Genomic DNA, 57,671 nt, shown 5'->3' with positions numbered 1-57,671 from the left:
TCGCTGCCTATGCCAATCGCGTGATTCGTTTGCGCGACGGGATGATTGAGAGCGATACTACGAAATGATTTTAGGAGCTGTTTCCCGCTGTCCACTCTCAATCTTTTGTTCTGAACACCAGAACAAAAGGATTTCCGCTACCATCGGGGCTAGGGCAATCCGTTCTGAATAACCAATAAATAGTACTATGAAAAAAGTTTTGTTGTTGTGGTTTCTTTTGGTCGGTTTTAATATGGCTTTTGCGCAAAACCAGATGCAGAAAAATGCCATTGAGAACTTTACGATACAATACAACAACAATGATTTCGATAAGATTTATGAGTCCTTTTCGCCAAAAATGCAAAGCGCTTATTCTAAAAAATATTATTTCAGTTTTTTTGCTACGGTTAAAAAAAGTAGAGGATCATTATTATCGGTTCAATTGGTAGACTACAGTGAAAAAGCTCAAAAATCCAGAGCGCAATATACCGGTCATTTTGAGTACGGCAGTGCCATCATCAGAATTACAATGAACGCACAAAATCAAATCATCGGCATCTATATTAAAAAAGAGAATCTGCTGTAAAATTTACAATCATCAACCTTATCTTCAATCAAATTCCAAATGAAAATCGCCTTACTCACTTGCGAAAGATTACCAGACTTAACGGCAAACGATCAATTGCTAATACCCGAATTGGCGAAACATAACATCATTTCACAGGCCGCAATCTGGAGCGACAAAACCATCAATTGGTCCGATTTCAATTGCCTGATTTTCCGCAACACCTGGGATTATTATGAGAAAGAAACCGAATTCAACACTTGGCTCGATCACATCGAAAAGCTCGGAATCAAAACCCTTAACGCTTTAGAAATCGTAAAACAGAACAAGCATAAATTCTATTTACGCAATTTCCAACAGCAAGGCATTCCAATTTTGCCGACGGTTTTCATCGAAAAGACCAACGATTTAAATCTTATCCAAATCATTCCTGCGCATTGGACAAAAGCCGTGATCAAACCTGCCTTTTCAGCTGGTTCTTATCTCACGGAAGTTTTTGAGGTTTCCGATATTGAAAAAATCAACGCAACATATCAACCTATTGCCGCAGACAAAGATTTATTGTTGCAACAATTCATGCCCGAAATCGAGACGGAAGGCGAAACTTCATTCGTCTTCTTCAACAAAAAGTTCTCACACGCCGTCAATAAAAAACCGGCCAAAGGCGATTTCAGAATTCAGGTGCAATTTGGCGGGCAATATACAGCGGTAGAACCTAACGCTTCACTAATCGAACAAGCTCAAAAGATTGTCAACACTTTTTCCAATGCCTTGCTTTACGCCCGCGTCGATGGCATCATCATCAACAACCAACTACAACTCATGGAAATCGAATGCATCGAACCCGATTTGTACTTTCATTATAGTGAAGGCGCTTTAAAAAGATTTGTTGATTCGATTCTCGAATTAATCAAGTAAATTTGCTATTTGCATTTTCAAATTATCAATTATCAATTATCAATTGAATGAAAGTATATACCAAAACTGGCGACCAAGGAACCACAGCACTTTTCGGCGGAACCCGCGTCCCGAAAGACCACATCCGCATTGACAGTTACGGAACCGTTGACGAACTCAACTCGCACATCGGACTGATCCGCGACCAGCAAATGGATCAGCATTACAAAGATATACTGATTGAAATTCAGGACCGCCTGTTTACCGTTGGTGCCATTTTAGCCACGCCACCCGAAAAAGAAGTCATGAAAAATGGCGAATTGCGGTTGCAGAAATTAGGCATTCTCGAAAGCGACATTGAACTGCTCGAAAACGAAATCGACACCATGGAAGACAGTTTACCGCCCATGACACATTTTGTTTTACCCGGCGGTCATACTACGGTGTCATATTGTCATATTGCGCGTTGTGTCTGCCGCAGGGCTGAGCGTTTGGCAGTGCATTTGAGCCATAATGAACCTGTCGCGCCGATTGCCATCAAGTACCTGAACCGACTTTCTGACTACCTTTTTGTACTGGCACGGAAGTTGACTTCCGACCTGCAAGCCGATGAAGTAAAATGGATTCCACGGAAATAATTTTGATTCAAAATTGAGATTCTAATAAGTCCGATAATTTCAACAGCAACAGGACGTTCTTAACTTTTTTTAAAATAAATCGATTTTTACTTGACTGTTTCAGTAAAAAAATTATTTTTGCACAAACTAAAATCGAAAGAAGATGTATTGGACATTAGAATTAGCATCGTATTTAAGTGATGCACCGTGGCCTGCAACCAAAGATGAACTCATAGACTACGCTATCAGAGCGGGCGCACCGCTTGAAGTAGTTGAAAATCTACAATCTATAGAAGACGAAGGAGAGATTTATGAATCAATGGAAGAAATTTGGCCAGATTATCCGACCGACGAAGATTATCTTTGGAACGAGGATGAGTATTAAAAAAATAATAAAACCAATGGAAAGTCTCAAACGAGGCTTTTTTTTTGTTTAAATTTGCACACCTTTATAAATCAGAAATTACACATTCATTATGAGTTTCATCAATAGCATTATCAAAGCATTTGTAGGCGATAAATCACAGAAAGACGTCAAAGCTTTACAAGGCAAACTGAATAAAATCAAAGCCCTTGAAAGTACCCTGATGAGCCTTTCTCACGATGAACTGAGAGCCAAAACAGCAGAGTTCAAAGAAAAAATCAAACAAGCCCGCGCCGAGAAAGATGCCAAAATCAATGCTTTGCTGCAAGAAGTAGAAAGCATCGAAGATATCGACAAAAGAGAAGACATCTACGCTGCTGTTGATGCCTTAGAAAAAGAAGCCTACGAGATTTCTGAAAAAACCCTCAACGAAATTTTACCTGAAGCGTTCGCTGTCATCAAAGAAACGGCCCGAAGATTCAAAGAAAATACCCAACTTACCGTTACCGCAACGCCTAAAGACCGCGAATTGTCGGCGACAAAATCCTATGTGACGATTGTCGGAGATGAAGCGAATTGGGCAAACACCTGGAATGCTGCCGGAAAAGAAATCACCTGGGACATGATCCACTATGATGTGCAGTTGATTGGCGGAATGGTTTTGCACGACGGAAAAATCTCCGAAATGCAAACCGGAGAAGGAAAAACATTAGTCGCGACTTTGCCTTTATACTTGAACGCACTTACCGGAAACGGCGTACACTTAGTAACCGTCAATGATTATTTGGCCAAACGTGACAGCGCGTGGAAAGCTCCATTGTTCGAATTCCACGGATTGTCTGTAGAATGTATCGACAACTACCAACCCAATACTGCAGAACGCAAAAGAGCTTATGATGCCGACATCACTTACGGAACCAACAACGAGTTCGGTTTCGACTATCTGAGAGACAACATGGCGCATTCTCCTGAAGATTTAGTGCAGAGAAAACACAACTTCGCGATTGTCGATGAGGTCGATTCTGTATTGATTGATGACGCAAGAACACCCTTGATTATTTCCGGTCCTGTGCCTCAAGGCGACCGTCACGAATTCAACGAATTGAAGCCAAAAATCGAAAATCTGGTGAACCTTCAAAGACAATTGTCTAATGGATTTCTGACAGAAGCCAAAAGATTGTTCAAGGAAGGCAACGCGAAAGACGCCGGATTCAACCTGCTCAGAGCCTACAGAGCCTTGCCTAAAAACAAAGCGTTGATCAAGTTTTTGAGTGAAGAAGGCGTAAAACAATTGCTCCAGAAAACCGAAAACCAATACATGCAGGACAACAACCGCGACATGCATAAAATTGATGAAGCGTTGTATTTTGTCATTGAAGAAAAAAACAATCAGGTCGAGCTCACCGACAACGGCATCAAATTCCTTTCTACCGATACCGATGAAAATTTCTTCTTGCTTCCGGATATCGGAACTGAAATTGCCCGCATCGAAAAAATGGGCTTAGACAAAGACAAAGAAGCCGAAGAGAAAGAAAAACTGTTCCAGGATTTCTCGATTAAAAGCGAGCGCATTCATACGCTGACCCAATTATTGAAAGCCTATTCCCTATTCGAAAAAGATGTCGAATACGTCATCATGGACAATAAAATCCTAATCGTAGACGAGCAAACGGGTCGTATCATGGATGGCCGTCGTTACTCTGACGGATTACACCAAGCGATTGAAGCGAAAGAAAATGTTAAGATTGAAGCGGCAACCCAGACTTTTGCAACCGTCACATTACAGAATTATTTCAGAATGTACAGCAAGCTTGCCGGAATGACGGGAACTGCCGTAACTGAAGCAGGCGAACTTTGGGAAATCTACAAACTCGATGTAGTCGAAATCCCGACCAACCGCCCGATGGCGCGTAAAGACAAAGAAGATTTAATCTATAAAACAACCCGCGAAAAATTCAACGCGGTGATTGAAGACGTGACCGAATTATCCAAAGCAGGCCGTCCGGTACTGATCGGAACCACTTCGGTTGAAATCTCAGAATTGTTGAGTCGAATGCTTAAAATGCGCGGTGTTACGCACAACGTATTGAACGCGAAAATGCACAAACAAGAAGCCCAAATCGTTGAAGAAGCCGGAAAATCAGGCGTCGTAACAATTGCAACCAATATGGCCGGTCGTGGAACCGATATCAAATTATCGCCAGAAGTGAAAGCTGCCGGTGGTTTGGCGATTGTCGGAACCGAACGCCATGATTCTCGACGTGTAGACCGCCAGTTGCGTGGTCGTGCGGGTCGTCAGGGAGATGTCGGAAGTTCCCAATTTTATGTTTCTCTCGAAGACAACCTGATGCGTTTGTTCGGTTCTGAAAGAGTCGCGAAAGTGATGGACAGAATGGGACTCAAAGAAGGCGAAGTGATTCAACATTCGATGATGACCAAATCGATTGAACGCGCGCAGAAAAAAGTGGAGGAAAACAATTTCGGTGTCCGTAAGCGTTTGCTCGAATATGATGACGTCATGAATGCGCAACGTGAAGTGGTTTACAAACGCCGCCGTCACGCTTTACACGGCGAACGATTAAAAGTCGATATCGCGAACATGATGTACGACACGAGTGAATTGATCGTTGAAACCAACAAAGCCAACAACGATTTCAAGAATTTCGAATTTGAACTGATCCGTTATTTCTCTATCACATCACCGGTTACTGAAAGTGAATTCGAAAGATCATCAGAAAGCGAACTCAGCGGAAAAGTCTACAAGGCAGCTATGGAATTCTACACCGAGAAAACCGAACGAAGCGCCAGAGAAGCTTTGCCAATTATAGCGGGCGTTTATGAAGATAAAAACAACCAGTTCGAGCGCATCGTAGTGCCGTTCACCGACGGCATCAAAACGCTCAATGTCGTAACGGATATGAAAAAAGCCTATGAAACGCAAGGAAAACAACTCATTGCCGATTTCGAAAAGAACATCACTTTGGCGATTGTCGATGAAGCTTGGAAAAAACACTTACGCAAAATGGACGAGCTCAAACAATCGGTTCAGTTGGCCGTTCACGAACAAAAAGATCCGTTACTGATTTACAAATTTGAAGCTTACAACTTGTTCAGCTCGATGTTGAACGGTGTCAATAAAGAAGTGATTTCATTCCTGTTCAAAGGCGATTTGCCACAGCAACAAGCACCGGCCATTCAGGAAGCTAAACAGGTGAAAGTCAAGGAAAATTACAAAACCAGCAAAGACGAAATCCCGAACAGTGATTCAGCAGCGGCCGAAAACCGTGAAGCCGGACAAACCCAACAACGTCAGGTGACTGAAACGATTGTTCGCGAAATGCCGAAAATCAACCGAAATGACAACGTGACGATTAAGCACATCATGAGCGGAAAATCGGAAACGATGAAATACAAAAAAGCCGAAAGCATGATCAACTCCGGAGAATGGGTGATTGTGAATGAATAAACGGTTTTTGGTTTCTGAATTTAGATTTCAGATTTATAATAAATGAATCCTCGATTGTGAAAGCGGTTGGGGATTTTTTATATTTGGAGAAAAATGAATCTATGAAAAAAATATTACTTTTCGTATATGGCCTTTTAATTCTAATGACCAGTACTGCGTCAAAGGCTCAAACTTTAGACATTTCTTTAGCTGAATTGGGTTTCTTAGCCGATGGAAATCCACAAAAAATTACTAAGGGAACTTCAAAAATTTATTTCGCAGTAAACTCTTTGAATCTCAATAGAAAGGTACTATGGGTATATGACTCATATACCAATCAAACACATTTTGTTAACAGTATAAGTCCAGGAGACGGAATTGGCAAGTCAGCTTTTGTCACCATCAATGATATCGTTTATTTTTCGGCAAAAAACAGTAATAACGGAGAAGAGTTATGGAGGAGTGATGGTACCGAAACTGGCACCTATCAAATTACAAACACGAACAACAATTCTAATAGTATAACAAGTATTATTGCATATAATGGTAAGTTAATATTCAATTTTACTGACGCGAATAACGGAAATGAAATATGGATCAGTGACGGCACAGCGATAGGGACAACTTTACTCAAAGACATAAGTCAAGGAACCTACAGTAGTGATGTTAACGACTTCTTCATTTTTAATAATCTACTATATTTTACAGCTTATAATGCTACTAACGGTAGGGAAATATGGAAAACCAACGGTACAACATCTGGAACTGTACTTGTAAAAGATATCAATCCTTCAGGTGCCGACGGCTTAAATATAGGGAATGACTTTATAATCTTAAACAATAATTTTTATTTCTATGCCAGAAATCAGACAAATGGTTTTGAATTGTGGAAAAGTGACGGAACAAATGCAGGAACGGTATTAGTTAAAGATATTTATTCAGGGATCAATCCATCAGCCAATGTATTAAAGGGAACTGCCCTTGGGAATAGTATTATATTTAGGGCTTTTAACTCTTCTTTCAGTTATGAATTATGGAAAACGGATGGGACAAGTAATGGAACTGTCCTTTTGAGTACTTTAGACCTCAATAATGAATCCTCTAATGAAAATTATAAATTTATTACACTTAATGGTAAAGCTTATTTTCTTGCATCGAATGCAATTTCAGGGAGAGAATTATGGACAACTGATGGAACGCCAATCGGAACAACATTGTTAAAAGATATCAAGTCTGGTTCAGAAAGCAGTTATATATCTTCATTGACATTAGGAAATGGCATCATGCTTTTCGCAGCGAGAAGTGGTAACACTGCCGGATTTTATAAGTCACTATGGAGAAGTGACGGTACGGAGTCAGGAACGTTTCAATTAAAAGAAATTGATGTCAACCGATATTCTTCTGTTTTAAATTTTACCGAGTTCAATGGACAATATTTTTTTCCGGCCTATACAACTGTTAATGGTATTGAATTATGGACAACGGACGGCACACCCATGAATACAATTCTTTTTAAAGATTGTGGGCATAATCAAGGCACCGACCCTGATTATATTAATGAAATTAATGGTAGTTATGTTTTCGTTGCGAATACAACTACCGGGCGTGAACTTCATAAAAGTGACGGAACCGTAAATGGAACGTCCATTTTAAAAGATATTAATCCTGGTGAAATTGGTTCCATTCCTTTCGCAACTACCTATGGACCTTCCCTTAAAAAAGCAGGAAATTATCTTTTTTTCAAAGCAAATAATGGAACTGGAGGAGCGGAAATATACAAAACTGACGGAACTACACAAAATACGGATTTGGTAAAAGATATTACAAATAACAGTCAAAGTGGCATTAGTGACTATACCTTGTTTATGGAATATAATAACATTTTCTATTTCAAGGGAAATGACCAAATTCATGGAGAAGAATTGTGGAGAAGCGACGGAACCGAAAGTGGGACGTACCTGGTAAAGGACATAAACCCTGGTGCGGGAAATGCCATTGATTATACCAACATAACCGGAATCAATGGTTATGCTGTTTTAAATGGTTATCTTTATTTTACAGCCAATGATGGAAATACCAAATCAATATGGAAAACCGACGGAACAGAATCCGGAACAATAAAAGTCATCACAATTCCGTCGGCAGGAAATTACGACCTCAAAGGCCCGGTCATACTAAATGCGACGTCTAATAAGATATTTTTCACAACAAACCACACGAATTCATCGTGGGGCAACAACAGTATTTGGTCAACCGATGGAACACAATCGGGCTGCCAGCTTTTGTTAGAATCCCAATCTAGTTCTTCAATATCGCAGAGCTTCATCTATGACGATTATATTTATTTTCAAATCGTTAACAGTGGCATTAAATTAATGAAATCCGACGGGACAATCGGCGGGACAACGGTACTGAATCAGGGTCAAAACCTATACTATAACTTATTTAAAATTTGCGGTAGCTACCTCTTCTTTACGAAAACCAGCAATTCTGGTTTGGATGAACTCTGGAGAACCGACGGCACTGTATCTGGAACCCTAAAACTGGTAAACAGCGGTACCTTCCAAACTAGTCCTATTGATATCTGTGGCTGTTTTAACCAGAGATTAGTTTATCAAGCCGACACTTGGTCTTACGAATTCTGGATGACGAACGGAAACGCAGACAATGTTTTCCCTGTTAGCCTCAACGTAATCAATGATAATCCTTTTAATTATCCGGACATGTTGTATCAAATCTGGACCATTGACGATAAAATATTCGTTAGAGCAAATACCGCGAGTAACGGAGCAGAATTATATGTCGGCAGTTTATCAAACCTGTTGAGTACAACTGAGGTCGATGACAACTTTACCCTTCCGTCAAAAACACAAACCGTTATATATCCTAATCCAGCCCATGAAATGATTACGATCTCCTCAAACGACAAATCGAATATTGAATCCGTCACATTATACGATCTGAAAGGGATGAAAATTGAAGAGGCCGATTATAATGCTGAAAAAGTAAACCTAAACCTCGCGAAATTCGCAAAGGGCATATACCTGGTCAAGATAAAGACGAAAAACACAACAGAAATTCAGAAGATTATTTTAAAATAACGTATGCAAATGAAATCCAAAACTTATATTACGACCTTACTTCTTGTCTCTTGCTTCTCTTTCGCACAAACCATCGAGAAGCTCAAAACAGAAACGCGAAAAATCTACGACGCCAATTACAACATGGATTTTGATACGATTGTCAAACTTTCCTATCCTAAAATCGTCTCCCATTTCGGCAAACAGAAATTCCTCGACAAACTCGACAAGGATTACCAGAATGAAGAATACCGCATGCGCCTACAGCTCGTTGCGCCCGTTTTCGAATACGGCCCGATCAAACAAATTGACGGTATTACGTTCTGCGTGATAGCCTACAAAAATCCAGTGCGTTATTTTTTTGAAACCAAATTAGATTCGAACACTTCATTACTGAAAGCTAATTTTCTGCGTGAAAAAGACCGCATTAGAGACGTACTTTTCGAACCTAAAAGGAATAGTTTCAATGTGAGACGTATTTCAAAACTAATTGCAATTGTGGATGCTTCTACCAATAACGAATGGCGTTTTTTCAACATGGACGACGTCGCACAACGCGAACTTTTCGAAACCTTTTTTCAAGATTCGGTCAAAAAACAAGTCGGATATTAATCGTACAATCCAGCAATATTTTTTTATATTTACTTGAATTTAATTTGAAAACCAAACTTTAAAACTCCAATATCATGGCAAAAGGTCAAGACGTAAAAAAAGCCGTAAAGAAAGAACCTTTGAAAACGGCTAAAGAAAAGAAAGCGGAAAAACGCGACAAGAAAAACAGTCCTAAAAGAGACTAATAACAACAGATTTCAACCAAAGAACGCTAAGACAACACCAGTTTTCTTAGCGTTCTTTGATTTTAGAAACTAGACGTTATCGGGAAATATTTTCCCAGGATTCAGAATCCCTTTAGGATCGAAAATGGTTTTGATGCCTTTCATCAAGTGTAATTGCGTTTCGTTGAATGCGATGTCCATATAGTTTTTCTGAACGTAACCAATGCCGTGTTCGCCCGAAAGTGTTCCTTTGAGCGACACCGTCAATTCGAAGATTTCCCGGATGCCTTTAGTCACTTCGGTTTTCCAAGCTTCATCAGGCATATCGCCTTTTACGATGTTCACGTGCAGATTGCCGTCGCCCGCATGGCCGTAACACACCGATTGAAAACCGTACTTCTTCCCGATTGATTTGATTCCCGAAAGCAATTTTGCGAGTTCATATCTAGGAACCACTGTATCTTCTTCCTTATAAATCGAGTTTGATTTTACCGCTTCAGCTACAGAACGACGCATTTTCCACAAAGCGTTTTTCTGGTCTTCCGTGTCAGCGAAAAGCACCTCATCAATTTCAAATTTTTCGACCACGCTCATGATTTTTTCCGCTTCCTGAAATAAAATATCGGGATAATTCCCATCGACTTCAATCAACAAATGTGCTTGGATATTATCGGAAACATTGACATTCAATCCTTCCACGAACTTTAACGTCCAGTCAATCGCGTCGCGTTCCATGAATTCTAAAGCGCTCGGCATCACGCCGGCTCTGAAAATAGCCGAAACCGCTTCACAGGCTTCTTCGGCTTTAAAAAACGGAACGAGCATCAACACATTATGTGAGTGCTGCGGCAACAATTTCATCACGATTTTAGTAATGACGCCAAGCGTTCCTTCGCTGCCGACCATCAGTTGTGTTAGGTTATATCCGGTAGAATTTTTTAAAGTATTCGCGCCCGTCCAAATGATTTCACCATTCGCCAAAACCACTTCAAGATTCAACACATAATCTTTCGTCACACCATATTTCACGGCTCTGGCGCCACCGGCATTTTCAGCGACATTCCCACCAATCCAACAACTACCTTGGCTGCTCGGATCCGGCGGATAGAACAATCCTTTTTCAGCCACACTTTCTCTTAAAACCTGAGTAATTACGGCCGGTTCGACAGTAACCTGCAAATTCTGCTCATCAATGTGGAGGATTTTATTAAACCGATCCATCGCAAGTCCAATGCCTTCATAAATCGATAACGCGCCGCCGCTCAAACCGGTTCTCGCGCCAATCGTGGTTACGGGAATCAAGTGTTGACTGGCGAGTTTCAAAATAGCGGAAATCTCTTGAGGTGTTCCGGGTTTTACGACTACGCCCGGCGGAAAAACATAGTCTTCGGTTTCGTCGTGTCCGTAATGGTTTCGGGTGTCGATATCGGTAAACACATAAGCATCGCCGACAATAGCGGACAGTTTTTTAACGATTTCGGAAGAGATTTGTAAAGTCATGGTAGTGATTGTTGAAGCGTAAAAATAGGATTTTGTATAGAGTTGCGCAAGTGAAAAAGAGGTGGATTGTAGGTTGTAAGTTAGGAGCCATTTCCCGCTATTCACTCTCAATCTTTAGTTCTGAACGCCAGAACTAAAGGATTTCCGCTACTATCGGGGCTAGGGAATTGCTCTAGAACGAAAACTGCGTGAGGGATTGACGCTTTGTCTGAGCTCTTTTTGCGCTGGCGTTCAGCGTAAAAAAGCGAGTGCGGAAAGCCCGACCCTTGTGGTCACGCCCAAACCTGCAACCTACTTCTTCTTCAAATTCGGAAGCCAATAGCAAATCACGCCAATAATCGGCAGCAACGAGCAAATGTGATACACAAACTGTATTGAAGTGTGATCGGCTAAAATGCCAAGCAAGGCCGAACCTAACGCGCCCATTCCGAAAGCGAATCCGTAGAACAAGCCCGAAATCATGCCGAGTTTTTTAGGAATCAATTCCTGCGCATACACGATAATCGCCGGAAAGGCCGAGGAAATGATCATGCCGATGATAATCATAAGCACATCGGTCCAGAATAAATTGACGTACGGCAACAACAAAGCAAACGGCGTCGCGCCGAAAACCGAAAACCAGATGATGTATTTCCTGCCGAACTTATCGCCGAGCGGCCCGCCCATAATGGTTCCCGCAGCATACGCAATCAGGTAAATGAACATATGGTATTGCGCCTGCTGGATCGAAAGGTGGAACTTATCGATCAGGAAAAAAGTGTAATACGTTGACAAACTCGCTGAGTAGAAAAACTTAGAAAAAATCACGACCAACAATATCACAATACTCCATTTGACGCGGCTTTTCGATAGGTTGTGAAAGTCTACAATCACGGTCGTTTTGTGCGTTTTTCGGATTAAATGGTCGCGGTACCAAAAGGCAATTTTACTGATAATCCCAAGCGCAATAACTGCCGCAATGACAAACCAAAGAATGTATTTCTGCGAATTCGGAACAACAATCAAAGCCACCAACAACGGACTCAAAGCGGTTCCGAAATTACCGCCGACCTGAAAAATGGATTGCGCCAACCCGCGTTTTCCACCTGAAGCTAAATTCGAAATTCTGGCGGATTCGGGATGAAAAATAGCAGAACCGGTTCCGATGAGGCAGACGGAAACCAAAATCCAATAGAAATTGTTAGCGTACGAAAGGCAAATGATTCCCAAAAGCGAAAACACCATTCCGTAAACTTGGGAAAAAGGTTTCGGGTGTTTGTCGGTATAATAACCCACAAACGGTTGCAAGATTGACGCAGAAAACTGGAATGCGAACGTAATCAATCCGATTTGGGTGAATGATAGGTTGTAGTTTTCCTTCAAAATCGGATACACTGACGGAATGATTGCCTGAATCAGATCGTTGAGCAAATGCGCAAAACTGATCGCGAACAAAACCGAAAAAATGGTTTTGGAAACTACGGCGTCTTTTGAAGTATTGATATCGGGTGAATCCATTTAAAAAGTGTTGAGAATAAAATACCAGAAAGCCAACGTAATGAACGAAAGCGGAATACCCACACCGACCATCATGTTGCTGAGTTTTGGTTTTAAGCCGTAAGAGGCCGATAAAATCGTTCCGGTAATCATCGGCGCCATCGCAGCTTCCATGATGGAAACATCGACGACCAGGCCTTTTCCGTGGAGGATCAGTTTATAAAAAATATAGAAAAATGCCGGTGTCAGTATCAATTTGAAAAACAAGCCGAATCTCAGAAATTGCCAATGCTGGCTGTGCTTGTCGATTTTCAATTGTAAGCCCACAGATAATAACGCGATTGGCGTTACGGTGCTTCCGAGTTTCTGAAAAACAGTTTGCACATCGGAAATAAAATCAAGTTTGAAAATGCTCAGCATACAAGCCGCGACAAATCCTAAAAATGGTGGAAACAAAAGAATTTTTGAAGCGATGGTTTTGGCTTCGGTTTTCCCTTTGGAATAGATTGTGGCAGTAATGACGCCGAGCGTAGCCATGACGACAAACGAACCCGGTTGATCGACTACAATCGCGGTTTTCAACCCTTCTTCGCCATACAAAGCCTGGATTACGGGAAAACCTACGAATGACGTATTTCCCAAACCTGCGGTAAGCGTAAGACAACCGATGAGTTTGTTCGACCATTTGAGCCTGCGTCCGATTAAATAGAAAAAAATAAACGAGAATAAAAACCCCAACCAAGCGATACCGAGCGGATAAAGCAATTGCGCATTGAGTTTGATTTTGGGAATGTAGAACAAAGCCAGCGCCGGCAACGAAATATAAATAACAAACTGGTTGAGCGTCAGGTGCGCATTTTTAGGAAAGGTCTTGACATATTGCAGTCCGAATCCTAAAATCAGGCACAGGAATAACATGATAATACTATCCATGCGGATGGGGCATTTTTTTTTTTGCAAAGGAACGTCAAAAAAAGACAAATGCAAGTTTTAAAAGGCAAAAAGCGGTCTTAAAAATATCGCGCTCCCGATTTACAAGCCATGATTATTTTACTAAATTTACCCAAACGTTTTTCCTTTGGCTACCGAAAAAAAGAAACCCAGCGCGCTTCAAGAAAAAGATGGCATTTCTCCACCAGAAATGATCAGTGCGACTTCCGTAGAAAATATTCAGCAATTCAGAAAAAAACTGCCCACTACACAAGAACTTGTCGAAGGCATTTTATCGGGCAATATTACTGCTTTAAGCCGCGCGATTACGCTTGTGGAAAGCACCAATCCGAATCATTTAGATCAAGCTAATGAAGTCATCAATGCTTGTCTGCCGCATGCCAACAAATCTGTGCGTATTGGCATCACGGGCGTTCCGGGCGTTGGTAAAAGTACGTTCATCGAAGCTTTCGGAAAATACCTCACGGGCTTAGGAAAAAAAGTGGCCGTTTTGGCCGTCGATCCGAGCAGTACGATTTCTAATGGCAGCATTTTAGGTGATAAGACACGCATGGAAGAATTGGTTAAAGATGCCAACGCTTACATCCGGCCTTCCGCTTCCGGTGAAACTTTGGGTGGTGTCGCGAGAAAAACCAGAGAAACCATTACGCTTTGTGAAGCCGCAGGTTTTGACACCATCATCATTGAAACTGTGGGTGTCGGGCAAAGCGAAACCGCCGTGCACAGCATGGTCGATTTCTTTCTATTGTTAAAGATTTCAGGTGCCGGCGACGAATTGCAGGGCATCAAACGCGGGATTATGGAAATGGCCGATGCGATCGTCATCAACAAAGCCGATGGCGACAACATCAAAAAAGCAAAACTAGCCAAAACGGAATTCAATCGAGCGTTGCATTTATTTCCGGCCAAAAAATCAGGCTGGACTCCGACGACCGCCACTTGCAGCGCGATTACCGGCGATGGTATTGCTGATGTTTGGAGCACGATTTTACAATTTCTGGAACTGACACAATCGAATGGTTATTTCGATGAAAAACGCAAAGAGCAGAACCAGTTTTGGATGATGGAAAGCATTGTAGAAGCATTGAAAATGAATTTCTTTCAGCATCCTGGAATTTTGTCATTGATTGAATACCATAAAAAAGCAGTGGCCCATGATGAAATTTCACCATTTGCCGCTGCTCAATTTATTTTGAAAACGTATTTCGAAAAATAATTTTCTTGCCCGTTAGTTTTTTATAATTTTTTGAATGGAGTTCCCTTTTTCAGTAGTCACTTTTAGCAAATACATCCCTGTAGCAAAATTTTCAGTATTTAAAGTGACTTCATTACTATTTTCTTGAGATTTTAGGACTGTTCTTCCGTTTAAATCTATGATTTCAAAGGATTGAATTATAGATTTTGAGCTGATGTTCAAAAATCTCTTTGTTGGATTTGGATAAATAACTAAGTTTTGTTCTTTATTGATCGTCTCATTTGATAATGTTACACAATTTAATTGAATCGGGATATTGGAACTGATATTGGTTCCATTTCCAAATTGACCAGCACCATTATAGCCCCAAGTCCAGAAAGTTCCATCGTTTTTTGAAGCAATGACGTGTGCATTTCCTACATAAATTTTATCCCAGTCGGTATCGGAATTTATTTGAGTTGGTATATTAGTATCAATGTTATTACCATTTCCTAATGTTCCAAGAGTATTATAACCCCAAGTCCAAATAGTCCCATTTGACTTTTTGGCAATAGTTGTGTAGTAAGCAGTTTCAACAAAAGTCCAATCGGTATCACTATTAATTGGAGCAGGAATACTTGTATTGGTATTTGTCCCATTTCCAAGATTTCCATAATTATTTAATCCCCACGAATCAATCCTTCCAGAAAATGCTCTCAAAGCCACACAATAATCATATCCAAGTGCGTAGCTTGATGTGTAATTAGTGCCACTAAGCATGGTGGGTTCTAAAACATTTGAAAAACTACTATTTCCTTGTTGTCCATTAACGCCCTCACCCCAAAGATAAAGCAATCCATTTGTTTTTCTTGCGGCTGAAAATGATCGTTTTGAAGCATCACAACTTTCCCAATTGGTATCGGTTCCTATTTTAACCGGAGTTATTTTGTCAACCGAAGTATTATCGCCTAATTGACCGAATAAATTGTTTCCCCACGCCCACAATGTTCCATCTGTTTTTATAGCTAATGTATGTAAAATACCTGTGGAGACTTTTTCCCAATGGGTATCAGAACCAACTTGTACTGGAAAATTTTTATCTGTAGTTGTACCATCGCCTATTTGTCCTGCATCATTCCTTCCCCAACCCCATAATGTTCCGTCTGTCTTTACAGCATGATTCGTGTTCCCATTTGAGCTGATGTATTGCCAATTGGTATCTGTTCCGACTTGGTTGGGGCTATTTTTATCTATATTAGTTCCGTCTCCTAATTCTCCATTAAGATTACTACCCCAAGCCCATAATGTACCGTCAGCTTTTATACCCATTGTATGCACCGCTCCAAGAGCAAAAGTTTGCCAACAGGATGTATTAGTTGCAGGAGTCGTAATAAATTCTGTTTGAAAAGTATTGGTTACAATGGCGGGATTGAAATCAAAATAAATATTGGCATGATTCGGAATTATATCGCCAATTGCAAATCCGGCATTGGGTTTCACTTCAAAAGTAATATATCCTTTTCCTGTTGTGGCAGAACTTGTCACCGATGGCGGAAGGTTTATTCCGTTAAATTTCCAAGAAAGGCTATTACCCGTTCTTTCTAAAGTGTAAGGGGCACTGGCATCAATCATTCTAACCGTAGTGGGATCAAGTTTTAAATCTAAATCATCATCTACTTTTATGTTTATGGCATTTCCTGTTCCTGTATTTTCAAAACGAATGGTATAAGTCAAATAATCGCTTGAGGCAAAAGACGAGAACTCTATTTTTTCTCCGTGACTTTCTAATTTATCATTTGGATCATAAGCGCCACGAATAACTTGGGTTACACTAGCATTATTATTGGATGGTTGAATATCCCCAGAAGGTAGCGTTATGGAAGCTGTATTGGTAACTAAATCACCCAGTGAAACCGTTGGAATTGTTGGGGTTTGAATAGTTACATAGAAATAACGTGTTTCATGACGAGCCAAATTGGTAAAAGTATAAGTAAAACCATTAGCTATAGGAGTCGAACCAGCCACTGGTAGCATGGAAACATTTGATCCATGATTAAATGTAATCGTTCCAGTTGGTATCGTACTCGTTCCATTATTTGTATATGTAATCATGTTGGTATAAGAAAATCCAGGTACAGGACCACGACCGGGATACATTGAAATCGCTAAATCATTAAAAGGAATTTCTGTTATTGGAAAATTATAAGTGGTAACTCCGGAGCCCGTTAATACCTGAACATTAGCATAATTCACTGTTACAGCAGCATAAACACTCGCAAAAGCGGGATTAATGGTATAAGTCAAATCATAAGTATTGGATGGATTTGTTTCGTAAATAGTAAACATTCCAGAAGGATTGGTAATGTTGTGAACGATTCCGTCGTGGTTGAACTCATAATGAAATTCTCCATAGGAAAGATTTGTTTCGCCAGCATCTTGAACATTATTGCCGTTTAAATCAACGAATGCATTCATTTTTATAGCATCTGTAATGCCTAATGACGTAGTAGCAATGGTCGAAAATAAAACTGGAAGCGACGAAGCATTTAAACCCGATAAAGTAATGTTTTTTATTACTGCACCAGCCATAATGTCTGCTAATGTTAATACGTAAGTGCCTGAAAATGTTGTTGAATCTGTTGCTCCTGAATTTAATACCGGTATCGCAACTCCTGAAACAGGAATAGAACTTTCTGAAACTAAAACATTGCTAAACGCCTCTGTACTTTGATTTGAAACAGTAAATTGATAATTAATGACATCACCAACATTTACAAAACCATCTGCATTATAATCATTATAGGTATCAGCAACTGCTAAAACCAAACTTGGCGACACATCAATAGTTACGGTTTCAGAGTCACAACTAGGAGTCTCCCCTGTGACGGGGTTGCCGAGTGTACATACTAGATATGTTATAAAATAAGTTCCAGCGGTAACAGTGCCATCCATAGTAATAGTACCATCAGCACCAAACGTAAAACCAGCAGGAAGAGAACCTGCACTAACAGTTACTGTAGCAGGAGTAGCAATGTTATTGTCTATATGATCATTCAAAAGAACATTCCCTACAGTAGTGGTTATACCACTTACAGCAGTAAAAAAATCAAAAGTCGCAATCATAGTGGGACTCATTTGTAGGTGTATGTATGCGGTGACACATTCTGATGGATTGGAAGCCCGACAAATGGTATATGGAATATCGGTAGACCCTGCATTTCCGCCTCCCCATAAAACATTCCCAGATGAATCAACTGTAGGATTAACGGAACCACAAGTGATAATTACATCTGATGGATTAGTTATTAAACTGCCATCTAAGGTATCATTGGCAAGAACATTTCCAAGTAAATACATAGTTGTTGGACCACCCAAATTGTCGTCAAGAGCATTAATTTGACTATAGGCAAAAGTCGAAAATAATGTAATCAATAAGACACAAAACTGTTTTGTGATTTTTTTCATAATTGAAAAATTGTTTAATTGAAGTTAGTTTTTAATGATCTTATAAACAGTATTGGTGGTCGCTGTAGCTATTTTCAACCAATAAATTCCATTAGAGAAACGTTCGATATTCAAGGAAACATTCGGCGCATTTTCTTTGGAAGAAAGCATCATTCTCCCATTGAAATCAAAAAGTTCCACTTGCTTTATGATACTGTTTGCTTTAATATTCACCCTATTTGTTGTTGGATTTGGATATACCGAAAACCCATCAATACGCAACTGATTGACCGCCAAAAGCGGGACAAATTCCGAAGTCCAAGTATTGGTGACAATCGCCGGATTGAAATCGAAATAAATATTGGCTGTATTTGGAATAATGTCTCCAATGGCAAATCCAGGTTTTGGTTTTACTTGAAAAACAACATAACCTTTTCCGGTATCTGTTCCTGAAATTGACGGGGGCAAATCGATGGCTTCAAATTTAAAATTGAGGTTGCTTCCCACTCGATCTAAAACATAAGCATGACTGGCATCGATTACTTTGATCGACGATTCGTCTAATTGTGCATCTAAAACATCATTCACTCTAACATTCACAGCATTAGCAGTTCCTGTATTTTCGAACTGAATGGTATACGTGAAGTAATCATCCGATGTGAAACTGGAACGCAAAATATCGTGACCATGGCTTTCTACTTTGTCATTTGGATCATAAGAACCTACAATGGTTTGGGTTAGATGGCTCGTATTATCCAATGGATGAATGTCGGCAGCAGTAGGAATAATGGAAGCTGAATTGGCCACTAAATCGCCTAAAGCTACCGTAGGAATGGTAGGCACTTGCATCGTAACATTGATATATCTTGATTCAAAAGGCAATAAATTTGTGAAGTCATAAGTGAAATTAGTTGCCGTTGAAGTCGTTGCTGTGGGTGCTGTAGATAGTATTGAAACTGCAGCACCACAATTGAAACTTACGGTTCCAGAAGGAATAATTTGGTTGCTAAAATTGGTGTATTTGATTCTGTTGGCATAAGTAAAACCCGGTCTTGGCGGTGCTCCGTAACCCATTAATGAAACGCTTAAATCATTAAATAATGTTCCTGCAATGATAGGAAAGTTATACGTTGTAATTCCGGAACCAGCACCTACAGTGACACTCGAATAGGCAGCAGTAGTTATATAATAAGTAGCAAAAACAGGATCTAAAGTATAGCTCAGATTGTATGTGGTAGTCGGATTTGACTCGTATAAATAATGGTAACCAGAACTCGAGGCAATATGATGTATGATACCGTCAGCGTTGATTTCATAATTAAATTGCCCCATATTTAAGTTGACCTCACCGACATCCTGAACACCATTATTATTGGTATCAAAAAACGCATTGAATTTGATACCATTGCTAATACTCAAACTATTCGACGCCGTTGCAGTAGCATTAGAAATTCCGAAAGAAGTTGTCCCGGATGCTGTGGCCGTTTTATTAATGATAGCACCAAGATTAATATCATTTTGTGTAATGAGGTATCGGCTTGTAAAAGTCGTATTATCGGTAGCGCCTGCGTTGAAAACCGCAATTGGACTGCCTAAAATTCCACCTGTAGGTGAAGTAACATCAACACTATTAATGGCTGATGTGCTGATATTATTTAAAGAATATTGGTAATCAATTACATCGCCAACACTAGTATACCCGTCTGCGTTATAATCATTATAAGTACCTGCAATATTGAATGTCATTTCTGGTGTAACATGAATGATTACGGTCGCATTATTAAAATACGGACATGCAGGGCTGGTGGAATTGTAAAGCATCGTATAGGTTCCTTCCGGAGTTCCTGAAGCAATCGTAATGGTGCCATCGCCATTCATGATAAAACCAGGATAAGTTGTAGGAAAAGTAACGACTGCACCAAAAGCAGGAAATCCACCGGCGACATAATCGTTATTTGAAACGCTCATTGTTGTACTTCCTCCAGAATAATCATAAAACTCATCTGCATTCACGAGAATAGGCGGATCAAAATAGACGTTTAATGTGGCTACGTTGGAAGTACCCCCTAAATCATCAGAAAAGGTATAGTCGATTAAATTCGGCCCTAAGCCAGGCCCAGACCAAGTAACTTCACCCGTAGGATCTGCGGTAAATACAATTCCATTGACGATGACCGTCGACTGAACTCCTGCTAAGGATTGGTCTAAATCTAGTGAAGTTGGAACGATATTCCCAACGAGAGTATAATCATTGCTTAATGGATGTGCAGAAGTAAAGCCTCCTCCCATTGGACAAACTAAAACATTGTCATAGTTCGCGGTTTGAGCTTGCAAAAAAGATGTGATCATTAATGCAAATAAAATTTTTAAGGTAGTTTTTTTCATCATTATAGTTTTTTGTTAATGTTTTTTATTTGATATTATAATTGGTTTCTAAATTAATATTGTCAAGCTATTTTTTTATGATTTTTTGAATGCTAGTTCCTGTCTCTGAAATCACTTTCAATAAATAAATGCCAACCGAAAAACGTTCGATATTCAAAGAAACATTTGCAGTATTTTCTGTTGAAGAAAAGATCATCCTGCCATTGAAGTCATAAATTTCTATTTGTTTTATAGCAGCGCTTGCTTTAATACTTAAGATGCCATGGGTTGGATTTGGAAAAACAGTGGTCGTGGTTTCTGCGCTGATTTGATCAACGTTCAACGTAGCACAATTGACCATCATCGGCGATAATTGATCGGTGTGGGTACCGTCGCCCAATTGTCCGAAATTATTCATTCCCCAAACCCACAGGCTTCCATCGGTTTTCATCGCCGCCGAATGACTGTATTTTGCTTCAATTTTCACCCAATTGGTGTCGGTTCCAATTTGAACAGGGCTGTTTCTATCGGTGGTCGTGCCATCGCCCAACCTGCCTGCGTTATTGCCCCAAGCCCATAAAGTACCGTCGTTCTTGATGGCAAGCCTGTGGAAATATCCCGCCGAAATTAAAGCCCAATCGGAATCGGTTCCGACCTGAATCGGGATGTTGTTTGTTGTTGAACCATTGCCTAATTGCCCGGAGGTATTGATGCCCCAAATCCACATTGTACCGTCATTAAGGAGTCCCATAGCATATTGGCTGCTTACTGAAACTGCTTTCCATTGGTTGAAACTCGCCGCAGTTCCTGTGGGTATCGGACTGTTGGTCGAGGTTGTGTTTCCGTTGGCCAATTGGCCACTGCCATTCCAGCCCCAAGCCCACAAAGTGCCTGTAGATTTTACAGCCATCGAATGCGCATCACCCACAGAAACGGATTTCCAATTGGTATCGGGTGAAATTTGAACGGGTGTAGGTTGAATGATATTGGTTCCATTGCCTACATTGCCGTTATAGTTGTATCCCCAGGCCCAAAGCGTATTATTGTTTTTAATCGCACACGAATTTCCATACAAAGCAGATGCGAATTTCCAATCAGAATCGATTCCGATTTGCACCGGACTGTTTCGGTCTGTGGTGGTGCCGTCACCCAATTGACTGTATTGGTTCCAACCCCAAGCCCATAAAGTGCCATTGTTTTTGATGGCAAGTGTGTGATCGTCGCCCACGGCTATAAATTTCCAATCCGTATCAGTTCCGACTTGCACAGGATAACTCGAATCGGTCGTATTGCCTATTCCTAAACTTCCCAATCCATTATTTCCCCATGACCATAACGTTCCGTCAGTTTTGATCGCTGAAGTATGATAATCGCCTATAGAAACAGATTGCCAGCAGGGCGCTGGCCCGGTAACCTGAATGGTGGCGACAGCTACATCACAATTGATAAAACTCGTCACCTCACATATTTGATAAGTTAAGGTATAAATTCCGGCAGGCGTTCCGGGAAATACGGTGACGACACCGGTAATGTTATTGAGGAAAAGGTTTGGACTTGAAGCCAAAACAAAAGAAACCAAAACATTGGCCGGGGTAACCGGATTTCCGTTGAGACTGTCATTGGCTAAAACTGACGGAGTACTCGATCCGAATTCACCGTTCGCAGGAAAAACATCATCCTGCGCGTTAAGAATACCAGCCGCGTAAAAATAGACATTGGCCGAATAACAATTGCCCGGATTCGCTGTTTCGCATAATTGATACGTGACAATCAGCACGCCCGACGAAATTCCGGGATACAAGATCCAACCATTGGAATCAATGGTAAAATTCGGATCTGCGCTGGTATACGAAATAGTTACATCAGAGGGTGAGATCGGTTGTCCGTTTAAGGTGTCGTTCCAAAGAATATTGCCCGACGCACCGAGGGTATAAACCGAATCATTGTTGGCGATCAGCTGGCCGTATGTGGTGTTAAAAAAGCAACTCATCAAAAAAAACAGCAGGGTTGAATTGCAATATTTTTGGATCTTCGTCATTTTGTTTAGCGTTTGATAGTTGTTTTAGGGTTCGAATAAAACGTTAATGCAGTACAACATACAGAAAATTAACGGGTTTGAATTAAAAGCAATTCCATTATTTACAAAATCAGAAAATAAAACCTAAAAAGTAAGTTTATCTCTACAGGTATAAATGTCGAAAATCCAGAATCCGTGCAGTGTTCAATATTGTCAATGCATGCGCCTTAGCGAAGTTAAGATCAAACAAAAGCGGTTGCAACTCATCGTGCCTGAGGGTTTGCAACCGCCAATGATACTATTATCTTTTAATCACACGCAAGGTTTGGATGCGTTCCCTTTGGGTTACAATAACATTATAAATTCCTGAAGCATAGTTTTTCCCAAATTCCATAGCTTCAATAGCAGCAGCAGGAACTTGATGCGATTCGATTAATCTTCCCATCATATCGTAAATTTTAATCTCTAAAGCATGGTCACTTTCACTAGTGATATCGAGATTAAAATTATCCGAATACGGATTCGGATAAGCTGTGGCTTTGAAATCCGTAGCGTCGCCTGATTCTGTTTGTCTTGAAAACGAAGGCGATGTTCTAATCACACACGCCGGACCATATAAATCTTGGCCGCCGGGAGTTTGCCACGCTCCATTCAATTCTATTTGAACACTAACCGTATAAGTAGCATTGGGTGCCCTTGCAATTAAAGGAACAAAATTTCCGTTTCTTAAGTTAAAACTAGTGGGTCCGGGAGCGGGCAATGTCAGGTAACTCACGCTCCCATTCTGATCAACCACTTTAACGCGGTATGCTGTTACCGCAAAACAAGGCATACTTCCCACCGGATTGATAAAGAAACTAGTCCAGCTCGATGAAATGGTTGCACCGCAAGACGAAGGAACCAACGAAGTTGTAATTCCAAGTGGCGTAGTGATGTTACACGCTGGTCCGTAAGCTTGCCAAAACCCATTGACTTTTCTGGCTACGCGAACCGAATAGGTCGTATTGAAAGCAACGCATGGGAAATTATACATCGTGCATTTGTTGAGCTGCGCCGGAAGTGAAGTATCAAAAGTCCGAACAAAAGGAGGAGCAGAAATTTCAAAGCGATAATTGGTAGGAACGCCAGCTGCGGTGGTAGCGAAAATGGTGTCCCAAAGCGACGTTAAAGTAATGCCGCATTGTGAAGGAATCACCTGAACTGTTGGCGTAAACTCATCAATCGTACCGCTACAGTTATCATCAATGCCGTTTCCTGGAACTTCTACATGGTTTGGATTTACATCCGCGTTGGAATCATTACAATCTGTGTTATTGCTGACATAACCTGTTGGTCTCGTACATGCCAATGTCGAAAGCAATGGGTTACCATAAGCATCATTGTCATTGTCCAAATACCATACTGAAGCCGCAGTCACCGCAATAGTCATTGTAGTAGTTGTTGTTGCACATTGGCTTGCTGTAGGTGTAAAAGTATAGGTTGTCGTAGCAGTATTATTGAATGCAGGCGACCAGGTTCCTACAATACCATTGTTAGAAGTTGTTGGCAATGGCGATACCGTAATGTTTGAACAAATTGGTGCAATGGGCGTGAAGATTGGCGTACCTGAAGGATTAACTGTAATCGTCATTGTTCTTGGGGACGCACAATAATCCGCATTTGGTGTGAAGGTATAAGTTGTGGTTACCGTATTATTGAATGCGGGTGACCAACTTCCTACAATGCCGTTGAGCGATGTGTTTGGCGGTGGAACTAAGGCATCTCCGGAACAAATAGGATCTACTGGGAAAAAGAAGATACTTTCTACGGGAAGAACCGTAATGCTCATAGTTGTTGTGGCAGCACACTGTCCAGTATTTGGTGTAAATGTATATAAGGTTGTCGTAAAATTAAATGGCGGTGTCGTATTGTCAAATGCCGGTGACCAAGTTCCTGTAACACCATTGAGCGATGTAGCAGGCAAAGGTGATGTTGTCACCAAAGAGCAAACGGGCGCGATTGCGGTAAATGTAGGTGTTACAGTCGGGGCTACCCTGATTATCATTGAAGCATTGGTAGCACATTGACCAACATTTGGTGTAAAGGTATAAGTGGTAGATGCCGTATTGTTGATTGCGGGCGACCACGTTCCGGTTATTCCATTGAGCGATGTCGTCGGCAATGGTGATATGGTGGCGCCTAAACAAATCCGCGCAACTGGAGTGAAAACAGGCGTTACTGAAGGATTCACGGTAATCGTCAAAGTCCTGGTTAAAGCGCAGTAACCTGCATCAGGTGTAAACGTATAGACGGTTGTTACCGTATTATTGAATGCCGGCGACCAGCTTCCGGGAATACCATTGAGTGAAGTGCTTGGCGGAGGAATTAATACATCGCCGGAACAAATCGGATTTATTGGAGTAAACAGCGGAGTATCGAATACCGTGCACGGAAGAGCACAAGACGCGCAGTTTAAAGAATAGGACGCAGTATTGTCCTTAATCCAGTTTGTGTTGGCATTCGCCGCACTGACGTTATTGACTTTGATGCAAGTCAAATTAGGATTTTGCTGGCATCTGACCGTGGCTAAAACAGGCGTATTGGTCAAATCTAACTTAGTCAATTGATTGAAAGAGCAAACTAACGACGCAAAACGAGGCAATCCACTGACACTCAAACATGTCAAATTATTTTCGAAACAAGATAAGGTATCCAAGTTATTTAATCCGCTTACATCTAAACTTGTCAATAGGTTATTAGAACAATCAATATTGGTCACACTATTTGAACCTGTTACCGTCAAACTGGTCAATTGATTATTGAAACATCTTAAGGCAAACAAACTGTTAAGTCCACCAGCATTCAAAGTTGTAATCTGGTTGCTGTTACAATCCAAATAAACCAAATTGTTTAAACCGTTTACATTCAAAGTGGTGATTTGATTGTTGTTGCAACTCAACTGTTGCAGGCTGTTCAACCCGCTTAGATTCAAACCAACCATTTGATTGTTGAAGCAATACAGATAGATCAGATTGGCCAATCCGCTTAGGTTTAGATTCGCGATTTGATTGTCATAACATCTCAAATCAACTAAAGCAGCAAAATCTTGAATACCCGTCAAATCTGAAATTGATTGGTTGTGGACATCTAAAAAAGTAATACCGCTGATATTAGTAGTGAGTACGGAACCATTAGTGGGTCCTGCATCATAACCCAAATTAATAAGCGCTTGCTCAAAATTCGGGTCGGGAATTATAGTAAATTGGGCGTAACTATTCAACCCAAACAATAGGATTAAATAAAATAATAGTTTTGTTTTCATACGTCTGAATTTTAGTTCTCCTTACTCTATTTAGGCTTTTCAGGTTCGACCATACTACAAATTGTACTTCAAAAGCACCTTACAAAACTGCAAACAAGCTGAGAATCAATCGACGAGGAATCAACTGAAATGGCACTGCGGATTCAGCGGAAAAAAATACCGTCGTTTAACGGTGCGCAATATGTTTTATGAACTATCCTAAAAAAATAGTCATTGATGTTCCTTTGTTAAAATTAAGTCATACATTTATTAATTCTGACTTTCAAAACAAACCCATAAAAACAAAACAAATGACCACGAAAAAAAACACTCCGAAATCCGAAACGAATAAAAAACAAACCACAACACCAAAGAAAAAGGCCGCTGTAAAAAAGACGTCGACTATCAAAAAAGTCACTGCAACACAACAAACCAAAGGCCTTGCCGCTAAAGTTTCAGCACCTGTTTTCACCTTACCCACCAACCATGTCATCGCTAAAAACGAGGGATCTAGAATGATCATTGCACTCGAAGACGCTAAAAAAACGAACAGTTTCGACATTCCTTTAGCGGTCAATTTCAACAAAAATATATTTGAAAGCTTTTTACAGCTTGAGCATTGCGAAGGCATACGAATCTATTTCGGACTTGAAACCGAGACCAATCTGTTGACCCCAATTATCACTGGAATTGACATTGATGGCAACGATATTTACCTATCATCGAAGTCTGATGCTAATCTGTATGTTGGCGATATGGGGCAAGCTTGTCCTTTATATGATGCGAGTAAAATTCAACTGCCCTAGCAAATGACCTTATCAGATGCCACCAACGCCATTAAATATTTTGAGTTACTGACCTGCATTGTTGCTTTTTTTAATTACAAAAAACTCAAAGGAACCTGCTGGCAATACTTCCCATTTTTTTTAATGGCGGTATTTTTAATGGAATGTGTTGGGTATTATTTATCGGAAATTAAAGATTACAAGAGTAATGTGCTTTTGTATAAATACGTCGTAATTCCGTTTACGTTCTATTTTAATGTCTATATTTTTAAAAATATCCTTTCTAAAAAAGCACATTATTTTTTAATGATTGGAAGCCTCATTTTTACATTGAGCTTACTTTTAGAATCTACATGGTTGGCCAGTTATCATACCTTTTTTGCTTCGCTTAGTTTAAGCATTGCCAATCTTTTTATATTGATGTATGTGCTGGTTTATTATGCTGAATTGGTTGACTCAGAAGAACTCATCGAATTTCATCGCTCGATTTCGTTTTGGTTCGCCACCGGAGTGTTGGTCTTCTATTTAGGATGCCTGCCCTATTTTGGATTGTATAATATCTTAGCGGAAAAATATTTTAAAACGATCTTTATACCGTATACCTGGATTTTTGTCATCCTAAATTATATCATGTATACACTTTTTTCAATCGGATTGGCATGGAGCAAAAAGAAATAATCATTTTTATAGTTATTGTCTCTATAGCCATCGCAATATTTATTTTGGCCATCATACTATTTGTTATTTTTTATCGCAGGAAAGTAATGTTGCAAAAAAGCGACTATCAGAAAATGAAATTATCCCACCAAAGAGCGCTCCTATCGACCCAAATCGAGATGCAACAACAAACCATGCAGCATATCGGCCGTGAAATCCATGACAATATCGGACAACAACTCACCTTAGCCAGTCTTTACACACAGCAATTGGCCTACGAAAACAAAGCGCCGCAAATCAGTGAAAGTATCGAAAACATCAGCAATATCATCAACAATTCGTTGGCAGAATTGAGACAACTCTCCAAAACGCTGACCGACGATTCAATCGCACAAAAAAGCATTGCGGCCTTACTTCAGACAGAATGTGAAAAAGTCAATGGTTTCAAAAAATGTCAATTTCATTACAATGCCGCGGCCAAACAACTTGCGCTTTCGTATGAAGTGAAAAGCATCTTAATAAGGATTGTTCAGGAATTTTTACAGAACAGCATCAAACATTCCGACTGCAAAACCATCACAGTGGCTTTAAACAAAACAGATTCTCAGATTGAACTTCATCTCAAAGACGACGGAAAAGGTTTCGACACCAAAACCATCAGCAACGGAATTGGGCTAAACAACATGAAGAAAAGAGCAGAAATCATCGGCGGGATTTATACTTTGGAAAGCAATCACGAAGGCACAAACCTAACCATTCAAATTCCTTTGTAGTATGAAATATAGCGTAGTAATCGTAGACGACCACATTCTCATCGCCAAAGCGATCACGAGCATTATCGCGAACTTTAGTGCTTTCGAGGTTTTATATGAATGTGAAAACGGAAAGGAATTGCAGGAGAGATTCAAAAACCCTAAAAACATCCCCAATATTGTTTTATTGGATATCAGTATGCCGGTGATGGATGGTTTTGAAACCGCGAAATGGTTAAAGTCAAACCATCCCGAAACGCTCATTATGGCTTTGAGCATGCAGGACGATGAGCAAAGTCTGATCAAAATGATTAAAAATGGCGCAAAAGGCTACTTGCTCAAAAACGTCTATCCGACCGAATTGGAACGCGCCCTGAACGCTCTAATAAAAAACGGTTCCTATTATCCCGAATGGGTTGCGAGCAAAGTGTTCGCAAGCCTGGCCGATGAAGCGCCTGCGAATTTCAAAACCTTTGGCATTACCGAGCGCGAGAAGGAATTCCTGCAATACACCGTAACCGAAATGAACTACAAGGAAATTTCAGATAAAATGTGCTGCAGCCCACGAACCGTCGAAGGTTATCGCGACAGCCTGTTCGAAAAACTTGAACTCAAAACCAGAGTAGGTTTGGCAGTTTATGCGATTCGGAACGGGTTGGCTTAAAAATTACTAATCATCACCCGAGCCGCAGCCAAACAATTTGGAGCGTAGCGGAAAAATTATCAATTAATCAATTAATAACTATTCCTCGTACCGCTTCACTTCGCGGTCGTAAAACGCATTCGCTTGCTCAATCAAACCTTCCATTTCGGCGTTAAGTTCACTTTCGTCGAGGTCTTAGGCTTCTTTCTGTTGTTGAAGATTTCCGACGCCAGCGATGGTATTGCGGATGTTTGGAAGACGATTTTACAATTTCTGAACCGGTATTTTAAAAACTCCTGATCGCCCTGATCTTGAAATTCGTTTCCGATTTGTTTGAGATGCCCGGCGTAATTCCGTTTACGAATTTGGCCTGTGACGCATTGAGTTGTGAGGAACTCCAGTAATTTCCTTGTGGGAAATAATTCAATTGACCAATCAAAATCAATTCTGCTTCGGACGGCAGGTACCAATCGCTTTTTCCATTAAGCACTAGATCATTACAAATTTTAGCAGCATGATTCCCGGCACAACCTGAAACAATGGCATTCGTATTCGCCAGACCTGTTCCTTGTGTTGTGTTTGTTCCTGTGATGTTTGTTCCTTCGCACCCCCAAATTCCAAAGCCTTGATCGGTTGTGGCCGCAATGAGTCCGCTTGTTCCTGCTGCATTGAGCCAAATGATGATGCCGCCATCAAAATTCTGGCCTACTACATGCGGTGTTGCCGGTCCGGTTGTAAAAGTAACCTGATTTCCATAGAGGATTTCAGGGCAATTTCCATCGTAACCAAATCTTGCGTAGGCTCTAGCATAATAAGTCGTATTGGCTGTGAGGTTTTGTATATCTAAATCATAAGTGTTTCCGAATGTCGATGAAGAGACATCGGTATCATCAGTTAACCTTGTCGGATTCGGACTCAACCCATAACAAATACCCGAGGTCACATTATCGATATTGTTTCCAATCGTTACGGCATTCAGCTTTGCTGTACCTGAAGTAATATTGGTAACCGCATTGGTTGTAATCGAAGTGACTTTCGGAGGTGTCGCAAAGGTAATCTGGTTTCCATAAACCGTTGTACCATCACATAATCTTATATAAGCCCGTGCATAATATATGGTTTGTGGAGATAAGTTTGACAATCGATAAAAATCTGCACTCGAATAGGGAAGATAACCGTTGGTGTCAAAAAGTTGAGGATTGGCGGTCAAACCAAAACAAATCCCTGTGGTGTTGTAGCATTTTGCATCTGTGCTGTTCACCGTCGGAAGCGGAAGATCCGTAAAACAACTGTGTACTTCTCCGTTGAAATTGGTGGTAACCACCGGATTTATTGCAGCCGGCGTGGTGAAAGTTACTTGTGCGCCATATGTAGTTCCAACGCAATTTTGAACAAATGCCCTCACATAATAAGTGGTGCCCGGAATCAGGCAATTCATCTGGGCAGAAAAATTATTGGTGATACTAGTGCCTATATTGTCGTCAATGCCAAGTGTTGGGTTTGGATTTCTACCATAACAAAAACCTATACTGTTGATATCATTTCCTGTATTGGTGGTATAATTTCCATTGAATGTTACCGAACAAGCATTGAGTCCTGTCACCGCTGTAGTCGTAACTACTGTTGTGTTTGGTTTTGTCGTAAAACTGATTTGGTTTCCATAAGTTGTGGTCGCACAGGTTGTCGCATAGGCTCTGGCATAATAAACCGTATTCGGAAGTAAATTACTTAAAGTGTAACTGCTTCCGTTATCAGTACCTAAACTATTATTGACCGTTGGATTTTGTGTGGTTGCGAAACAAACTCCCTGAGATTGCACTGCTGATATATTACTCGAGGTCACAGTCAATCCGACATTCGCCGAACATGTTTGAATAGCTGTAGCTACCATAGTCGTAACGGTTGTCGTGATATTTTGAGTGGTGAAACTCAATTGATTTCCGTAATAGGTCCCTGTAGCGTTTTCAGCAAAAGCCCTGTAATAAAAAAGCGTATTGGGATTCGTCGTGAATAATTGTACCGTAAAAGGCGTGCCTCCATTGGAGCTTGCAACATTATTGAGTGTCGTCGGATTCGGAGAGGTACCAAAAACAACGCCCGAGCTTGTTACCGCTGATCCGTTTTCTGTAATAATCGTTCCTCCCGAACTGGCATAACAACCTAAAATATCCGTAGCAACAGTAGTCGAAAGCTGGACGATGCCACTCATGGTCGTAAAGGTCAGTTCATTTCCATAAGCCGTTCCTGCAATCGTCGTTGAAAAAGCCCTGACGTAATAAGTCGTGCTTACATTCAAACCTGTAAGATCTCCCGAGAATGTACCCAAGCCAGTTCCAAAAGTAACCACCGAATTCGAAACCGTCGGGTTGGTTGTCGTGGCGTAACAGAATCCGCGGGTGATGACCAATTCGCCATTGCCATTGGCGACATTCCCTTCAATGGTAGCCTGTTGCGCAAGTACATTCGACACATTATTGGTTGATACGCTTGACAAAGTACCCGATGTTTGTCCGTTTGACCACTCCGGGATATTGGTTGGCGTTACCTTTAAAACTTGCCCAGGTTGCCCGATGGATAAAAGCACCCATGAAGTCCCATTCCAATATTTGATGTCGCCGACCGCGTTACCATTGGCTTCCCCATTGCCGCTTTTCTGCGCATACAAAGCAAAAGGAACACTCAACAATTGGTTTGTTCCCGCAATGGTATAATTCGTGCCGCCCGCAGGATCGGTTTCTGTCTTGATATAAAACGGTCCGTTGGCCCAATTGATCGTCGAAAAATTTCCAAAAACCACAGCTCCGCTACCGATTTCAAGACTTACCAATCCATTGGCATTTGTGGTTGGCGTCTGCGTTTCCGTATAAACCGAACTGCCCGAAGGCGAGCCTTGTAAGATACTGATCCGCATGCCGATATTCGTTGAAGCCAAAAGCGCATTGCTGCTGTTTCTTATCACGGCCTGATAGCTCATTTTTTGCGGCGCTTGTGCGATAGTGAGTGCGGAAATCAAAAGAAAGAAAACGTAAGTAATGACTTTTTTCATGGATTATTTTTTTACTATTTGAAAGGTTTTTATGTTTCTGTTTCCATCAAAAACATACACGAAATAATTTGAGGAAGGTCTGTTCCCCATCGAAATGAAGGTTTCATCTGCCGTTATTTTTGCCTCAAGCAGCAAACGTCCGTTAAGATCAAAAAGTTTGTACGAAAGATTGTCGATACTATAATTGATGCTTTTGAGCACCAAAACATCAGCCGTCGGATTCGGATAGGCGACAAAAGCCAGATTGATGTCAAGGAATGCATCGTTGCCCAATACAGAAATCTCAAAAGGTTGCTGTACGCCTTGCGCCACGGAAATCGTACCGCCAATCGAAGTCGTATAATCAATCTGACCCACGGAATAGCTTACAGAACCGCTTGCAGATTGCGCATTGCCACCGGCAGCCACAACGTTTTGTTGGGAAAAGGTTTCATTTTGCGCCAAAACAATGCAGAAAAACAAAAGCAGTTTTAATTTCATAAAAATATATTTACTTCGGCATCATTCCTCGTAACGCTTCACTTCGCGGTCGTAAAACTCGTTCGCTTGTTCGATCAAACCTTCCATTTCTGCGTTGAGTTCGCTTTCGTCGAGGTCTTCGGCTTCTTCTAAAAATTCCACTTCATCGTCTTTGAGGTTGATGATGAATCTTGGATAATCCAAGTGAATGATGAAGATATCTTCAGGAAAATCGGTGTTGTCACCGAGGAGAAATTTTGGTAATTCCATTTTAGTGTGGATTTGGTTATTCGGTTATTCGGTTATTTGATGATTCGGAGCCGGGAACCTGCTATTCACTCCCAATCTTTAGTTCTGAGCGCCAGAACTAAAGGATTTCCGTTACTATCAGGGCTAGGCATTCGGTTTCAAATGACCGAATCTATCTTAATTTATTTATCTGATAAAATCACCGGCGCGCTTTTTCCATTCATAAAAATGATTTTGGAATTCGGTGAAGCCGCGAGTTCTTTCTGTGCTTTAATCTGTTCGTATTGCAATTGTTTGTCCGACAATCCGGTTGAAATGATTCTTTGGTAATCCGCGATACCTTGCGCTTCTACCCTTTTGCGTTCGGCTTCCTGTTTTTCTTTTTGAAGCACGAAAGTCATTTTCTGCGCGTCTTGCTCGGCATTAATTTTACTTTCAATCGAGGCTTTCACAGAAGTCGGCAGATTGATGTTCCGAATCAATAATTGCTCTAAAATCAAACCTCTGGATTTGAAATCCGCTTCAATTGTTTTGAAAATACGTTGCTGAAATTCATTCCTTTTGGTCGAATATAAAGCCACCGCATCGTAATAAACAGCGTTGTCACGGATACGCGTTCTGGTCACCGGACGCACAATCTTATCGGTATAATTCACGCCGATTTGTTTGAAAATTTTCGGTGCGGCTTCTGGAGAAACGCGATACAAAACCGTCAAATCTATGACTACTTCCAATCCATCATTGGATAAAACACGAATCGCATCATCGCCTTGTTTGGCGCCTTCTTCATGAATCGCCGACATCGTATAATTTTGCGTCTGAATGTCAAAATCCGTAATATCCAATAACGGATTGATCAAATGCAAACCGCTTTCCAAAACGTCCGGTTGCACGCTACCGTAAAGCGATTTTACACCAACATTTCCAGCATCAATCTGCTTGAACATTGAAGAGAAAAGGCCCAAAACGATAATAAAAAAACCTACCTTTTTTAAGATAGGCGAAAATTTTGCGACGGGACTGTTGTTGCTGATGCCAAAACTGGCGATCAATAAAATACTTCCGATAATAATGAATAGTATCATTTTAAGAGTTTTAATGTGGTGTTTTTACGGAAGAATGTTGCTTTAGTTACATTTCACTTGAAACTTTATTCTGCGTGATTTTCGCGCACCAGTTTTTTCGTTAATCCCGCAAAGCGAATATACAGAAATGAAGCAGCGGCGGTGAGTCCGGCGAGCAAACCAATCCAGATTCCTGTTGCTTTGAGTTCAGTATACAATCCGAGATAAATCGAGATGGGAAAACCAATGATCCAATACGCTACAAACGTGATGTACATAGGAATCTTCACATCCTGTAATCCTCGAAGCGCCCCTAAAACGACAACCTGAATGCCATCCGAAATTTGAAAAACAGCGGCAACAATCAATAATTGAGACGCAATCAAAATCACTTCCGCATTGTCAATCGCAAGGTCGGAATTGCTCATATTGAGGAACAGATGCGGCAGGAAATTGTGCAGTAAGATGAACAAAACCGCGAAAATCGTCTCGACAATAATGGTCAGCAGAAATATCGAACGCGCGACGATAATTAAATTCTTATAATCATTGAGCCCTTTTTGGTTGCTCACGCGGATCATCGCGGTGACGTTAAGTCCCATCGCAAACATGAAAGTCGTGGTGGCTAAAGTTAAAGCAATCTGATTCGCGGCCTGGCTTGTTTTGCCAATCGAACCCGAAAGCCAAATCGCTGCGGTGAACAAAGTCACTTCGAACAGCATTTGCATCGCCGAAGGAAAACCAAGATTGATAATCTTTTTGAGCGCCGTTTTTTTAATTTCACGGAAACTGAACTTCGAGAAGTACGCGCCAAGATCTTTATTGTATTTCAAAAGGTAATGCATAAAAACGACCATCATTATTCTCGAAATCACGGTACCCAAAGCCGCGCCAACGACGCCTAATTTTGGGAAAAACCAAACGCCATAAATTAAAACGTAATTGAAAAACACATGCACGATGTTCGTCAGGAAAATCGCGTACATCGAATATTTGGTCAACGATAAACCGTCAGCGAATTGTTTGTAACCTTGGTAAACAATCACCGGAATCAACGAAAAAGCGACCCAGTCAATATAAGGTGCAGCCAATTTCACAACCGCTTCAGGCTGGTGCATCAGCAACATCAAAGGTTTGGCTAGTACAATCATCGAAAACAACGAAAGCCCGAGAATCGTGCATAAAAGCAAACCGTGGTGGAACGTCTCGCGGATTTTTTTAATATCATTTTCGGCATCGGCTTCCGCAATAATCGGCGTAATCGCTGTGGAAAATCCAATACCAATCGACATTCCGATGAAGATAAAACTATTTCCCAAAGAAACCGCCGCCAATTCAGTCGATCCGAGGTTCCCAACCATGATGTTATCGACGATACCAATCAGCGTGTGGCCGAGCATTCCTAAAATCACAGGATAAGCAAGTTTGATGTTGTATGAGAATTCTTTCGTGTATTGCGCTAAATTCAAAGTGTAACTTTTTTGGCAAAAGTAAGTCAGATAAAACTTTTATTATAAAATAATTTTTTAAATAAAGGTTCCGCATTAAATTTACACCCTAAACTAACACACATGAAAAAAATTTTACTTCTATTGCTTCTGTTTGCATTTTGCGATACAGAAGCACAATTGCTGTTTCAGGATGATTTTTCACCCTATACCGTAGATCAGGAATTAAGCGGCCAGGGCCCGTGGTCTAACAGTCCTATTGCTCCGAATGTTGGTATTGGAGCCTGTTTGCCTTTGAGTGCAGGGCAACCGTGTAGCGGTGCCAAAGTAGTTGCTCAACCTTTGAGCTACTTAAATTATGGCACAGCTTCCAAGAGCATTGTCATCGCTTCGGTTCAGGATGGTGTTGCCAGAGCGATAAACCCCGTAGTGACCAATGGTGATTTATATGTCGGGATGGTGTTGAAACTTTCTTCGGCTCCATTGAGTAGTGCTTCCCCGGTAGACTTTCTGCGAATCATCAACAGCGACCCAACTCAGGTGGCTTTTAGAATGCTGGTCGTAGATGCTGGTTTCGGATACAACATTGGCATCAGAAAAGGAGCATCGGCTAATGCCACAGCATACAGTTCCAACCTTTGCAATTATGGAGATGATGTGCTGGTCATCCTTAAATATTCTAACCTGGATGGCGCGAATGATGATGTCGTCAGTGTTTTTGTGAATCCGGATTACAACTCCGGTGAACCTTTGACACCTTCAGCTACCACTGCCGCTGGATTTGATCAAAATGGCGCCATCGATCGATTGGCTTTTCGTTTAAATTATAATGTTGCAGCCTCAATGCCTACAGGTTATGCTGGGTTAGTAAGCGTTTCAACGACTTGGGAGGGATTAAGCTTTGACCCGTTAAGCGTTAATCAATTTGAAGCAAATCCTATCAAAGTTAGTAGCTTTTTAGACCGTGGCATGTTGCAGATTAGTTCGGCTAACACCTCGACCAATGCTCAGCTTAAAGTATATTCAGCAACAGGAAGTCTGCTCGAAAATACGATACAAACCATTCCTTCGGGCCATTCTCAAATCGCTTTGCAATCTAAATTAGAGACTGGTTTATACTTTATTCAAATTACCGAAGAAACCGGAAAGAAACATCTTTTTAAAATCATCTCTAAATAAACAAAAAAAACAAAAAAACTAACAAAAACAATTACACATGAAAACTAAACTAATCCTCGTAGCACTACTTACAACAGCATTCGCAAGTGCTCAAAATATTTTTCAGGATGACTTTGCCGCTTATTTTACAGGAACCGACTTAAATAACCAAGGCACTTGGTCTAATAATTCATCCAACCCGGGAGGTTTGGGAGCTGCTATCGGTGCGATTCCTAATAATGCCGATGTTTTGGCTACACCAGTATCCTATCCTGATTATGGGTCAAGCATCAACTCCATAAAAATCAGCCCAGACTCAGACGGTTGCGGAACTGCTTTTCCGGCAGTAACTTCAGGTGATCTTTATGTTGGATTTGTCTTAAATCTGAGCAACGCACAAGCCAACAACAACAGCGATTTCTTTAGAGTCCTGAGCGGCGGTAACTTTAATACTACTTTCCGTTTGTATGCTACACCTGCTCCTGGTGCTTTTTTCTTGGGCGTTAGTAAAGGATCTAACGGAAACCAAATCAACTTTACTTCAAACGCCTTGGGCTATAATCAAGATCATTTAATCATTGTGAAGTATACACAAGGTTCTGGAACGAATGACGATTTAATTTCTGTTTATATTGATCCTGCATTCGCCGGCGGTGAACCTGGCACTGCTACGATTACTAACAATGTTGGGCTAGACCAAGCTGGTAACCTAGACCGCTTGTCTTTCAGACAAAACTGGACGAACGGGATGCCTACAGGAAATGCTGGTTTATTAAGCTTAGCATTAACTTGGGCTGACTTAGGTTTTTCACTAGGAACAGAGCAGTTCAATTCTAATACTATTGCGATCTCAGGTAATGAAGCCAAAAACGGGCAACTATCAATTACTTCAAATGTTGCGATGGACAATGCTTCACTGAAAATTATCGCACTCAATGGCGCGGTGATTGACAGTAAAATCATTACCATTGAAGCTACCCAGAACAATATCAATATCAATCCATTGCATACTTCTGGAATTTATATCGTAGAGCTTACAAGTCAGAACGGAAAACGCTTTACCCAAAAAATCAGCGTGAACTAATCTTCAAAAAAAAATTAAAAGTCATCCTTTCAGTACTATCTGATCGGATGACTTTTTTTATGCCTGCTATTGATGTGAATTATAAAAGAAAACCCAAGAATTATAAAACCCGTCAGCAATCAAATCGAGTAATTTTGACCATGAATCAAGATGTTAAACTCACTCACTTATGAATCTTACAACATGCTGACAACAAAAAAATTAAAAACACTAATGCTGCTTCTGGTTCTTTTTATGGGCAACCATACGATCAAGGCTCAGGAAGCAAAAACTGAAAATTACGACCAAGGCTTCCGTTTAGGATTTGGCATCAATGGCGGTTATGTATTTCAGGAACCTTATCATTTTTCGTATGGCGGCGATATCCGTTTGCAGTACGACCTTTCCAAAAGATATTCGATTACTTTAACCAGCGGCTATACCAATCTTACGATCAGTGGCAATGACAACGATTTGGCTTTCATTCCTGTGAAAGCAGGCTACAAAACCTTCGTCTGGGAAAACAAATTCTACGCGATGGGCGAAATTGGTGCCGCATTCGGAACGACCGACACCTACCGAAAAACCTCAGTTACCCTTTCTCCGAGTGTGGGCTATATCTGTGGCGATTTGCTCGATATCAGTCTGCGTTATGAAAGCTATGCCGATTTTCCAAACCTAAAAGACAACGGTTCAATCGGTGACGGAATCGGACTCATTGCTGTACGACTGGCCTATGGTTTCAGGCTTTAAAAACAAGTTACTTACTTAATTCTTTTATATATTGCGCTTTGCGTCTTTGTGAGAAATTGTCATCTCTTACAAAGGCGCAAAGTTTTTTTTAGCAATGTTTACTTTAATTGTTCCCTAAAATAAGCCATGGCTTCCTTGACTTTATCATCAAGTTCGGGTTCTTTGATATCCGTGTGCTTCTGCATTTCTTCCCAAATGATTTTGGCCACGATATACCGCGCCATTTCTTTGTCATCGGCGGGAATGACATACCAAGGTGCATGCGGTTTCGAAGTAGCATTAATTGCCTTTTCATAACAACCGATATAATCGTCCCAACGTTCGCGTTCCTTCAAATCGCCGGGTGAGAATTTCCAGTTGTGATCCGCTTCATCGAGTCGTCTTAGCAATCTTTCGCGTTGTTCTTCTTTGCTTAAATGCAGGTAAAATTTCATCACGATGGTTCCATTCTGCGCGATATGCTTTTCAAAATTATTGATCTGCTCCATACGTTGTTCCCAGAATTCGGGCGTAATGTCTTCGACTTTCTCAATGCCCGGCAAATTTTCATTCAAGATATATTCCGGATGCACGCGCGTCACCAAAACATTCTCGTAATGCGTGCGGTTGAAGATCGCAAACTTCCCTTTTTCAGGTAAAGCAAGATAATGGCGCCACAAATAATCGTGTTCGAGTTCCGTCGAATTTGGTGTTTTGAAACTATGTACGACAATCCCACGCGGATTCAGTTCCTTAAAAACCTCACGGATCAGACTGTCTTTGCCCGAAGTGTCCATGCCTTGCAGACAAATCAGCACGCCGTAACGGTTGTGCGCGTACATCACGTCCTGAAATTTGCTGAGCTTGAGTTGCACTTTATCTAATTTTTCTTCTTTATCGTCATCGCTGGCAACCACATCAAGCTTTGTCGGAATTTCCGAAAGCCGGATTGCTTGCGTTACTTTAAAATCATCAGGATTAATTGATTCCATAATTGGGCATTTATTTAAGTAAATATAATTATTTTTAGGAGCTATTTCCGGCTGTACGATACAATCTTTAGCGGCGAACACCGCCACTAAAGGATTTCCACTACCATCCGGGCTAGGACAACGTCATCAAAACCAACACTATGCAAAAATTCACGCTCGAAATCCTGCTCAAAATCATCGGCTTCGGTTCGGCTTCCGGACTGATTTATAACGACAATTTTATTTACATCGTTTCCGACAACAGCACTTTTCTGTACCATCACGATATCGCGGAAAACAAAACCTCCAAAATAAAACTGTTCGACAACAGCCAGGAAAACCTCAAGAAAAAAGAAAAATCCGACTTCGAATCGGTCATGCAAAAAGACAAGAAAATCTATTTGTTCGGCTCGGGTTCCAAACCCAAAAGACAAAGGCTCGCGATTTACGATCCCAAAAAAGGCACCACTACCGAAACGAATTTAGCGCCAATTTACGACGCGTTCCGAAAAGCCGTACAATTACCAAAAGAAGAACTCAACATCGAAGGCGTCGTCTTTTATGACAACCAATGGATTTTCTTCCAGCGCGGCAATGGCAAACTCGGGAAAAACGGTTTATTCATCCTTAAAGGAAAAAAACTCGAAGCGAGCCAAGACGTTACCTTCATAGAAATCAAGCTTCCGAATCTAAAAAACGTAGCGGCCACCTTCACCGATGCCGTTTTGGTCAAAGACAAAATTTACTTTCTGGCCGCCGCCGAAGATTCAAATTCAACTTACAAAGACGGCGAGCTCGTCGGAAGCCTTATCGGTTGCCTCGACGCCAAAAAGCTTACCGTCGATTTTACGCAAACCATCACGGCAACTCAAAAATTTGAAGGCTTGACTTTATACAAAAACGCAAAAGACAGCATTGAATTTTTGCTTTGCGAAGACAACGATACCGAAACGCCGGAATCGACGATCTATAAATTGGTGCTCCAAAAATAGCTTTAAAAAACCAGACGAATCGTAGTTCCAATATCAGGTTCGCTTACTATAATAAATCCGCAGTTGATTTTTTCCGTAAGGCTCTTCACAAGTTGCAATCCCATGCCGATGCCGATTTCGTTGTTCGTTCCTCTGCGTGAAATGTTGGTGTTTGTCAGGATTTCTTCCATCATTTGAGGCGTCATGCCGATGCCGTTGTCGCTGATCTGCAGTTCGTTTTCATGCAGTTTGATGGCTATGGTTCCCTTATTGGGTGTGAATTTTATCGCATTCGAAATGATGTTCCGGATGATAATCGTCACGAGTTCGGGGTCGGAAACTACAGTTTGCGCGCTTTCGATTTGCACTTTGATAGCGATTTTTTTTGATTCGTGCGTCGCCTTATGGATTTCAAGCACATTGCTAATGATGTTTTTGAAATCGATGGCCTCGCTTTTTTGCTGCATCGTATTGAAATTGAGTTTGGCCCAACGCAACGTGCGGTCTAATAATTCCAAAACCTGCACCGACTGGTCATTAATCTGATGCATCATCGTCGTGAATTCATAATTGGTGAGCTCCGTATTGGCCGCCATCGATGAAATCGCCATGAGGTTCGCTACAGGACTTCTGAGATCATGCCCAAGAATCGACAACATTCGGTCGTTGTTTCTGTTGATGTTGCGCAGTTCTTCCTGCAAAATCACTTCTTTATCCACATCGACAAAAGCTACGACATGAATCTTGCTAATCACAGATGCCTTGATTTCATACCAGCGTTTATGCCCGTTTTTACAAGTTACCTGCGATTTCATCTTGACAAAAACCTTATGCTCGTTTTGCGCGTCAATCTCGGCTTGGTTCCAATTGCTGATGACCTGATTTCTGTAGGTTTCATCGGGATAGCCTTTTTCGTACCAAGTGTCAATCGTCGGAATTTCATCGAGTGAATATCCAATCTCCTCAAGGAATTTTTCGTTGAGATAAGTGTTCAGGTGCGTATCGCCAAAGTCTTCGGCAATGATGAATGGGTAAGGCAAAAAATCGGCTACCTTTTGTAAGTCGGTTCTGGAAATCTTCAAATCGCTCGCTGCTGTAAACATCCTTTCTGATTTTAAATCACAAGGTAAGGCTTTCTGAAGCGTTCGGTTTTTTTTTTGTGATTTTGAAAGGACAGATTTGTGACGGGCTTACAATTCTTTGGTAAACACTCCGTTTCCGGTATCCGTAAATCCCAATTTCTTGAGGTAATTGAAGTAATTCTGGTTGTTGCCTTCGGCTTTGACGGTCTTAAATCCTGCCTCTATGAATTTGCTTCGGAGCGTAAAATAAACATACTTTCCGTTCTTAAAATCCTTGTATTCTGGCAATACGTAATCGAGTTCGACATTGAGGATCGTTCCGTTTTCGCGATTGGCGAGAAACAATCCGGCAATCGACATGTTTCTCAGAATGAAAAAACTAACAGTATTCTCGTTCGGTTCAAATGAAAATCCAGGGCAATAGTTTTCAATTCTCGCCTGGTGGAACTTTAAGAAAAGTGGTAAGTATTTGCTGTTCGCATTGATTTCGAGGATTTCAAATTCTTCCTTTTTGGAATACACTTTCACCAAATAATAAACATCAACCAGAACAATAATACCGTTCAGAATTCCGACCGGAATGGCACCGATCAGAAAGCCGTAAATCGAAAAAAGTAACGCGCCGATGAGGTTAATCCAACGAAATTTGACAATCGAATTCATCATCATCGAAACCACAATGATTACTGATGCCGCGTAGCCAATCCAAGGTAAAATATCAGTCATGATTTTTATTTTTCGATCTCGCGCAGGTTTTCCATTTTCTTGTGCGCTAAGAATCCGGCGATATCCTCGAAGTGTTCCTTGACGCGTTTGTTCCCGAATTCAAAGACTTTTTCAGCCAGCCCGTCAAGGAAATCACGGTCGTGCGACACGAGTATCAACGTGCCGTCGAAATCGCGCAACGCATCTTTGATGATGTCTTTGGTTTTCATATCCAAGTGGTTGGAAGGCTCATCAAGAATCAGCAAATTCACAGGTTCGAGCAATAATTTGATCATCGCCAGACGCGTTTTTTCGCCGCCTGAAAGCACTTTGACTTTTTTGGTCACGTCGTCTCCATGAAACATAAACGCACCCAAAAGATCTTTAATTTTCGTCCGCACATCGCCCACGGCAACATCATCGATGGTTTCAAAAATGGTGGCGTTTTCATCGAGCAAAGCGGCTTGATTTTGAGCAAAATAACCGATTTGTGCGTTGTGTCCGATTTCTACATGACCACTGTCGATGTTGATTTCTTTCATGATGGCTTTAATCATCGTCGATTTTCCTTCACCGTTCTTACCGACAAAAGCGACTTTCTGACCGCGTTCAATCACGATGTTCGCATCTTTAAAAACTATATGATCGCCGTAAGATTTTGAAAGTTCTTTGACAATGACAGGATATTGTCCGGAACGAATGGCCGGCGGAAATTTCAGGCGCAATGCCGAAGTATCGATTTCATCAATCTGGACTGGAACAATCTTTTCGAGCATTTTTACACGCGACTGCACCGATAAAGTTTTTGAAAAAGTACCTTTAAAACGGTCTATAAATTCCTGGTTGTCGGCAATCATTTTCTGCTGCTCGTCGTAGGCTTTTTGCTGGTGAATTCTGCGGTCTTTGCGCAATTCTAAATAATGCGAATATTTGGCTTTGTAATCGTAGATTCTACCCATCGTGACTTCAATTGTACGATTGGTAATATTATCGACAAACGCTCTGTCATGCGAAATTACTACGACTGCTTTCGCCGAATTGATCAGGAAATCCTCGAGCCATTGGATGCTTTCGATATCCATGTGGTTCGTCGGCTCATCTAGTAAAATCAAATCTGGTTTTTGTAATAGGATTTTCGCGAGTTCGATGCGCATTCTCCAACCACCGGAAAATTCTGAAGTCGGACGGTTGAAATCTTCGCGTACAAACCCTAAACCGATCAAAATCTTCTCGACTTCGGCTTCGTAATTGACTTCTTCAATCGCGTAGAATTTCTCGCTTAAATCTGAAACGCGTTCGATGAGTTTCATGTACTCGTCGCTTTCGTAATCGGTGCGGATCGTGAGTTGTTCGTTGATCGCGTCGATTTCCTCTTTCATTTTGAAAATTTCCCCGAAGGCTTTTGAAGTTTCTTCAACCACGGTGGCGCTATCGGTGGTTAACAAATGCTGCGGCAAATAAGCGATTACGGCTTCTTTCGGCGCAGAAATATTTCCTGTGGAAGGTTTGCTCTGCCCTGCGATGATTTTCAAAAGCGTCGATTTTCCGGCGCCGTTTTTTCCCATTAGGGCGATTTTGTCGGTTTCATTGATCGCGAAAGAAACATCGCTGAATAAAGTGGTTCCGCCAAACTGCACGGAGATATCGTTGACTGTAATCATTTGGATGGTGAGTTTTTAAAAGGCGCAAAGATAGACAATAGAAGTCTTAAAGTTTCAAAAAGATTTGTTGGTTTTTTTTTAATAGGAATAACTTACATATATTTGAAATGTTAAAAATTTCTAAAAACTATCATCAAAATTCAACTGATTTAAACTTAATGTGAAAATGAAAAAAATATTTCTAAGCCTGATTTTTTTATGCACTTCTTTTTGCTATGCGCAAATCGTATTTGAAAAAGCCTATTTTATTTCTAATGATGGAAAAAGAACCGATTGTTACATCGAGAATCTTGACTGGAGAAGCAATCCGACTTCATTTACTTATAAGTTGAATGAAAATGATTCTGATAAAAAAGTAGAAACCATCGAGCATGTGACTGAATTTGGTATCAATAATGAAAATATCTACAAACGTTTTCTTGTCAATATGGAACGGTCACAAACAGAGACAAGCAATTTGCAGAAGACTAAAACCCCACAATGGAAATCAGAGACGATTTTCCTTCATTTATTGGTCGGTGGGAATGCAAATCTATACAGTTACATTGATGGAAATATGACCAAGTTTTTTTTTGAAACCAAAAATAGCCCCATTGAGCAATTGCTTTACATACGATATATGGCTGGAAATGGAGCTAATGATGAAGGAATTTCAGAAAATAATTATTTTAGGCAACAACTCTCGAATGCCGTAAAATGCGATAATATGTCCGACAGCAATTTTAAAAAGTTGCAATATAACAGCTCTTCATTGGTCAAGCATTTTGCAAACTATAATGCCTGCAGTGGCAATGGTTCCGAAAACACATCAAAAAATTATAACGCTATCCTTGAAGGGAAAAGAGATAGTTTTAACCTGAAAGTTCAGGCTGGCCTATATCTGGGTACGATTAAAGCTTCGGATCCCAATGATTACTTTCGAATGGGCACGAGTGCTAATAAAATTATATACAAAATAGGATTGGAATTAGAATATGTCCTGCCTTTTAATAAAGGTATTTGGAGTATTTTTGTAAGTCCATCCTATCAAAAATTTGATGTTTCAAAAGACTACATTTCAAAAATCAACAATCCTGGATTTCTAAATGATCAGTTTCCCGTTCATTATAATATTAAAACCGACTACAGCTCTATTGAAGTGCCAGTAGGAATCAGGCGTTATTTCTTTATTAATAAATCTTCAAAATTATCGATCAATATTGCTTACGTCATTGATGTGGCAGGCACTGGCGATATCAAAATCACCAATAGTGACGGTTTAGCGAATGCCTCAGCCACTTTAAAAATCAACAGTAGAAATAATCCTGCTATAGGAGCTGGTTATACCCATAAACGTATGAGTGCTGAATTTAGATATAATTTAGAGCGAAAATTATCATCAACTGACTCATGGTCAGTAAAATACAACAGTTTTGGTTTAAGTTTCGGTTACAGAATTTTATAAGGCAGCTTTAAACAAAATGATTGTAGGTAGTTTGTTCAATACCCAAATCTAAATACTCAGCCTAAATTCCTCTATAATCGGAAGCGCTTTGCTGTAGCTCGTTTCCTGTATAAACAACTCGACGGCTTGGTCCGATGTTCCGAAACCGGCTAATCTGCCGGATTGGATGTTGTTTTTTGCTACGACGTCAATGCCGATGGCTTCGATTCTTTCCTGTAAACCCAGCGCGAGAATTTCGCTGCCGGAGAATATTTTCATTAGTCCCATGTTTGTTGTTTGTTTGCGTTTTTGTTAGTTTTCGGTTTCTTCATCGTCTTCCATTTCGAACCAATACGGTTCGGTAAGCATTTTTTCTGCCAGTATTTCGACGCGTTCCGAAAGTTGATCGGCGAAAATAAGGCGCTGCGTTTTGTTGATGCTGTTCGAGATGCGCATGATTTTGGTTTCGTGACGCAGTCTTAAGATTGGTTCGGCGTCGTCTAAAATGAACATCTTCAGACGGTTTACGTTATAGCCCGCTGTGGAGAACATTTCGTTAAGCCTGTTGGGTGTTCCGATGAGCACATCGATGCCTGTGGAAATGTAGTTTTTATCGTATTCTAGGTCACTTTTGTCATGAACGCCGTAAACGCGAAGGTTGGTATATTTTCCGAGTTCTTCGAAAACGGTTTCCATTTCCAATACTTTGGTTTTGTCTTCCACAATAATGAGCGCGCGTGGAGATTCTTCGCCTTCCGCAACCAATTGCTGAATCACATTGAGTACAATCGTGGTTGATTTTCCGGTTTTTTCAGGTGAAATGATAACGCAGTCAGCGCCGCTTTTCAAAGTTGAAAACGTGTCCAGTTGCATCGGATTCGCTTCGGTTAAACCGCTTTCGATGAGCGCTTGCTGTAGGTTTGGGTTTATTTTTTTTAGGTTCATTTTTTTTAGTTGTAAGCTTTAAGCCGTAAACTATACGCTAAAGCAGTTTCAATGCTTATTGCCTATTGCTTATTGCCTAAAGCCAATGATTATTTGCTCGCGAACAGTTTCACATCGGTTTCTGAAATTTCGCTGCCGCCAAGAATAATAAGGCGTTCAACGACATTGCGAAGTTCGCGGATGTTGCCCGTCCAGTCATATTCCTGCAATAAAGTGATGGCTTCCGGTGTAAACGATTTTGGAGCGTTGCCTTGTTCGGAAGCAATTTTTTCGGTGAAATGCTCTATCAATAGCGGAATATCATCACGCCGTTCATTGAGTCCGGGAACTTTTATCAGGATAACTGCAAGTCTGTGGTATAAATCTTCGCGGAACCTTCCTTCGGCGATTTCTGTTTTTAAATCTTTATTGGTCGCAGCAACGACACGCACATTGACTTTGATGTCTTTATCCGCGCCTACTCTTTGAATCAGATTTTCCTGTAAAGCACGCAACACTTTGGCTTGGGCTGCAAGACTCATATCTCCGATTTCATCCAGAAAAATCGTTCCGCCATCGGCTGCTTCGAATTTTCCGGCGCGGTCGCGGACTGCGGAAGTAAACGCTCCTTTGACGTGACCAAACAATTCGCTTTCGATGAGTTCGCTCGGAATCGCAGCGCAATTGACTTCAATGAGTGGAAAATTGGCGCGTTCGCTTTTTTCGTGCAACTGATGCGCTACGAGTTCTTTTCCGGTTCCATTGGGGCCGGTAATTAAAACGCGGGCGTCGGTTTGGGCGACTTTCTCGATCATCAGTTTGATGTGGTTGATCGCTTCGCTGTGGCCAACCATCTCGTAGTTTTTGCTGACGATTTTCTTGAGGATTTTATTCTCGACAACCAATTGCTTTTTGTCTAAAGCGTTGCGAACGGTATTGAGCAGACGATTTAAATCGGGTGGTTTGGAAATGTAATCGAAAGCGCCGAGTCGCATGGCTTGTATTGCGGTTTCCATGTCGCCGTGGCCTGAGATCATGACCATTGGGATTTCGGGTTTGATTTTTTTAACGGCTTCTAACAATTCGACGCCATCCATTTTGGGCATCTTGATGTCGCAGAGCACGAGGCCGTAATCGGCATTTTTTATTTTTTCCAGGCCTTGGAGACCGTCTTCGGCTTCTTCGACTTCGTAAGTGCTGTTTTCCTCCGAGAGTATTTTGATGAGCACCCTGCGGATGGAAGCTTCGTCTTCGATGATTAGTATTTTGGGCATTCGTTTGTTTTTTTAAACCGCAAAGGTCGCAAAGTTTTCTTGTCAAAGTTCACAAAGTTGCTATAAAATCGATAGCCCTAGCCCCGATAGCAGTGGAAATCCTTTGGAGCTGGAGTTCAGCACCAAAGATTGGGAACGTATAGCGGGATTAGCTTCTAATATTTAAGCCATTTATACAATTCTTTCCACGTTGGCTTCTTGCCATACATTAAGATTCCTACGCGGTAAATTTTTGACGCAAACCAAACTACGCCTAAGAAAGTACCGAACAGGATGATCATAGACAAGGCGATTTGCCACCAAGGTACGCCGAACGGGATTCGCATGAGCATCACAATCGGGGACGTCAGCGGCACCATCGAAAATACGGTCGCGATATTGCCGTGCGGGTCGTTGATGACCGTAAAGAAACCTATGTAAACGCCCAAAATTAAGGGCATGATGATCGGCAAAAGGAATTGTTGCGAGTCCGTTTCGTTGTCTACAGCGGCTCCGATGGCGGCGTAAAACGAACTGTAAAGGAAATAACCTCCTATGAAATAAATGATGAAACAGATAAAGATTGTGGCGATCGGTAAGTTCCAGATTTCCTTGATATACAGTTGCATCGAAGACATTTGCTCTTGCGCCTGATGCATCATTTCGGGCGGTACTTTGGCCGTTGGCGTGGCATTAATTCCGAAAAATGTGGACGCGGCGAACATCAAGCCTAAACCGATAATCGCCCATATTAGGAATTGTAAAACACCCGCGAGTGAAGTCCCGATGATTTTTCCCATCATGAGCTGGAATGGTTTGACCGACGAGATGATGATTTCGATGATGCGGTTGGTTTTTTCTTCGATGACTGAGCGCATGACCATGTTGCCGTAGATGATGATGAACATCATGATTAGGTATCCAAATGCGCCACCAATCGCGATTTTGATTTCGTTGAGTCCTTTGAGCGTTTCTTCACCTGATGATTTTGCGACGCTAATGCTGACTTCGGCTTCGGCATTTTTGATGGCAATCGTATCGAGTTTGGCTTTTTCGAAATTGATCTTGGTGATTTTTTTGGCGATGACATCTTCCGTTTCGCCAAGAAATCCAAGGCTTGGGCTGTCATTTGAAATGTACTGTACTTTACTTTTAAGCGCTGCGATGCTGTCGGTTTTAGGAATGTAAATCAAGCCTTCGTAACCTTCGCTGACGATGCTGTCTTTGAGGGTTTTCATATCGACTTTCGACAGATCGAGGTAATGGTATTCTTCGGAATTCTTGAATTCTCCGGCGAAAATTCCGGTTTCGTCATGGATGGCGATTTGCTTCACATCGGCTTTGATCGAACCCAGATAACCCACGAAAACCGCGATTCCTACGAAAAGCAAAGGGCTCAGGAAAGTCATCACGATGAACGACTTGTTGCGCACTTTGGCTATGAATTCTCTTTTTATGATTAAGGATAGAATGCTCATATTTCTTGATTTTAAGACGAAATCTTATGATTTATTGACTGACTGTTTTGATGAAAATATCGTTGACGCTTGGGATTTTCTCTAAGAAGTGCGTGACTTGTCCGCGTTGCGTGAGCAAGTTCAGCAATTCGTTAGGCGCACTGTTCCCGAGTTGGATTTCGAGTTTGAGTTCGTCGTTGAGCGATTTGAAATTGGTTTGGCCGACGGTAAATTTTTGCGTGATGTCGTACATCAAACCTTCAACGTTATCCGTCAGAATACCGACTTCAAAGCTGTTGGTTCTGTATTGTTTTTTGACATCGGTAAGCTTGCCTTCAATCAGTTTGTTGGATTGGTGGATTAAGGCAATGTGATCGCAAAGTTCTTCGACACTTTCCATACGGTGTGTCGAGAATATGATGGTAGAACCTTGTCTTTGCAGTTCTAAAATTTCGTTGGTGATGATGCTCGCATTCACAGGATCAAAACCTGAAAAAGGTTCGTCGAAAATCAGCAACTTGGGTTTGTGCAAAACACAGACAACAAATTGAATTTTTTGCGCCATTCCTTTGGAAAGTTCCTGAATTTTTTTGTTCCACCAGCCTTGAATTTCCAAACGTTCGAACCAATACTGTAATTGTTTGGTGGCTTCGGCTTTGGAAAGTCCTTTCATTTGAGCAAGGTACAGGCATTGCTCACCAACTTTCATCGATTTGTATAAACCGCGTTCTTCTGGTAGATAACCTATATATTGCACATGATGTGGCTGTAATTTTTCGCCATCGAAAATGACATTCCCGCTGTCGGGCATTGTAATCTGGTTGATGATTCTGATCAGGGAAGTTTTCCCAGCGCCGTTCGGACCAAGCAGTCCGTAAATGCTTCCTCTGGGAATAGTAAGTGATATTTTATTGAGCGCAACGTATTCGCCGTATTGTTTGACTACATTTTGAACTTCAAGGATATTACTCATGCTGATTTTATTTGCCTCGTGGATTAATGCTTTTGAATTTGATGTGTAAAAGTAGGCAATTAGTAGAAGTTGGTTTCAAAACGTTACAAAAAAAAACCCACCCTTATTTTGCAACAAGGATGGGAAAAATTGCTATGAAAAAGAAATTACTAGTTGCCTAGTAATAATCAAATATAAAATATTTTTTTAATTTAGGAGAACATATCCTTAACTTTTTCAAAAAAAGATTTATCGCTTTTTTCGGGCTGTGGAATGAAGTTTTCGTCGGTCAAATTTTTCTCGAAAAACTGCTTTTGTTCTTTGTTTAGAGTCTTTGGCGTCCATACGTTGATATGAACTAATAAATCTCCTTTGCCATAACCATTGAGGCTCGGAATTCCTTTTCCTTTAAGTCTTAAGATTTTTCCGGATTGGATACCTTCCTCAAGTTTGATTCTGACTTTTCCGTTGACGGCATCGATATCTTTCGAAACTCCTAAAACAGCTTCAGCGAAACTGATGTACAAATCGAAATGGAGGTTTTCGCCTTCACGTTTGAGGAATTCGTGTTCCTGTTCTTCAATCGCTACGATCAAATCACCAGGAATTCCGTTGCCCGGCGCATCGTTTCCTTTGTTGGCCACTTTAAGCTGCATGCCATCGACAACGCCTGCAGGAATTTTAATCGATACGGTTTCGTCCTGAAGTATCATTCCCTGCGCATCAGCCTCCGCTGGTTTTTTATCAATAATTTGGCCTGAACCGCCGCAAGTCGGACAAGTCGAAGCCGATTGCATACGCCCTAAGATTGTGTTTGTCACACGCATCACCTGACCCTGACCGTTACAGGTAGAACAAGTTTTATAGGAAACCCCAGCCGCTTGTACTTTGCGTTTTACTTTTACCTTTTTCTCGACGCCGTTCGCAACTTCATCAAGCGTCAGTTTGACTTTGATGCGGAGGTTGCTTCCTTTCACACGACGTTGTCCTCCGGAATTTCCGCCGAACTGGCCACCAAAAGCGCCACCGAAAATATCCCCGAACTGACTAAAAATATCGTCCATGTTCATGCCGCCATGACCGCCTCCAAAACCGCCCGAACCGTCAAATGCCTGATGGCCGAATTGGTCGTATTTGGCTTTCTTTTGCGCGTCGCTAAGCACTTCATAGGCTTCGGCTGCCGCTTTAAAGTTTTCTTCGGCTTCTTTGTTTCCCGGATTTTTGTCAGGGTGAAACTCGATGGCTTTTTTGCGGTAAGCTTTTTTGATTTCCGCTTCGGTCGCATTCTTTGAGATGCCTAATATTTCGTAAAAATCTTTTTTCATGTTTTTGATATTCGATGAACCTTTGCTGGGCTTGGGTTACGATTGGTATTAATTTCCGATCACCACTTTTGGGAAACGGATGATTTTGTCTCCGAGTTTGTAGCCTTTTTCGATAACGTCTACGATTTTTCCTTTGAGGTTTGGTGACGGCGCAGGAATTTGGGTAATGGCTTCCGCAAAATCGGCGTTGAAAATATCGCCGGCTTTTACCGGAACTTCTTCCAATCCTTTGGAATATAAAGTTGATTTTAGTTTTTCTGAAATCAGTTCTACACCAACCAATAATACGTTATCGTCGGTTTTTTTGATTTCCGTAATCGCGCGATCGAAATCGTCCATGATCGGGAGCATCGCCTGAATGACTTCCTGATTGGCAGTCTTGAACAGATCGAGACGTTCTTTGGCGGTACGTCTTTTGTAATTTTCAAATTCGGCAAAAAGCCTTAAGAATTTATCCTTTTCATTGGCCAGATCTTCTTCGAGTTTTTGCTCGGGCGACAAGGCTTCTGCGCCTTCAATGCCTTGCTCGTGGTGCTCTTGGTTCTCTGTCGTGGTTTGGTCAAGTACTTCTTCGTTCTCTTGAGGTTCAGTCGTCATTTTGCTTTTATTTTTGAATATATTTTTGATCATTTTTTTTCCGCTGATTGGCAAAAGTATTGCCATTTGTTGAAAAATGTCAAATTGTCACGATTTTTTTTAGTAGCCGCAAAGACATGAAGTCGCCAAATTAAAGAAAAAGCAAGTTTTGGAACGCCTACCCTAGCCCTGATAGCAGCGGCATCTTTTGTTTGCCTTCTTTAGGCAAGCAAAAATAAAGCGGATAGCAGGTTCCCGGCTCCTAACCCAAGCGAAGCGAACGGTACGAAGTAAAAGTTAAAATGAAAATTTTAATAGAATTTTAAGACTAAAACGATTTCGTTTTCTTTAAGTTTGTTTCCCGCCTGCGAAAAATGGGCAGGAGATTGAATCTTAAGGTTAGCGTTAAGCTTCTAAATATTATTAATTCACTTGTTATAGAAAAAGCTCCGTTTGTTATAGACGGAGCTTTTTTTATGGGATGATTTCGCTGAGTGCTTTTTCGATCGTTGGGTATTGGAACTGGAATCCGCTGTCGATGGATTTTTGCGCACTGACGGTCGTGTCGGTAAACAGCAGTTCGTGCATCTCGCCTAAAATCAGGCGCATCACAAACCTTGGAATGTTGGGTAGGAATAACGGTTTGTGCAATTGTTTCGCGAGCAACTTGGTGAGATTTTCATTAGATATCGGATTCGGTGACACTGCGTTGTAGATGCCTTCCCATTCGTTTTTGGCGGCGAAGAAATACATGGCTGCAAGATCGTGGACGTGAATCCAGGAAGTCATCTGGTGGCCGTTTCCGAAAGCGGCTCCGAATCCGTAACGGATGGGTTTGAGCATTTCCTGCAAGGCACCGCCTTTTTTCGAGAAGACGATTCCGGTCCTGAGTTTGCAGACTTTGATGTCGAGCTGTTTGAATTTGTTGACGCTTTCCTCCCATTTGACCACAACATTCGAAAGAAAAGTATCCTGATTGGCGATTGAAAGTTCGGTGTAGACTGTTGTGGCGCTGTCAGGATAAATGCCGATGGCAGATGCTGAAATGATTTGTTTGACCTGATTCGGGTTTTCCTTTAGTACTTTATATAACGTATTGGTGGAAGTAATTCTGCTTTCGATGATTTCCTGTTTGTAGGCATTCGTCCAGCGATTGGAAATGCTCGCGCCGGCAAGGTGAATAATCACATCGACACCCAAAAGGCTGTTCTCATCGATAATGCCCTGCTCGGGATTCCAGAAAAAACCTTGATATTTTTCTTCCTTGATGATTTTCTTTTTGGAAGTCGTAAGGTAATGCACTTCGATACCGTTTTGCAACAGCAGTGACACCAATTCCGTTCCGATTAACCCTGTCGCGCCCGTGATAAGGATTCTCATGTTTTTCTTTTTATTCAAAGTTAGGCATTGACTACTGAAACGTTTTCACAATTAGGTTTGCTTTAACGTCTGTTGCAGCGTCAGGATTTGATTTTGAGCGTCCATTCGAAGTCGAGTTCGGAAACCTGTTCGCCTTTTTCGTTGGTTCCGATAGATTTCATCCAGACGGTTTGGCCTTCTCCGGTGGCGATCGCTTTCCGAATGGCCTCTTTGACTTTTTGTCCGTCGTGGCAAGTGAAAGTGATTCTGCCCGTAGCTTTTTTGGTGTAATTGCCTTTGTTGTTGGCGACGAGCATCGAGATTTTTTGACCGCTTTGCTGAATCGATTGCATGACCAAAGCGCCTGTGGAGAGTTCGGCGGCCATAGCCTGCACGGCAAAATACATCGACTCAAAAGGATTTTGGTTGAACCAACGGTGGCGAACCGAAGTGATGCATTGCAGTTGGTTGATGTTTTTGAGCCGCACACCGCACCAAAACGCCGCGGGCAATTTTAAGAATAAAAAAAGATTGGTTTTGAATGCTGACATATTGATTTCACTGGAATGATTGGCTAAATATAGTGCTTTTATTGATAGAAATGATGTATTTCAATTTGTTAAAATTTTGTTAATATATGGTACTATGCGAAACAAGGTATTGGTTTTTGAACATATATTTGCATAAGAAATTACTATATACTTTTAATCATCATGGAAACACAATCAAAAAACAGTACAGCGGCTTTAATCAACTTAAGCACCTTAACACAGTATTTTATTCCTTTTGGAAATTTGATTTTTCCGATCCTCATCTGGAGCACGAATAAAGACAAATCAGACTATATAAACGAACAAGGAAAACAAACCATTAATTTTCAGTTGAGCTTATTCGTTTACACTTGCCTCCTTGCGATGATTGCCATTCCGATATTGATTATCGCGATTGTCAGAAACGCAAGTTTTTCAGCCATGATTAGCAATGACAATTTGGTTTTCGACGATTTCAACTTTAATGATATCAACGGAATCCTGACCATCGCCATCGTCGCCGTCATCCTTTTTATCTTTATGAAAATCGCGGAGTTTATCCTCATCATCTATGCTTCGCTTAAAACCTCTAACGGAGATGACTTTAAATATCCGCTTACTATCAATTTTTTAAAATAATCAATCAATTTCAATCATCAATTACAATCAATCAATCCTTTTTAATCAAAATCAATTTTAATTACAGAGTTTCAATCATCAATCAAATCAAAATCAAAAAAACGAACAAATCATGTTAAAAATCATCACAACGCTAACCGTATTCCTGGTGGGAATGCTAGCCAAAGCCCAAGTAACAGAAAACAGAAACACCACTGACTTTTCTCAAGTAGCCGTAACAGGCGGTATCGAACTGATCTACAATGAAGCCCCATCCACTTCATTGCGTATAGAATCCAATAACGAGGCAACGCTAAAAAATGTTATCACGGAAATGAATGGAAAAACTTTAAAAATCACCCTGAAAAAAGGAACCGAAATGCCAACTGGAGAAACCGTAAAAGTGTATGTTACCGCAAATCACATCGTAGCCTTGGAAGCGCATTCAAAAGCAAAAATAACTATTGAAGAGCAATTGAACGCTGACCAACTCGACATCGTTTTGGATTCCGGAGCAAGCCTTTCAGGAAACATCAAAACTTCAGGAAAAACTAAATTGTACGCTTCTACCGGAACAACATTCAACGGAAGAATCGAAGCTGCGATGCTCAAAGGAACCTTTCATGACAATGCCAGAATCAACCTGACAGGAAAGGTCAAAAAAGCTGCTTTTCAAACCACAGATTCGGCTTTACTATGCGCCAGAAATTTCACCGCCAATACGATTCATATGAATGCCAACGGGACATCGGTGGCCAAATTACACGCCAATGACAATATCGCTCTAAATGTGACTGAACAAGCTAAAGTTTCGTATGTTGGGTATCCGGAAAAAATGGTACTCAATGAAGAAGCTCAGGCTTTCAATAAAGCAAATTGTCAGCAATTAGTCTCTTACAATGATAGGAGAAACTAAGATTCAGGGAATCAAAAAAAAGAACCAAAACCCGAGGCGCCGCCGAACTGATGGAGCGCCGCGGAATAATCCCAAATAAAAAAATAGAATCATGAATATTGAAAACACAAAAGCCCAGATGCGTAAAGGTGTTCTCGAGTTTTGCATCCTGTCGGTTCTCAAAGAAAAGGATGCCTACACTTCGGAAATTCTCGATACCTTAAAAAACGCTAAATTGCTGGTCGTAGAGGGAACCGTTTATCCGCTGCTGACCCGACTCAAAAATGACGGATTGCTCAATTACCGTTGGGAAGAATCTACTTCGGGGCCGCCAAGAAAATATTACGGGCTCACCGAAATTGGGAAAACATTTTTAACTGAATTGAATGGCACCTGGACCGAACTCTCCGATGCCGTAAACATAATCACAAACCAAAAATAATAGTCATGAATAAAACTGTAAACATAAATTTAGGCGGTATGTTCTTTCATATTGACGAAGACGCATACCAAAAGTTGACAAGATATTTCGATGCTATCAAACGTTCGCTGACCAACTCTAACGGACAAGACGAAATCATTAAGGACATCGAAATGCGTATCGCAGAATTGGTGGCTGAAAAACATACTAGCGAAAAACAAGTCATCAACTTAAAAGAATTGGATGAAATCATCGCTGTCATGGGACAACCCGAAGATTACAGAATTGATCCCGACGGTGAAGAAACCCAACAACAAGCCTATGACTTCAACAACGCGACCAAAGCCAACAAAAAATTGTACCGCGACAAAGACACCGGAATGATTGGTGGTGTAGCCGCCGGTCTGAGCCATTATTTTGGAATCGATGCCGTTTGGTTGCGTATCATTTTAGTGGTGTTGGTGTTCGGCGGATTCGGATCCGGAATCGTGGCTTACATCGTCCTTTGGATTGTGATGCCTGAAGCCGTTACGACGACTGAAAAATTAGAAATGAAAGGCGAACCGATCACAATCTCAAACATCGAGAAAAAAGTAAAGGAAGAATTCGACTCGGTTTCTGAAAAATTCAAAAACGCGAATTACGACAAAATGGGAAACCAAGTCAAAACCGGAGTTGAAAAATTCACAGGCGGTGTCGGCGAAGTGCTGATGAGCATCTTCAAAATATTCGCTAAGTTTTTGGGTGTGCTTTTGATCTTGTCAAGTTTGACTTGGTTGGTCATCTTATTCATTGGTGTATTTACTCTAGGTTCTACAGCCTTCATCGATTTTCCATGGCAAAGCTTTGTTGAAGCCGGTAATTTCTCGGAATATCCGATCTGGGTTTTTGGTTTGCTGGTGTTCTTCGCTATCGGAATTCCGCTCTTTTTCTTACTGATTTTAGGATTCAAATTGTTGTCTCCGGGAATGAAATCTGTGGGCGCCGTGGTCAAATATACTTTACTCGCCATCTGGTTGATTTCATTGGGAATCATCATTTCATTGTGCATCCGCCAAGCGACAGAATATGCGGTTGACGGAAGATTCATCCAAAGAGAAAATATTCCGTTGCAAGCTAATGATACGCTGTTCGTGAAATTCAAATCAAACGACTATTTCTCTAACGGCATCAACGACAACGACAATTTCATGGTGACGGAAGATTCCGCTGATGTTAAAGTGATCTACTCGAATGAAGTGCGCATGTACGTTGTGAAAACCGACGAAAAAGTACCTTACATCCAAATCGACAGAAAAGCCAAGGGAAGTTCGTTGTCTAAAGCTAAGAAAACGGCTGAGAAAATCAGATACGGTTATAAAATTCAGGGCAATCACTTGATTTTAGACAACTATCTGCTGACCGAATTCAAAAACAAATGGCGCGATCAGGAAGTTGAAATCTATCTCTACTTACCAACAGGAACACTTTTGAAACCAGACAGCAGCATCCAGGATTACGATGATTCTGACGATTCTTATTTCAACCTGCATTTCAGTTCAGACTACACTTATAAGGTCGATACCGACAAAGTAAAATGTCTCAACTGTCCAACCGAAGAAAATGAGTGGAATGATGTGGAAGGCGCCGCCAATATCGATGACGATTCCACCGCAACCAGCGTGACTTTGAACAAAGACGGCATCCTGATCAAAAAAGACAAAAGGGATGCGGAGAGCAAAGAAATCAAAAGTGTCAAAATCAACGAAGATGGTATCACGATTAAAACCAAATAATCATGGGGACAATTAAAAATCCAATCGCAACAGCTACTTTGCTTGTGCTCACCGCAATATTTTTTACAGCATGTCAGTTTAGCGGTGTGAAAGGCAGCGGCAACGTCATCACACAAAGCAGAGCGGTTTCGGGCACTTTCAAAAGCATCAAAGTGGAAAACGGACTCGATGTGGTGCTGGAACAATCTGGTCAAACCAACATAAGTGTGATTGCCGATGATAACCTGCAGCCGCACATCAAAACCAGAATAGAAAATGGCGTACTGATCATTACCTCTGATGTCAATAGTTACATCAACATTGAGTCTAAAAAAATTGTAGTCAAAGCGCCCAACATCGAAAGTATTGAAGCCTGCACGGGTTCTAGTTTCGATACTAAAAACACGATCAAAAGCAATACGATGGCCCTGAAAAGCAATACCGGCGCCTCGCTCCATATGGCCCTCGAATGTGAAAAAGCTACTATCGAAACCGAAAGCGCAGGCAGCGTCAAAGTCAATGGAAAAGCCATCACGCTCGAAGCGGCGGCAGCCAGTGCAGGCAATATCGATGCTGAAAAATTGCTGTCAAACGACATCATCGCGAGTGCCTCGAGCGCGGGAATCATCAAAATATATCCGTTAGTGAGCCTGAGTGCTGATGCGTCTAGTGGGGGCAGTATCAACTATTACAATGTGCCGAAAAACCTCAATAAAAAGTCCGATACCGGCGGTAGTATCAATAAAGAATAATTTCAGAAATTTCAAGTTTTTAAAAAATCATCCTAATTCAGGGTGATTTTTTTTATA

The 57,671-nt window shown here is 41.1% G+C and carries 48 protein-coding genes (1 of these 48 only partly in view); 23 read left to right on the top strand and 25 right to left on the bottom strand.

Translation table 11 applies throughout. The annotated features are described in order from the left end of the window. From Q0058_RS13230 to Q0058_RS13195, 8 genes are all read left to right on the top strand, one after another. Window positions 1–68: the end of an ABC transporter ATP-binding protein gene (locus tag Q0058_RS13230; protein ID WP_298224714.1), read on the top strand. It extends 619 nt beyond the left edge of the window; 68 of the gene's 687 nt are visible here — the last part of the coding sequence; its start codon lies beyond the left edge, outside the window; the stop codon is at window positions 66–68. A gap of 119 nt (window positions 69–187) precedes the next feature. Next, entirely contained in the window at window positions 188–565 is a 378-nt protein-coding gene (locus Q0058_RS13225; protein ID WP_298224712.1) for a DUF3887 domain-containing protein, read from the top strand. A gap of 39 nt (window positions 566–604) precedes the next feature. After that, the gene (locus Q0058_RS13220; protein WP_298224710.1) at window positions 605–1,462 is read left to right on the top strand and encodes a hypothetical protein; all 858 of its coding nucleotides are present in this window, start codon (window positions 605–607) and stop codon (window positions 1,460–1,462) included. A 47-nt stretch (window positions 1,463–1,509) separates the two neighbouring features. Then, window positions 1,510–2,079, top strand: coding sequence for a cob(I)yrinic acid a,c-diamide adenosyltransferase (locus Q0058_RS13215; protein ID WP_298224708.1), 570 nt, complete (start codon window positions 1,510–1,512; stop codon window positions 2,077–2,079). A gap of 142 nt (window positions 2,080–2,221) precedes the next feature. After that, complete coding sequence (locus Q0058_RS13210) at window positions 2,222–2,443, top strand: DUF2795 domain-containing protein (RefSeq protein WP_022828503.1); 222 nt, start codon at window positions 2,222–2,224, stop codon at window positions 2,441–2,443. A gap of 91 nt (window positions 2,444–2,534) precedes the next feature. Then, a complete protein-coding gene (gene secA, locus Q0058_RS13205) occupies window positions 2,535–5,888 on the top strand; it encodes a preprotein translocase subunit SecA (RefSeq protein ID WP_298224706.1) in 3,354 nt (1,117 codons plus the stop codon). A gap of 143 nt (window positions 5,889–6,031) precedes the next feature. After that, window positions 6,032–8,968, top strand: coding sequence for a T9SS type A sorting domain-containing protein (locus tag Q0058_RS13200; protein WP_298224704.1), 2,937 nt, complete (start codon window positions 6,032–6,034; stop codon window positions 8,966–8,968). Between the two features lie 9 nt (window positions 8,969–8,977). Further along, the gene (locus Q0058_RS13195; RefSeq protein ID WP_298224702.1) at window positions 8,978–9,559 is read left to right on the top strand and encodes a hypothetical protein; all 582 of its coding nucleotides are present in this window, start codon (window positions 8,978–8,980) and stop codon (window positions 9,557–9,559) included. 254 nt (window positions 9,560–9,813) lie between these two features. Here the strand turns inward: Q0058_RS13195 and Q0058_RS13190 are convergent, their stop codons facing one another. The 3 genes from Q0058_RS13190 to Q0058_RS13180 form a co-directional block, all read right to left on the bottom strand. Further along, window positions 9,814–11,223, bottom strand: coding sequence for an FAD-linked oxidase C-terminal domain-containing protein (locus Q0058_RS13190; protein ID WP_298224700.1), 1,410 nt, complete (start codon window positions 11,221–11,223; stop codon window positions 9,814–9,816). A gap of 291 nt (window positions 11,224–11,514) precedes the next feature. Beyond that, the gene (locus Q0058_RS13185; protein ID WP_298224698.1) at window positions 11,515–12,720 is read right to left on the bottom strand and encodes an MFS transporter; all 1,206 of its coding nucleotides are present in this window, start codon (window positions 12,718–12,720) and stop codon (window positions 11,515–11,517) included. Further along, window positions 12,721–13,632, bottom strand: coding sequence for an AEC family transporter (locus tag Q0058_RS13180; protein WP_298224696.1), 912 nt, complete (start codon window positions 13,630–13,632; stop codon window positions 12,721–12,723). A 145-nt stretch (window positions 13,633–13,777) separates the two neighbouring features. Here Q0058_RS13180 and meaB point away from each other — a divergent pair, with 145 nt between their 5' ends. Continuing rightward, on the top strand, window positions 13,778–14,866 hold the full coding sequence (meaB, locus tag Q0058_RS13175; RefSeq protein WP_298224694.1) for a methylmalonyl Co-A mutase-associated GTPase MeaB: 1,089 nt from the start codon (window positions 13,778–13,780) through the stop codon (window positions 14,864–14,866). A gap of 12 nt (window positions 14,867–14,878) precedes the next feature. On the opposite strand, the gene Q0058_RS13170 is transcribed toward meaB, so the two are convergent. The 4 genes from Q0058_RS13170 to Q0058_RS13155 form a co-directional block, all read right to left on the bottom strand. Next, the gene (locus Q0058_RS13170) at window positions 14,879–18,289 is read right to left on the bottom strand and encodes a T9SS type A sorting domain-containing protein (protein ID WP_298224692.1); all 3,411 of its coding nucleotides are present in this window, start codon (window positions 18,287–18,289) and stop codon (window positions 14,879–14,881) included. 24 nt (window positions 18,290–18,313) lie between these two features. Next, window positions 18,314–20,617: a T9SS type A sorting domain-containing protein gene (locus tag Q0058_RS13165; protein WP_298224691.1), complete on the bottom strand. Its 2,304-nt coding sequence runs from the start codon at window positions 20,615–20,617 to the stop codon at window positions 18,314–18,316. Between the two features lie 103 nt (window positions 20,618–20,720). Continuing rightward, window positions 20,721–22,670, bottom strand: coding sequence for a T9SS type A sorting domain-containing protein (locus Q0058_RS13160; RefSeq protein WP_298224689.1), 1,950 nt, complete (start codon window positions 22,668–22,670; stop codon window positions 20,721–20,723). Between the two features lie 280 nt (window positions 22,671–22,950). Next, a complete protein-coding gene (locus Q0058_RS13155; protein ID WP_298224688.1) occupies window positions 22,951–25,950 on the bottom strand; it encodes a T9SS type A sorting domain-containing protein in 3,000 nt (999 codons plus the stop codon). A 290-nt stretch (window positions 25,951–26,240) separates the two neighbouring features. On the opposite strand from Q0058_RS13155, the gene Q0058_RS13150 reads away from it, so the two are divergent. From Q0058_RS13150 to Q0058_RS13135, 4 genes are all read left to right on the top strand, one after another. Then, window positions 26,241–26,735, top strand: coding sequence for a hypothetical protein (locus tag Q0058_RS13150; protein ID WP_298224686.1), 495 nt, complete (start codon window positions 26,241–26,243; stop codon window positions 26,733–26,735). A 3-nt stretch (window positions 26,736–26,738) separates the two neighbouring features. After that, a complete protein-coding gene (locus tag Q0058_RS13145; protein WP_298224684.1) occupies window positions 26,739–27,392 on the top strand; it encodes a hypothetical protein in 654 nt (217 codons plus the stop codon). A gap of 113 nt (window positions 27,393–27,505) precedes the next feature. Further along, window positions 27,506–28,144 carry an ATP-binding protein gene (locus Q0058_RS13140; RefSeq protein WP_298224682.1) on the top strand — a complete coding sequence of 213 codons (639 nt, stop codon included), beginning with the start codon at window positions 27,506–27,508 and terminating at the stop codon, window positions 28,142–28,144. A 1-nt stretch (window position 28,145) separates the two neighbouring features. Beyond that, window positions 28,146–28,787 carry a response regulator transcription factor gene (locus Q0058_RS13135; RefSeq protein ID WP_298224680.1) on the top strand — a complete coding sequence of 214 codons (642 nt, stop codon included), beginning with the start codon at window positions 28,146–28,148 and terminating at the stop codon, window positions 28,785–28,787. 265 nt (window positions 28,788–29,052) lie between these two features. Here Q0058_RS13135 and Q0058_RS13130 read toward each other — a convergent pair whose 3' ends face one another. The 5 genes from Q0058_RS13130 to Q0058_RS13110 all read right to left on the bottom strand — a co-directional run bounded on the left by Q0058_RS13130 (window position 29,053) and on the right by Q0058_RS13110 (window position 35,053). Continuing rightward, on the bottom strand, window positions 29,053–31,812 hold the full coding sequence (locus Q0058_RS13130) for a hypothetical protein (RefSeq protein WP_298224678.1): 2,760 nt from the start codon (window positions 31,810–31,812) through the stop codon (window positions 29,053–29,055). 3 nt (window positions 31,813–31,815) lie between these two features. Then, window positions 31,816–32,292: a T9SS type A sorting domain-containing protein gene (locus tag Q0058_RS13125; protein ID WP_298224676.1), complete on the bottom strand. Its 477-nt coding sequence runs from the start codon at window positions 32,290–32,292 to the stop codon at window positions 31,816–31,818. Window positions 32,293–32,313: 21 nt separating this feature from the next. After that, window positions 32,314–32,541 carry a hypothetical protein gene (locus tag Q0058_RS13120; RefSeq protein WP_298224674.1) on the bottom strand — a complete coding sequence of 76 codons (228 nt, stop codon included), beginning with the start codon at window positions 32,539–32,541 and terminating at the stop codon, window positions 32,314–32,316. A 161-nt stretch (window positions 32,542–32,702) separates the two neighbouring features. Next, the gene (locus tag Q0058_RS13115) at window positions 32,703–33,605 is read right to left on the bottom strand and encodes a prohibitin family protein (RefSeq protein ID WP_298224672.1); all 903 of its coding nucleotides are present in this window, start codon (window positions 33,603–33,605) and stop codon (window positions 32,703–32,705) included. A 65-nt stretch (window positions 33,606–33,670) separates the two neighbouring features. Then, the gene (locus tag Q0058_RS13110; protein WP_298224670.1) at window positions 33,671–35,053 is read right to left on the bottom strand and encodes an MATE family efflux transporter; all 1,383 of its coding nucleotides are present in this window, start codon (window positions 35,051–35,053) and stop codon (window positions 33,671–33,673) included. 102 nt (window positions 35,054–35,155) lie between these two features. Between Q0058_RS13110 and Q0058_RS13105 the strand changes: the two genes are divergently transcribed. From Q0058_RS13105 to Q0058_RS13095, 3 genes are all read left to right on the top strand, one after another. Further along, window positions 35,156–36,211: a T9SS type A sorting domain-containing protein gene (locus Q0058_RS13105; protein WP_298224668.1), complete on the top strand. Its 1,056-nt coding sequence runs from the start codon at window positions 35,156–35,158 to the stop codon at window positions 36,209–36,211. A gap of 37 nt (window positions 36,212–36,248) precedes the next feature. Continuing rightward, on the top strand, window positions 36,249–37,274 hold the full coding sequence (locus tag Q0058_RS13100) for a T9SS type A sorting domain-containing protein (protein ID WP_298224666.1): 1,026 nt from the start codon (window positions 36,249–36,251) through the stop codon (window positions 37,272–37,274). Between the two features lie 213 nt (window positions 37,275–37,487). Further along, window positions 37,488–38,006 carry a hypothetical protein gene (locus Q0058_RS13095; protein WP_298224665.1) on the top strand — a complete coding sequence of 173 codons (519 nt, stop codon included), beginning with the start codon at window positions 37,488–37,490 and terminating at the stop codon, window positions 38,004–38,006. A 98-nt stretch (window positions 38,007–38,104) separates the two neighbouring features. Here Q0058_RS13095 and Q0058_RS13090 read toward each other — a convergent pair whose 3' ends face one another. Continuing rightward, window positions 38,105–38,977 carry a PPK2 family polyphosphate kinase gene (locus Q0058_RS13090; protein WP_298224663.1) on the bottom strand — a complete coding sequence of 291 codons (873 nt, stop codon included), beginning with the start codon at window positions 38,975–38,977 and terminating at the stop codon, window positions 38,105–38,107. Between the two features lie 140 nt (window positions 38,978–39,117). Between Q0058_RS13090 and Q0058_RS13085 the strand changes: the two genes are divergently transcribed. Further along, the gene (locus Q0058_RS13085) at window positions 39,118–39,948 is read left to right on the top strand and encodes a hypothetical protein (protein ID WP_298224660.1); all 831 of its coding nucleotides are present in this window, start codon (window positions 39,118–39,120) and stop codon (window positions 39,946–39,948) included. A 2-nt stretch (window positions 39,949–39,950) separates the two neighbouring features. On the opposite strand, the gene Q0058_RS13080 is transcribed toward Q0058_RS13085, so the two are convergent. The 3 genes from Q0058_RS13080 to Q0058_RS13070 form a co-directional block, all read right to left on the bottom strand. After that, window positions 39,951–41,030: a PAS domain-containing sensor histidine kinase gene (locus Q0058_RS13080; RefSeq protein ID WP_298224658.1), complete on the bottom strand. Its 1,080-nt coding sequence runs from the start codon at window positions 41,028–41,030 to the stop codon at window positions 39,951–39,953. An 87-nt stretch (window positions 41,031–41,117) separates the two neighbouring features. Next, on the bottom strand, window positions 41,118–41,735 hold the full coding sequence (locus Q0058_RS13075; protein WP_298224656.1) for a hypothetical protein: 618 nt from the start codon (window positions 41,733–41,735) through the stop codon (window positions 41,118–41,120). A 5-nt stretch (window positions 41,736–41,740) separates the two neighbouring features. Next, window positions 41,741–43,375 (bottom strand): ABC-F family ATP-binding cassette domain-containing protein, encoded by a 1,635-nt coding sequence (locus Q0058_RS13070; RefSeq protein WP_298224654.1) that lies wholly within the window; start codon window positions 43,373–43,375, stop codon window positions 41,741–41,743. A 166-nt stretch (window positions 43,376–43,541) separates the two neighbouring features. On the opposite strand from Q0058_RS13070, the gene Q0058_RS13065 reads away from it, so the two are divergent. After that, a complete protein-coding gene (locus Q0058_RS13065) occupies window positions 43,542–44,819 on the top strand; it encodes a hypothetical protein (RefSeq protein WP_298224652.1) in 1,278 nt (425 codons plus the stop codon). 48 nt (window positions 44,820–44,867) lie between these two features. On the opposite strand, the gene Q0058_RS13060 is transcribed toward Q0058_RS13065, so the two are convergent. The 9 genes from Q0058_RS13060 to Q0058_RS13020 form a co-directional block, all read right to left on the bottom strand. Beyond that, window positions 44,868–45,086, bottom strand: a complete 219-nt coding sequence (locus tag Q0058_RS13060; RefSeq protein ID WP_298224650.1) for a DUF2007 domain-containing protein — start codon at window positions 45,084–45,086, stop codon at window positions 44,868–44,870. A 24-nt stretch (window positions 45,087–45,110) separates the two neighbouring features. Then, window positions 45,111–45,743 carry a DEAD/DEAH box helicase gene (locus tag Q0058_RS13055; RefSeq protein ID WP_298224648.1) on the bottom strand — a complete coding sequence of 211 codons (633 nt, stop codon included), beginning with the start codon at window positions 45,741–45,743 and terminating at the stop codon, window positions 45,111–45,113. An 89-nt stretch (window positions 45,744–45,832) separates the two neighbouring features. Continuing rightward, window positions 45,833–46,996 (bottom strand): sigma-54 dependent transcriptional regulator, encoded by a 1,164-nt coding sequence (locus Q0058_RS13050; protein ID WP_298224646.1) that lies wholly within the window; start codon window positions 46,994–46,996, stop codon window positions 45,833–45,835. Window positions 46,997–47,151: 155 nt separating this feature from the next. Next, window positions 47,152–48,453: an ABC transporter permease gene (locus Q0058_RS13045; RefSeq protein ID WP_298224644.1), complete on the bottom strand. Its 1,302-nt coding sequence runs from the start codon at window positions 48,451–48,453 to the stop codon at window positions 47,152–47,154. A gap of 31 nt (window positions 48,454–48,484) precedes the next feature. Further along, on the bottom strand, window positions 48,485–49,405 hold the full coding sequence (locus tag Q0058_RS13040; RefSeq protein ID WP_298224643.1) for an ATP-binding cassette domain-containing protein: 921 nt from the start codon (window positions 49,403–49,405) through the stop codon (window positions 48,485–48,487). 191 nt (window positions 49,406–49,596) lie between these two features. Then, entirely contained in the window at window positions 49,597–50,709 is a 1,113-nt protein-coding gene (dnaJ, locus tag Q0058_RS13035; RefSeq protein ID WP_298224641.1) for a molecular chaperone DnaJ, read from the bottom strand. Between the two features lie 48 nt (window positions 50,710–50,757). Beyond that, complete coding sequence (locus Q0058_RS13030; protein ID WP_298224639.1) at window positions 50,758–51,339, bottom strand: nucleotide exchange factor GrpE; 582 nt, start codon at window positions 51,337–51,339, stop codon at window positions 50,758–50,760. A 420-nt stretch (window positions 51,340–51,759) separates the two neighbouring features. Further along, window positions 51,760–52,665 (bottom strand): TIGR01777 family oxidoreductase, encoded by a 906-nt coding sequence (locus Q0058_RS13025; protein ID WP_298224637.1) that lies wholly within the window; start codon window positions 52,663–52,665, stop codon window positions 51,760–51,762. Window positions 52,666–52,745: 80 nt separating this feature from the next. Further along, the gene (locus tag Q0058_RS13020) at window positions 52,746–53,201 is read right to left on the bottom strand and encodes a DUF4442 domain-containing protein (protein ID WP_298224751.1); all 456 of its coding nucleotides are present in this window, start codon (window positions 53,199–53,201) and stop codon (window positions 52,746–52,748) included. Between the two features lie 156 nt (window positions 53,202–53,357). Between Q0058_RS13020 and Q0058_RS13015 the strand changes: the two genes are divergently transcribed. The 5 genes from Q0058_RS13015 (at window position 53,358) to Q0058_RS12995 (ending at window position 57,614) form a co-directional block, all read left to right on the top strand. After that, window positions 53,358–53,813, top strand: a complete 456-nt coding sequence (locus tag Q0058_RS13015; RefSeq protein ID WP_298224635.1) for a DUF4870 domain-containing protein — start codon at window positions 53,358–53,360, stop codon at window positions 53,811–53,813. 112 nt (window positions 53,814–53,925) lie between these two features. Continuing rightward, window positions 53,926–54,708, top strand: coding sequence for a DUF2807 domain-containing protein (locus Q0058_RS13010; protein ID WP_298224634.1), 783 nt, complete (start codon window positions 53,926–53,928; stop codon window positions 54,706–54,708). 91 nt (window positions 54,709–54,799) lie between these two features. Then, on the top strand, window positions 54,800–55,129 hold the full coding sequence (locus tag Q0058_RS13005) for a PadR family transcriptional regulator (RefSeq protein ID WP_091393082.1): 330 nt from the start codon (window positions 54,800–54,802) through the stop codon (window positions 55,127–55,129). Between the two features lie 5 nt (window positions 55,130–55,134). Beyond that, on the top strand, window positions 55,135–56,883 hold the full coding sequence (locus Q0058_RS13000; protein WP_298224627.1) for a PspC domain-containing protein: 1,749 nt from the start codon (window positions 55,135–55,137) through the stop codon (window positions 56,881–56,883). A 2-nt stretch (window positions 56,884–56,885) separates the two neighbouring features. Next, window positions 56,886–57,614, top strand: a complete 729-nt coding sequence (locus tag Q0058_RS12995; protein ID WP_298224624.1) for a head GIN domain-containing protein — start codon at window positions 56,886–56,888, stop codon at window positions 57,612–57,614. Window positions 57,615–57,671: the final 57 nt, after the last annotated feature.

It is taken from the genome of Flavobacterium sp. (genome assembly GCF_027484705.1).
Classification (GTDB): domain Bacteria; phylum Bacteroidota; class Bacteroidia; order Flavobacteriales; family Flavobacteriaceae; genus Flavobacterium.
The sequence above is the reverse complement of the archived record's forward strand: the minus strand, read 5'-3'. Positions and strand labels throughout refer to the sequence as shown.

Excerpts from the sequence above, each read along its gene's own strand:
- Q0058_RS13125 (WP_298224676.1), bottom strand. The coding sequence starts at position 32,292 with ATGAAATTAAAACTGCTTTTGTTTTTCTGCATTGTTTTGGCGCAAAAT.
- Q0058_RS13010 (WP_298224634.1), top strand. The coding sequence starts at position 53,926 with ATGTTAAAAATCATCACAACGCTAACCGTATTCCTGGTGGGAATGCTA.
- Q0058_RS13160 (WP_298224689.1), bottom strand. The coding sequence starts at position 22,670 with ATGACGAAGATCCAAAAATATTGCAATTCAACCCTGCTGTTTTTTTTG.
- Q0058_RS13215 (WP_298224708.1), top strand. The coding sequence starts at position 1,510 with ATGAAAGTATATACCAAAACTGGCGACCAAGGAACCACAGCACTTTTC.
- Q0058_RS13120 (WP_298224674.1), bottom strand. The coding sequence starts at position 32,541 with ATGGAATTACCAAAATTTCTCCTCGGTGACAACACCGATTTTCCTGAA.
- Q0058_RS13115 (WP_298224672.1), bottom strand. The coding sequence starts at position 33,605 with ATGATACTATTCATTATTATCGGAAGTATTTTATTGATCGCCAGTTTT.
- Q0058_RS13090 (WP_298224663.1), bottom strand. The coding sequence starts at position 38,977 with ATGGAATCAATTAATCCTGATGATTTTAAAGTAACGCAAGCAATCCGG.
- Q0058_RS13000 (WP_298224627.1), top strand. The coding sequence starts at position 55,135 with ATGAATAAAACTGTAAACATAAATTTAGGCGGTATGTTCTTTCATATT.
- Q0058_RS13165 (WP_298224691.1), bottom strand. The coding sequence starts at position 20,617 with ATGATCACATCTTTTTTGCAAGCTCAAACCGCGAACTATGACAATGTT.
- Q0058_RS13030 (WP_298224639.1), bottom strand. The coding sequence starts at position 51,339 with ATGATCAAAAATATATTCAAAAATAAAAGCAAAATGACGACTGAACCT.
- Q0058_RS13005 (WP_091393082.1), top strand. The coding sequence starts at position 54,800 with ATGAATATTGAAAACACAAAAGCCCAGATGCGTAAAGGTGTTCTCGAG.
- Q0058_RS13100 (WP_298224666.1), top strand. The coding sequence starts at position 36,249 with ATGAAAACTAAACTAATCCTCGTAGCACTACTTACAACAGCATTCGCA.
- Q0058_RS13040 (WP_298224643.1), bottom strand. The coding sequence starts at position 49,405 with ATGAGTAATATCCTTGAAGTTCAAAATGTAGTCAAACAATACGGCGAA.
- Q0058_RS13150 (WP_298224686.1), top strand. The coding sequence starts at position 26,241 with ATGACCACGAAAAAAAACACTCCGAAATCCGAAACGAATAAAAAACAA.
- Q0058_RS13055 (WP_298224648.1), bottom strand. The coding sequence starts at position 45,743 with ATGAACCTAAAAAAAATAAACCCAAACCTACAGCAAGCGCTCATCGAA.
- Q0058_RS13170 (WP_298224692.1), bottom strand. The coding sequence starts at position 18,289 with ATGAAAAAAATCACAAAACAGTTTTGTGTCTTATTGATTACATTATTT.
- Q0058_RS13045 (WP_298224644.1), bottom strand. The coding sequence starts at position 48,453 with ATGAGCATTCTATCCTTAATCATAAAAAGAGAATTCATAGCCAAAGTG.
- Q0058_RS13025 (WP_298224637.1), bottom strand. The coding sequence starts at position 52,665 with ATGAGAATCCTTATCACGGGCGCGACAGGGTTAATCGGAACGGAATTG.
- Q0058_RS13105 (WP_298224668.1), top strand. The coding sequence starts at position 35,156 with ATGAAAAAAATTTTACTTCTATTGCTTCTGTTTGCATTTTGCGATACA.
- Q0058_RS13185 (WP_298224698.1), bottom strand. The coding sequence starts at position 12,720 with ATGGATTCACCCGATATCAATACTTCAAAAGACGCCGTAGTTTCCAAA.
- Q0058_RS13065 (WP_298224652.1), top strand. The coding sequence starts at position 43,542 with ATGAAAAAAATATTTCTAAGCCTGATTTTTTTATGCACTTCTTTTTGC.
- Q0058_RS13190 (WP_298224700.1), bottom strand. The coding sequence starts at position 11,223 with ATGACTTTACAAATCTCTTCCGAAATCGTTAAAAAACTGTCCGCTATT.
- Q0058_RS13225 (WP_298224712.1), top strand. The coding sequence starts at position 188 with ATGAAAAAAGTTTTGTTGTTGTGGTTTCTTTTGGTCGGTTTTAATATG.
- Q0058_RS13095 (WP_298224665.1), top strand. The coding sequence starts at position 37,488 with ATGCTGCTTCTGGTTCTTTTTATGGGCAACCATACGATCAAGGCTCAG.
- Q0058_RS13155 (WP_298224688.1), bottom strand. The coding sequence starts at position 25,950 with ATGAAAACAAAACTATTATTTTATTTAATCCTATTGTTTGGGTTGAAT.
- secA (WP_298224706.1), top strand. The coding sequence starts at position 2,535 with ATGAGTTTCATCAATAGCATTATCAAAGCATTTGTAGGCGATAAATCA.
- Q0058_RS13080 (WP_298224658.1), bottom strand. The coding sequence starts at position 41,030 with ATGTTTACAGCAGCGAGCGATTTGAAGATTTCCAGAACCGACTTACAA.
- Q0058_RS13070 (WP_298224654.1), bottom strand. The coding sequence starts at position 43,375 with ATGATTACAGTCAACGATATCTCCGTGCAGTTTGGCGGAACCACTTTA.
- Q0058_RS13140 (WP_298224682.1), top strand. The coding sequence starts at position 27,506 with ATGAAATTATCCCACCAAAGAGCGCTCCTATCGACCCAAATCGAGATG.
- Q0058_RS13085 (WP_298224660.1), top strand. The coding sequence starts at position 39,118 with ATGCAAAAATTCACGCTCGAAATCCTGCTCAAAATCATCGGCTTCGGT.
- dnaJ (WP_298224641.1), bottom strand. The coding sequence starts at position 50,709 with ATGAAAAAAGATTTTTACGAAATATTAGGCATCTCAAAGAATGCGACC.
- Q0058_RS13210 (WP_022828503.1), top strand. The coding sequence starts at position 2,222 with ATGTATTGGACATTAGAATTAGCATCGTATTTAAGTGATGCACCGTGG.
- Q0058_RS13195 (WP_298224702.1), top strand. The coding sequence starts at position 8,978 with ATGAAATCCAAAACTTATATTACGACCTTACTTCTTGTCTCTTGCTTC.
- Q0058_RS13135 (WP_298224680.1), top strand. The coding sequence starts at position 28,146 with ATGAAATATAGCGTAGTAATCGTAGACGACCACATTCTCATCGCCAAA.
- Q0058_RS13050 (WP_298224646.1), bottom strand. The coding sequence starts at position 46,996 with ATGCCCAAAATACTAATCATCGAAGACGAAGCTTCCATCCGCAGGGTG.
- Q0058_RS13130 (WP_298224678.1), bottom strand. The coding sequence starts at position 31,812 with ATGAAAAAAGTCATTACTTACGTTTTCTTTCTTTTGATTTCCGCACTC.
- Q0058_RS13145 (WP_298224684.1), top strand. The coding sequence starts at position 26,739 with ATGACCTTATCAGATGCCACCAACGCCATTAAATATTTTGAGTTACTG.
- Q0058_RS13200 (WP_298224704.1), top strand. The coding sequence starts at position 6,032 with ATGACCAGTACTGCGTCAAAGGCTCAAACTTTAGACATTTCTTTAGCT.
- Q0058_RS13015 (WP_298224635.1), top strand. The coding sequence starts at position 53,358 with ATGGAAACACAATCAAAAAACAGTACAGCGGCTTTAATCAACTTAAGC.
- Q0058_RS12995 (WP_298224624.1), top strand. The coding sequence starts at position 56,886 with ATGGGGACAATTAAAAATCCAATCGCAACAGCTACTTTGCTTGTGCTC.
- Q0058_RS13075 (WP_298224656.1), bottom strand. The coding sequence starts at position 41,735 with ATGACTGATATTTTACCTTGGATTGGCTACGCGGCATCAGTAATCATT.
- Q0058_RS13180 (WP_298224696.1), bottom strand. The coding sequence starts at position 13,632 with ATGGATAGTATTATCATGTTATTCCTGTGCCTGATTTTAGGATTCGGA.
- Q0058_RS13060 (WP_298224650.1), bottom strand. The coding sequence starts at position 45,086 with ATGGGACTAATGAAAATATTCTCCGGCAGCGAAATTCTCGCGCTGGGT.
- Q0058_RS13220 (WP_298224710.1), top strand. The coding sequence starts at position 605 with ATGAAAATCGCCTTACTCACTTGCGAAAGATTACCAGACTTAACGGCA.